The sequence below is a fragment of the Microbacterium sp. RG1 genome (assembly GCF_005347485.1).
In the GTDB taxonomy this organism is placed as follows: domain Bacteria; phylum Actinomycetota; class Actinomycetes; order Actinomycetales; family Microbacteriaceae; genus Microbacterium; species Microbacterium binotii_A.
Genome location: NZ_CP034121.1, coordinates 2,426,025 through 2,481,015 on the forward strand (window position 1 = coordinate 2,426,025; position 54,991 = coordinate 2,481,015).

Annotated in this window: 58 protein-coding genes (2 of these 58 only partly in view); 29 read left to right on the forward strand and 29 right to left on the reverse strand. The window is 70.3% G+C overall.

What is annotated here, in order from left to right:
• Positions 1-1,060, forward strand: the 3' portion of a protein-coding gene (locus EHF32_RS11775; protein ID WP_137418360.1) for a threonine/serine ThrE exporter family protein. The gene continues 251 nt to the left of window position 1, outside the view; only the last 1,060 of its 1,311 coding nucleotides appear in the window; its start codon lies beyond the left edge, outside the window; the stop codon is at positions 1,058-1,060.
• A gap of 174 nt (positions 1,061-1,234) precedes the next feature.
• Positions 1,235-2,152 (forward strand): 2-hydroxyacid dehydrogenase, encoded by a 918-nt coding sequence (locus EHF32_RS11780; RefSeq protein WP_137418361.1) that lies wholly within the window; start codon positions 1,235-1,237, stop codon positions 2,150-2,152.
• A gap of 4 nt (positions 2,153-2,156) precedes the next feature.
• On the opposite strand, the gene EHF32_RS11785 is transcribed toward EHF32_RS11780, so the two are convergent.
• Genes EHF32_RS11785 through EHF32_RS11795 form a run of 3 tightly spaced genes read right to left on the reverse strand, consistent with a single transcriptional unit; the run spans position 2,157 to position 4,416 of the window.
• Positions 2,157-2,921, reverse strand: a complete 765-nt coding sequence (locus EHF32_RS11785) for a hypothetical protein (protein ID WP_137418362.1) — start codon at positions 2,919-2,921, stop codon at positions 2,157-2,159.
• A 32-nt stretch (positions 2,922-2,953) separates the two neighbouring features.
• Positions 2,954-3,820, reverse strand: coding sequence for a hypothetical protein (locus tag EHF32_RS11790; protein ID WP_137418363.1), 867 nt, complete (start codon positions 3,818-3,820; stop codon positions 2,954-2,956).
• A gap of 35 nt (positions 3,821-3,855) precedes the next feature.
• Complete coding sequence (locus EHF32_RS11795) at positions 3,856-4,416, reverse strand: nucleotidyltransferase family protein (RefSeq protein WP_137418364.1); 561 nt, start codon at positions 4,414-4,416, stop codon at positions 3,856-3,858.
• 50 nt (positions 4,417-4,466) lie between these two features.
• On the opposite strand from EHF32_RS11795, the gene EHF32_RS11800 reads away from it, so the two are divergent.
• Positions 4,467-5,561, forward strand: coding sequence for an XdhC family protein (locus tag EHF32_RS11800; protein ID WP_137418365.1), 1,095 nt, complete (start codon positions 4,467-4,469; stop codon positions 5,559-5,561).
• Positions 5,562-5,684: 123 nt separating this feature from the next.
• Positions 5,685-6,452 (forward strand): nucleoside phosphorylase, encoded by a 768-nt coding sequence (locus EHF32_RS11805; RefSeq protein WP_137418366.1) that lies wholly within the window; start codon positions 5,685-5,687, stop codon positions 6,450-6,452.
• 112 nt (positions 6,453-6,564) lie between these two features.
• Here the strand turns inward: EHF32_RS11805 and EHF32_RS11810 are convergent, their stop codons facing one another.
• Positions 6,565-7,542 carry a zinc-binding dehydrogenase gene (locus EHF32_RS11810; RefSeq protein ID WP_137418367.1) on the reverse strand — a complete coding sequence of 326 codons (978 nt, stop codon included), beginning with the start codon at positions 7,540-7,542 and terminating at the stop codon, positions 6,565-6,567.
• Positions 7,543-7,614: 72 nt separating this feature from the next.
• Complete coding sequence (locus tag EHF32_RS11815; RefSeq protein WP_137418368.1) at positions 7,615-8,007, reverse strand: DUF1304 domain-containing protein; 393 nt, start codon at positions 8,005-8,007, stop codon at positions 7,615-7,617.
• A 44-nt stretch (positions 8,008-8,051) separates the two neighbouring features.
• Between EHF32_RS11815 and EHF32_RS11820 the strand changes: the two genes are divergently transcribed.
• The 11 genes from EHF32_RS11820 (at position 8,052) to EHF32_RS11870 (ending at position 21,256) form a co-directional block, all read left to right on the forward strand.
• Positions 8,052-8,672 (forward strand): TetR/AcrR family transcriptional regulator, encoded by a 621-nt coding sequence (locus EHF32_RS11820; RefSeq protein WP_238343697.1) that lies wholly within the window; start codon positions 8,052-8,054, stop codon positions 8,670-8,672.
• Between the two features lie 352 nt (positions 8,673-9,024).
• Complete coding sequence (locus tag EHF32_RS11825; RefSeq protein WP_137418369.1) at positions 9,025-9,861, forward strand: FAD binding domain-containing protein; 837 nt, start codon at positions 9,025-9,027, stop codon at positions 9,859-9,861.
• Positions 9,858-12,560, forward strand: coding sequence for a molybdopterin-dependent oxidoreductase (locus tag EHF32_RS11830; RefSeq protein WP_137418370.1), 2,703 nt, complete (start codon positions 9,858-9,860; stop codon positions 12,558-12,560). Before EHF32_RS11825 ends, EHF32_RS11830 begins: the two co-directional genes overlap by 4 nt.
• Positions 12,561-12,689: 129 nt before the next feature.
• Positions 12,690-13,304 (forward strand): helix-turn-helix domain-containing protein, encoded by a 615-nt coding sequence (locus EHF32_RS11835; RefSeq protein WP_137418371.1) that lies wholly within the window; start codon positions 12,690-12,692, stop codon positions 13,302-13,304.
• A 131-nt stretch (positions 13,305-13,435) separates the two neighbouring features.
• Positions 13,436-14,824, forward strand: a complete 1,389-nt coding sequence (locus EHF32_RS11840; RefSeq protein WP_202876814.1) for an amidohydrolase family protein — start codon at positions 13,436-13,438, stop codon at positions 14,822-14,824.
• Complete coding sequence (locus tag EHF32_RS11845) at positions 14,821-16,326, forward strand: aldehyde dehydrogenase family protein (RefSeq protein ID WP_137418372.1); 1,506 nt, start codon at positions 14,821-14,823, stop codon at positions 16,324-16,326. Before EHF32_RS11840 ends, EHF32_RS11845 begins: the two co-directional genes overlap by 4 nt.
• Positions 16,323-17,699 (forward strand): NtaA/DmoA family FMN-dependent monooxygenase, encoded by a 1,377-nt coding sequence (locus EHF32_RS11850; protein ID WP_137418373.1) that lies wholly within the window; start codon positions 16,323-16,325, stop codon positions 17,697-17,699. The genes EHF32_RS11845 and EHF32_RS11850 overlap by 4 nt, the downstream gene beginning before the upstream one ends.
• Before the next feature lie 35 nt (positions 17,700-17,734).
• Entirely contained in the window at positions 17,735-18,235 is a 501-nt protein-coding gene (locus tag EHF32_RS11855) for a thiamine pyrophosphate-binding protein (RefSeq protein WP_137418374.1), read from the forward strand.
• Positions 18,232-18,846, forward strand: a complete 615-nt coding sequence (locus tag EHF32_RS11860) for a thiamine pyrophosphate-dependent enzyme (RefSeq protein WP_137418375.1) — start codon at positions 18,232-18,234, stop codon at positions 18,844-18,846. Before EHF32_RS11855 ends, EHF32_RS11860 begins: the two co-directional genes overlap by 4 nt.
• A gap of 73 nt (positions 18,847-18,919) precedes the next feature.
• On the forward strand, positions 18,920-20,485 hold the full coding sequence (locus EHF32_RS11865; RefSeq protein WP_137418376.1) for a GMC family oxidoreductase: 1,566 nt from the start codon (positions 18,920-18,922) through the stop codon (positions 20,483-20,485).
• 354 nt (positions 20,486-20,839) lie between these two features.
• Complete coding sequence (locus tag EHF32_RS11870) at positions 20,840-21,256, forward strand: hypothetical protein (RefSeq protein ID WP_137418377.1); 417 nt, start codon at positions 20,840-20,842, stop codon at positions 21,254-21,256.
• 102 nt (positions 21,257-21,358) lie between these two features.
• Here EHF32_RS11870 and add (EHF32_RS11875) read toward each other — a convergent pair whose 3' ends face one another.
• From add (EHF32_RS11875) to EHF32_RS11905, 7 genes are all read right to left on the reverse strand, one after another.
• Positions 21,359-22,399: an adenosine deaminase gene (add, locus tag EHF32_RS11875; RefSeq protein ID WP_137418378.1), complete on the reverse strand. Its 1,041-nt coding sequence runs from the start codon at positions 22,397-22,399 to the stop codon at positions 21,359-21,361.
• On the reverse strand, positions 22,396-23,016 hold the full coding sequence (locus EHF32_RS11880) for a helix-turn-helix domain-containing protein (RefSeq protein ID WP_137418379.1): 621 nt from the start codon (positions 23,014-23,016) through the stop codon (positions 22,396-22,398). Before EHF32_RS11880 ends, add (EHF32_RS11875) begins: the two co-directional genes overlap by 4 nt.
• A gap of 9 nt (positions 23,017-23,025) precedes the next feature.
• Entirely contained in the window at positions 23,026-24,060 is a 1,035-nt protein-coding gene (gene add, locus EHF32_RS11885) for an adenosine deaminase (protein WP_137418380.1), read from the reverse strand.
• Positions 24,061-24,110: 50 nt separating this feature from the next.
• A complete protein-coding gene (locus EHF32_RS11890) occupies positions 24,111-25,034 on the reverse strand; it encodes an ABC transporter permease (RefSeq protein ID WP_238343698.1) in 924 nt (307 codons plus the stop codon).
• Entirely contained in the window at positions 25,031-25,864 is an 834-nt protein-coding gene (locus EHF32_RS11895; protein ID WP_137418381.1) for an ABC transporter permease, read from the reverse strand. The genes EHF32_RS11890 and EHF32_RS11895 overlap by 4 nt, the downstream gene beginning before the upstream one ends.
• Positions 25,851-26,678, reverse strand: a complete 828-nt coding sequence (locus EHF32_RS11900; protein ID WP_137418382.1) for an ABC transporter ATP-binding protein — start codon at positions 26,676-26,678, stop codon at positions 25,851-25,853. Before EHF32_RS11900 ends, EHF32_RS11895 begins: the two co-directional genes overlap by 14 nt.
• A gap of 87 nt (positions 26,679-26,765) precedes the next feature.
• A complete protein-coding gene (locus EHF32_RS11905) occupies positions 26,766-27,842 on the reverse strand; it encodes an ABC transporter substrate-binding protein (protein WP_137418383.1) in 1,077 nt (358 codons plus the stop codon).
• Positions 27,843-28,147: 305 nt separating this feature from the next.
• Between EHF32_RS11905 and EHF32_RS11910 the strand changes: the two genes are divergently transcribed.
• Complete coding sequence (locus EHF32_RS11910; RefSeq protein ID WP_137418384.1) at positions 28,148-28,648, forward strand: septum formation family protein; 501 nt, start codon at positions 28,148-28,150, stop codon at positions 28,646-28,648.
• A gap of 55 nt (positions 28,649-28,703) precedes the next feature.
• Here the strand turns inward: EHF32_RS11910 and EHF32_RS11915 are convergent, their stop codons facing one another.
• The 3 genes from EHF32_RS11915 to add (EHF32_RS11925) all read right to left on the reverse strand — a co-directional run bounded on the left by EHF32_RS11915 (position 28,704) and on the right by add (EHF32_RS11925) (position 32,509).
• On the reverse strand, positions 28,704-30,074 hold the full coding sequence (locus EHF32_RS11915) for an amidohydrolase family protein (RefSeq protein ID WP_137418385.1): 1,371 nt from the start codon (positions 30,072-30,074) through the stop codon (positions 28,704-28,706).
• 290 nt (positions 30,075-30,364) lie between these two features.
• Positions 30,365-31,429 (reverse strand): ABC transporter substrate-binding protein, encoded by a 1,065-nt coding sequence (locus EHF32_RS11920; protein ID WP_137418386.1) that lies wholly within the window; start codon positions 31,427-31,429, stop codon positions 30,365-30,367.
• Between the two features lie 27 nt (positions 31,430-31,456).
• Positions 31,457-32,509 (reverse strand): adenosine deaminase, encoded by a 1,053-nt coding sequence (gene add, locus EHF32_RS11925; RefSeq protein WP_137418387.1) that lies wholly within the window; start codon positions 32,507-32,509, stop codon positions 31,457-31,459.
• A 114-nt stretch (positions 32,510-32,623) separates the two neighbouring features.
• On the opposite strand from add (EHF32_RS11925), the gene EHF32_RS11930 reads away from it, so the two are divergent.
• The 3 genes from EHF32_RS11930 to EHF32_RS11940 all read left to right on the forward strand — a co-directional run bounded on the left by EHF32_RS11930 (position 32,624) and on the right by EHF32_RS11940 (position 34,130).
• Positions 32,624-33,208 (forward strand): helix-turn-helix domain-containing protein, encoded by a 585-nt coding sequence (locus EHF32_RS11930; protein WP_137418388.1) that lies wholly within the window; start codon positions 32,624-32,626, stop codon positions 33,206-33,208.
• Between the two features lie 167 nt (positions 33,209-33,375).
• A complete protein-coding gene (locus tag EHF32_RS11935) occupies positions 33,376-33,837 on the forward strand; it encodes an ArsR/SmtB family transcription factor (RefSeq protein ID WP_238343699.1) in 462 nt (153 codons plus the stop codon).
• A complete protein-coding gene (locus EHF32_RS11940) occupies positions 33,834-34,130 on the forward strand; it encodes a hypothetical protein (protein WP_137418389.1) in 297 nt (98 codons plus the stop codon). The genes EHF32_RS11935 and EHF32_RS11940 overlap by 4 nt, the downstream gene beginning before the upstream one ends.
• A 397-nt stretch (positions 34,131-34,527) precedes the next feature.
• On the opposite strand, the gene EHF32_RS11945 is transcribed toward EHF32_RS11940, so the two are convergent.
• The 5 genes from EHF32_RS11945 to allB are packed head-to-tail and all read right to left on the reverse strand — an operon-like array spanning position 34,528 to position 41,194.
• Positions 34,528-35,838, reverse strand: coding sequence for an allantoate amidohydrolase (locus tag EHF32_RS11945; protein ID WP_137418390.1), 1,311 nt, complete (start codon positions 35,836-35,838; stop codon positions 34,528-34,530).
• Positions 35,835-37,061 carry a pyridoxal-phosphate-dependent aminotransferase family protein gene (locus EHF32_RS11950; RefSeq protein WP_137418391.1) on the reverse strand — a complete coding sequence of 409 codons (1,227 nt, stop codon included), beginning with the start codon at positions 37,059-37,061 and terminating at the stop codon, positions 35,835-35,837. Before EHF32_RS11950 ends, EHF32_RS11945 begins: the two co-directional genes overlap by 4 nt.
• Before the next feature lie 22 nt (positions 37,062-37,083).
• The gene (locus EHF32_RS11955) at positions 37,084-38,652 is read right to left on the reverse strand and encodes an AtzH-like domain-containing protein (protein WP_137418392.1); all 1,569 of its coding nucleotides are present in this window, start codon (positions 38,650-38,652) and stop codon (positions 37,084-37,086) included.
• On the reverse strand, positions 38,649-39,851 hold the full coding sequence (locus EHF32_RS11960) for an acetamidase/formamidase family protein (RefSeq protein WP_137418393.1): 1,203 nt from the start codon (positions 39,849-39,851) through the stop codon (positions 38,649-38,651). Before EHF32_RS11960 ends, EHF32_RS11955 begins: the two co-directional genes overlap by 4 nt.
• The gene (gene allB, locus EHF32_RS11965; protein WP_137418394.1) at positions 39,848-41,194 is read right to left on the reverse strand and encodes an allantoinase AllB; all 1,347 of its coding nucleotides are present in this window, start codon (positions 41,192-41,194) and stop codon (positions 39,848-39,850) included. The genes EHF32_RS11960 and allB overlap by 4 nt, the downstream gene beginning before the upstream one ends.
• A gap of 112 nt (positions 41,195-41,306) precedes the next feature.
• On the opposite strand from allB, the gene uraD reads away from it, so the two are divergent.
• Both uraD and uraH read left to right on the forward strand, forming a co-directional pair.
• Entirely contained in the window at positions 41,307-41,831 is a 525-nt protein-coding gene (gene uraD, locus EHF32_RS11970; protein WP_137418395.1) for a 2-oxo-4-hydroxy-4-carboxy-5-ureidoimidazoline decarboxylase, read from the forward strand.
• Positions 41,828-42,160, forward strand: coding sequence for a hydroxyisourate hydrolase (uraH, locus tag EHF32_RS11975; protein WP_137418396.1), 333 nt, complete (start codon positions 41,828-41,830; stop codon positions 42,158-42,160). The genes uraD and uraH overlap by 4 nt, the downstream gene beginning before the upstream one ends.
• Here the strand turns inward: uraH and EHF32_RS11980 are convergent.
• The 3 genes from EHF32_RS11980 to EHF32_RS11990 form a co-directional block, all read right to left on the reverse strand.
• Positions 42,145-42,861 carry a hypothetical protein gene (locus EHF32_RS11980; RefSeq protein WP_137418397.1) on the reverse strand — a complete coding sequence of 239 codons (717 nt, stop codon included), beginning with the start codon at positions 42,859-42,861 and terminating at the stop codon, positions 42,145-42,147. The two genes, uraH and EHF32_RS11980, sit on opposite strands and share 16 nt — an antisense overlap.
• Positions 42,861-44,045, reverse strand: coding sequence for a hypothetical protein (locus EHF32_RS11985; RefSeq protein WP_137418398.1), 1,185 nt, complete (start codon positions 44,043-44,045; stop codon positions 42,861-42,863). The genes EHF32_RS11980 and EHF32_RS11985 overlap by 1 nt, the downstream gene beginning before the upstream one ends.
• Positions 44,046-44,168: 123 nt before the next feature.
• Positions 44,169-45,029 carry a GIY-YIG nuclease family protein gene (locus tag EHF32_RS11990; RefSeq protein WP_202876815.1) on the reverse strand — a complete coding sequence of 287 codons (861 nt, stop codon included), beginning with the start codon at positions 45,027-45,029 and terminating at the stop codon, positions 44,169-44,171.
• A gap of 159 nt (positions 45,030-45,188) precedes the next feature.
• Between EHF32_RS11990 and EHF32_RS11995 the strand changes: the two genes are divergently transcribed.
• Positions 45,189-45,380, forward strand: coding sequence for a hypothetical protein (locus EHF32_RS11995; protein WP_137418399.1), 192 nt, complete (start codon positions 45,189-45,191; stop codon positions 45,378-45,380).
• Between the two features lie 147 nt (positions 45,381-45,527).
• Here EHF32_RS11995 and EHF32_RS12000 read toward each other — a convergent pair whose 3' ends face one another.
• Positions 45,528-46,295 (reverse strand): SDR family oxidoreductase, encoded by a 768-nt coding sequence (locus EHF32_RS12000; protein ID WP_137418400.1) that lies wholly within the window; start codon positions 46,293-46,295, stop codon positions 45,528-45,530.
• 111 nt (positions 46,296-46,406) lie between these two features.
• Between EHF32_RS12000 and EHF32_RS12005 the strand changes: the two genes are divergently transcribed.
• Positions 46,407-46,754, forward strand: coding sequence for a PadR family transcriptional regulator (locus EHF32_RS12005; protein WP_137418401.1), 348 nt, complete (start codon positions 46,407-46,409; stop codon positions 46,752-46,754).
• The gene (locus EHF32_RS12010; protein ID WP_137418402.1) at positions 46,751-47,272 is read left to right on the forward strand and encodes an HAAS signaling domain-containing protein; all 522 of its coding nucleotides are present in this window, start codon (positions 46,751-46,753) and stop codon (positions 47,270-47,272) included. Before EHF32_RS12005 ends, EHF32_RS12010 begins: the two co-directional genes overlap by 4 nt.
• On the opposite strand, the gene EHF32_RS12015 is transcribed toward EHF32_RS12010, so the two are convergent.
• Entirely contained in the window at positions 47,269-47,634 is a 366-nt protein-coding gene (locus EHF32_RS12015) for a bleomycin resistance protein (protein WP_137418403.1), read from the reverse strand. The two genes, EHF32_RS12010 and EHF32_RS12015, sit on opposite strands and share 4 nt — an antisense overlap.
• 185 nt (positions 47,635-47,819) lie before the next feature.
• Here EHF32_RS12015 and EHF32_RS12020 point away from each other — a divergent pair, with 185 nt between their 5' ends.
• On the forward strand, positions 47,820-48,662 hold the full coding sequence (locus tag EHF32_RS12020) for a helix-turn-helix transcriptional regulator (protein WP_137418404.1): 843 nt from the start codon (positions 47,820-47,822) through the stop codon (positions 48,660-48,662).
• Positions 48,663-48,761: 99 nt separating this feature from the next.
• Here EHF32_RS12020 and EHF32_RS12025 read toward each other — a convergent pair whose 3' ends face one another.
• Both EHF32_RS12025 and EHF32_RS12030 read right to left on the reverse strand, forming a co-directional pair.
• On the reverse strand, positions 48,762-49,187 hold the full coding sequence (locus tag EHF32_RS12025; RefSeq protein ID WP_137418405.1) for a hypothetical protein: 426 nt from the start codon (positions 49,185-49,187) through the stop codon (positions 48,762-48,764).
• A gap of 105 nt (positions 49,188-49,292) precedes the next feature.
• Positions 49,293-50,399: an NAD(P)-dependent alcohol dehydrogenase gene (locus EHF32_RS12030; RefSeq protein WP_137418406.1), complete on the reverse strand. Its 1,107-nt coding sequence runs from the start codon at positions 50,397-50,399 to the stop codon at positions 49,293-49,295.
• A 249-nt stretch (positions 50,400-50,648) separates the two neighbouring features.
• On the opposite strand from EHF32_RS12030, the gene EHF32_RS12035 reads away from it, so the two are divergent.
• Positions 50,649-51,734, forward strand: a complete 1,086-nt coding sequence (locus EHF32_RS12035) for a type I restriction enzyme HsdR N-terminal domain-containing protein (RefSeq protein WP_137418407.1) — start codon at positions 50,649-50,651, stop codon at positions 51,732-51,734.
• Between the two features lie 135 nt (positions 51,735-51,869).
• Entirely contained in the window at positions 51,870-53,240 is a 1,371-nt protein-coding gene (locus tag EHF32_RS12040; RefSeq protein ID WP_137418408.1) for an HNH endonuclease signature motif containing protein, read from the forward strand.
• Between the two features lie 182 nt (positions 53,241-53,422).
• Here EHF32_RS12040 and EHF32_RS12045 read toward each other — a convergent pair whose 3' ends face one another.
• The gene (locus EHF32_RS12045) at positions 53,423-53,608 is read right to left on the reverse strand and encodes a hypothetical protein (protein WP_137418409.1); all 186 of its coding nucleotides are present in this window, start codon (positions 53,606-53,608) and stop codon (positions 53,423-53,425) included.
• A gap of 113 nt (positions 53,609-53,721) precedes the next feature.
• Between EHF32_RS12045 and EHF32_RS12050 the strand changes: the two genes are divergently transcribed.
• Positions 53,722-54,048, forward strand: coding sequence for a hypothetical protein (locus EHF32_RS12050; protein ID WP_137418410.1), 327 nt, complete (start codon positions 53,722-53,724; stop codon positions 54,046-54,048).
• Positions 54,049-54,092: 44 nt separating this feature from the next.
• Here EHF32_RS12050 and EHF32_RS12055 read toward each other — a convergent pair whose 3' ends face one another.
• Complete coding sequence (locus EHF32_RS12055; RefSeq protein WP_137418411.1) at positions 54,093-54,626, reverse strand: adenine phosphoribosyltransferase; 534 nt, start codon at positions 54,624-54,626, stop codon at positions 54,093-54,095.
• Positions 54,627-54,745: 119 nt separating this feature from the next.
• On the opposite strand from EHF32_RS12055, the gene EHF32_RS12060 reads away from it, so the two are divergent.
• Positions 54,746-54,991 carry the beginning of a glycoside hydrolase family 13 protein gene (locus tag EHF32_RS12060; protein ID WP_137418412.1) on the forward strand. Its footprint extends 1,428 nt past the window's final position, so only the first 246 of its 1,674 coding nucleotides appear in the window; the start codon lies at positions 54,746-54,748; its stop codon lies beyond the right edge, outside the window.

Genomic DNA, 54,991 nt, shown 5'->3' on the forward strand with positions numbered 1-54,991 from the left:
GCTCGTGCGCACCCGCGTGGCCGAGGTCGCGCGCCCCGTCGTCAACGCCGAGCGCATCGCCGCCCTCCAGCGGCTCTCCCACGAGGTCGAAGCCGAGGCGGGCGGGAGCGTCGAGGACTTCGCGGCGCGCCTGGATGCGATCGCCGCACGTCCGGCCCGGTACGGCATGCTGCTGCGGGTGATCGCCGCGGCTGCCGCCTGCGCCGCCTTCGCCCTGCTCAACAACGGCGGGTGGGCGGCCGCCGTCGCCGTCGGCCTCGGCGCCGCGGCAGGTCAGGCGATCCGGATGCTGCTCGGCCGCGCCCGGCTGAACGAGTTCCTCACCGTGTTCCTCGCCGCGGCGACCGCGCTGCTGATCTACCTCGGCGCCGCCCAGCTTCTCGAGATGCTGGGCCAGCCCTTTGCGCACGACGCCGCCCTCACCAGCGCCGTGCTCTTCCTCGTGCCCGGCTTCCCCCTGGTCACGGGCGCCATGGACCTCGCCCGTCTCGACCTCAACGCCGGCATCGCGCGCGTCGTCTATGCCTGCCTCATCCTGCTCACCGCCGGCTCCGCCGTCTGGGCGGTGGCGGCGCTGTTCGCCACGTCGCCCGTCGCCGTGGCGACACCCCTGCTGGACGAACCCGTGCTCGCCGTCCTGCGCCTCGTGGCAGGCTTCGTGGGCGTGCTCGGCTTCGCCCTGCTGTTCGCCACCCCCTGGCGCATCGCGATCGCCTCGGCCGCGGTGGGGGCGATCGCGAACACCGCGCGCCTGACGGCGGTGGATGCGGGACTCATGCCCGCCGTCGCGGCGATGGCCGCGGGGGTGCTCGTGGGCCTCGGCGCCTTCGTCTACTACCGCCGCCTCGACGCTCCACGGGTGGCGCTGACGGTGCCGGCGGTGGTCATCATGGTCCCCGGCGCCGCCGCGTATCGCGCCATCGTCGCGACCATCGACGGCGACACCCTCGCGGCGGTGCAGAACAGCGTGCAGGCGCTCTTCGTCGTGGCGGCACTCGCGATCGGGCTCACAGTCGCGCGGGTCGTGTCGGAGAAGGAGTGGGGCGACCGCTCTCGCTGAGACGGCTGCCAGCCGCATCCGCACTGCAGGAGAAATCCCCTCAACAGGACGATTCCCGCGGAATCCTCCTGAACAACGGAGATCTCCTGCAGAACGGACGCGGATGCGGAACGGACGCGGGTGCGGGAACGCAACGCCCCGGGGACCCATCGCCGCGGTGGCTACGCTCGCAGCATGACGCCTTCCCGCCTCATCGTGTCCGTGCCCGATCCCGCCTTCGCCGCCGACCTGGCGGACCTCGGCGAGCAGGTGGAGGTGATCGTCTGGACCATGGATGCGGCCGCCGAGACGGACCGGATCGACCTGGTCGTGCCGCCGTACATGAGCGCGCGTGACGTCGTCGCGCGGCTCGAGGGCGTCGAGACCCGCCTCGTGCAGAGCCAATCGATCGGCTACGAGGGTACGGAGGAACTGCTGCCCCCGGGGATCGTCTTCGCCAACGCCGCGACCGTGCACGAGACGTCAACGGCCGAGCTGGCCGTCGCGCTGACTCTCGCCGTCCAGCGCGAGCTCGATGTCTTCGCCCGTCAGCGGGACTGGACGCGTGCCTTCACACAGAGCCTCGCCGACCGCCGCACCACGGTGCTCGGCTTCGGCGGCGTCGGCAAGGCGATCGCCGCGCGCCTGCGCCCCTTCGAGGTGAAGCTGCGCGCCGTCGCCACGCATGCGCGTACCGAGGACGGCGTCGAGGTGGCGGCCCTCGAGGACCTGCACGCCGTGCTCGCCGAGACGGAGGTGCTGATCCTCGCGCTTCCCGCATCCGAGCGCACGCGCGGCATCATCGGCGACGCGGAGCTGTCGGCGCTGCCGGATGGTGCGCTCGTGGTCAACGTCGGACGCGGCACGCTCATCGACACGGATGCGTTGGTCGACCACGTGCGCCGCGGCCGCATCCGCGCCGGACTCGACGTCACCGACCCCGAGCCACTCCCGGCGGATCACCCGCTCTGGGAGCTGCCGGGCGTGCTCATCTCGCCCCACGTCGGCGGCGCATCCACCGCGATGCAGCCGCGGATGGTGGCCCTCGTGCGCCGCCAGATCGCCCGCCTGCTCGCGGACGAGGAGCCCGAGAACGTGGTCATCCGCACCTGAGGGGTCAGAACCCCGGAGGCAGTGCTCCCTCGTCGACGAGGATGACGTCGCCCTGCCGGGTGAAGCGCAGGACGATGCCGTCGGGGAAGTGGTCCCGCATCTCCTCCGGGTACCCGAAATCACCGGCGCTCGCGCGCGAGCGCCGCGGGACGTGGAACTCGACGACCGGTTCGAGCCCTGCGCCCGCGCACATGCCGGTTCCCGAGCCAGGTTCGGAGAGGGGAGCCGTCGCGACGATGATGCAGGCGTCGGTCGCATACACCTCGAGGCCGGCATACGAACCGAACGAACGGAGCTCGTCAACCTCGAGCCCGGACATGTTCCACTGACCCGCACCGTCGGGGGTACCCGGCTGCTCGGTGAGCCGCGCCGCGTGATGCTGGTCGTCGCGCACGCCCCACGGGAGCGTCCACGCCGTGAGTCCTGCGGCGACGGCCGCGGTCACGAGGATGCTGAGGACCCAGGCCGCGCGCACACGGCGATCGAGCGTCCGCGGCGCCGGCTCCGCGGTCAGCGAGACCGGAGCGATGAGCGGGACCGGCTTCGGCTCGGCGGCCGGAGGCGGCTCCTCCGCGGCGACAGGTTGCGGCGCGGGGCCCGCTTCCCGCTCCGGGTCCGGCTCCGGGGTGCGCGCGGCGCTCGGCCCCCGCGACGAGAGCGCGGCCTCGAGTTCTGTGAGCCGCGCGAGCCCCGCCTCGTCGAGATCGGCATCCGGCCCGTAGGCGCGGACACGCAGGCGCGCGAGCTCTTCCTCGGTCGGGTCGGGCATGTTCCTCCTTGTTCGGCCGGATCTGGGTGGTCTCAGGTGCGACCCGGAAGGTCGCCCTCGTCAACGAACACGGCGTCACCGCGCAGGGTGAAGCGCAGCACACCTCCGTCGGGGTATCGCTCGAGCACCGCATCCGGAACCGCGAAGCTCCCGCCGGAACTCGTACCGCCGAAGTAGATGTCCATGATCGGCGGCAGGCCCTCGCCGGCACAGGTGCCCGAAACGGGCGTGCGTGTCGCGCCCACAGCAGCTTGAAGGCACGAGCGCAGCGAGTAGATGTGCAGACCGAGGTATTCGCCGTAGTAACGAACCCCCTCCTGCTCCCACATCCCTCCCCGCGTGCGGTCCCCGCTCACCACGTCGGCCTGAAGGTGCATGCTCGCTAACTGCCCTGCGCCGTCCGACGGGCGCATCCACGTCGTGACGAGCGCCGTCACGACGATCGCGACCACGAGGCTCGCGAGCCACACCCACCGCATCCGTCCGCTCGGCAGCGACGAGGCGATCCGCGCGGCGGCGCTCGATCGTGCGGGCGCCGTGGGTTCCTCCTCAGGAACCTCCGGCGCTGCGTCGGGCAGGGGCTCGAACGCGACCTCGGGCTCGGGTGCGGGCGCGAGGTTGTCCTCACGCAGTCCGGCACGCAGCCCGCGCCGCGTCGGCGCAGCGGCGCGGGATGCGGCATCGGATGCGGCTGCCGACCCCGACGGCGGCCCGAACAGAGCGGCCAACGCTTCCGCGGCAGAGGCGCCGTCCGCTGTCGGCGCGGCGACGGGCGCGGCAGCGGTCCTGCTCTCCTGCAGCTCGGCGAGCCGAGCGAGGCCTTCCGCATCGATGTCCGCGGCGGGACCGTACGCACGCGCCTGCAGACGCGCCAGCTCGTCGTCGGTGTCGTCCGGCATAGGCCCATTCTGGGCTGCGGCGGCATCCGGGCGCATCAGCGCGTGTCGCGATCCTCGCCCGCCCAGAGATCGGCACAGTCGATCCGCTCGGCCCCGTGGGCACGCAGATAGTCACGGGCGCCACGATCGCCGACGACGGATGCGGCGAGCGCCGGCCAGTGGTCGCGGCCGATCACCACCGGGTGCCCGGGGCGCTCACCGTACACGGCCTGCACGAGCGACGCGGCATCCACCGCAGCCGTGACTCGCTGCACCGCGGCGGCCGGGAGATCGGGGGTGTCCACCGTGATGATCGCGACCGCGACCGCATCCGAGTCCTGCGCGGCGTCGAGCCCTGCGCGCAGCGACGCGCTCATCCCCTGCGTCGGATCGGGGACCGGAACGGGCTCCGCGTCGGCGGGCACGAGCGGCAGCACCTGGTCGAGACTCGCCCCCACGGCGACGTAGATCGGCAGACAGCCCGCATCCCGGAGCGCTCCGACGGCGAGCGCGAGCCACGAGTGTCCGTCGGGGGTGCGGGCGAGCGCCTTGGGGGAACCGAACCGGCGCCCCGCACCCGCGGCGAGCACGAGGCCGGCGACGGCTGGCTGGGGCATGATCAGGTCAGCGTATCGCGCACGAAACACGCGCTGGTTAGCGTGGGAGGATGCTCGAACTCGCCGCCGACCTGTTGCCGCTGCTGCGCGCGGGGCAGACCGTGGCGACCATCACCGTCGCGGGAGTGGCCCGCTCCGCGCCCCGGGGCGTCGGCTCGGCCATGGCCGTCACGCGCGATGCGCGGGTGATCGGCTCGATCTCGGGCGGATGCGTGGAGGGCGACGCGGTCGCGCTCGCTCTCGCAGCGCTCGCCCGCGGCACCGGCGACGCGGCGCGGTTCGGCTTCACCGACGATCAGGCGTTCGCCGCGGGCCTCGCCTGCGGCGGCACGATCGACGCCGTCATCAGCGTCGTGTCCCCGACGGATGCGGTCGCCCGCGACGCGCTCGAGCGGGCGGCAGCGGACCGCCCGGCCGCCATCGGCATCGTCGCCTCGGGACCCGGCGCCGGCACGCTCGTGCCGCACGACCCGGTGCCCGAGAGCGCGCTGCACGACGACCTGCTCGTGGTGGCGGCCCCGCGCCGTCCGCGCCTCGTGATCCTCGGCGCGGGCGAGCACGCCGCGACCCTCAGCCGGGTGGCCGCCGCATCCGGCTTCGCCGTCTCGGTGTGCGACGTGTGGGACACGCTCGTCACCGAGGAGCGCTTTCCGGAGGCCGACGAGCGGGTGTGCGCGCTTCCGCACGAGTACCTGCGTCAGCTGGACGAGCGGGGCGAGCTCGACGAGCGCACCGCCGTGTGCGTGCTCACCCACGACCTGCGCCTCGACATCCCGGCGCTGCAGACCGCGCTCGCCCTGCCCGTGGGCTTCGTGGGCGCGATGGGCGCGCGGCGCACCGTGGCCCGTCGCGCCCAGCTGCTGCGCGAGTCGGGCGTCGCCGACGCGGACCTCGCACGCCTGCACTCACCCCTCGGACTGGATCTGGCCGGTGTCACGCCCGCGGAGACGGCGATCGCCGTCCTGGCCGAGATCGTCGCCGCGCGGCGGGGCGGCTCGGGTCTGCCGCTGCGCGCCGGCACCGGCGCCCTGCACCCCCGCGCCTCGGTATCCGCCTCCGCATCCGCCTCCGCTTCCGCCTCCGCGTCGCGAGAGAGCATCCTTTCGTCGAGCGAGCATTCGATCGGGTGCTCACTCGACGAATGAATGCTCGCTCGGCGGGGGGAGCCGGCGGCGCGGTGCTAGCCTGACCGCGCGTCCTAACAACCATGGCGGCAGCCAGGGCGGGGACTGCGACGAACCGTTCGTCTCAGCACCCGAGGAGTAGGCATGTCTCAGCCCGTCGACAAGTCCCAGGCCGGTCTCACCGCCCGGCAGTACCACATCGGCATCGCGCCGGGAGAGGTGTCGTCCGTCGCTCTGCTGCCGGGCGACCCGTTCCGAGTACCGCTGGTCGCCGAGTTCCTGACCGACGTGCGCGAGGTCGCACACAACCGCGAGCACCGCACGATGACCGGCTGGTACAAGGGGCGCCACATCACCGCCACCTCCACCGGGATGGGCTGCCCTTCGACCGCGATCGCTGTGGAGGAGCTCGCCCGCGTCGGCGTGACCTCGTTCATCCGCGTCGGCAGCTCCGCCGGGCTCCAACCGGGCATCGAACCGGGCGACCTGCTCGTGAGCGAGGGGAGCTTCCGCAACGACGGCACGACCGACGCGTACCTTCCCAAGGGCTTCCCGGCCGTGCCGGACCTGTCGCTCACGCTCGCTCTGCAGCGGCACTCCGAGCGGCTGGCCGCCGCATCCGGCACGCGCTCGCACAGTGGGATCAGCGTGAGCGACGACGCGTTCTACGCCGAGACGCCGGAGTGGATCGGCCAGCTGAACCGCATGGGCATCCTCAACGTCGAGATGGAGGCGTCGGCGCTGTACATCGTCGCGCGGATGCGGGGGCTGCGCGCCGGCATGGTCTGCGCCTGCTCGAGCAACCTCGTCGACGGCGCGTCGCTGTACGACGAGAAGAACACCGCGCTCAAGGACGGGTGGATGCGCTCGATCGAGGCAGCTCTGGAGACCGCGGTCGAGCTGGAGCTGTAGGCCCCGACGCGAACGAGCACCCGTTCACCGAGTGAGCACCCCATCGGATGCTCGCCCGGCGAACGGATGCTCGCCCGGCGAACGGATGCTCGCTCGGTGAGAGGAGGCGCGGTCAGGGCTTGAGGAGCACCTTGCCGATGCGGCCGGGCTCGAAGTTGGCGCGGGCCGCATCCGAGATCTCGTCGAAGCTGAAGGTGTGCGACGCCGGGAGCGTGAGAACGCCCTCGCCGATGCGGGTCACGAGCTCGCGCAGCAGCTCGCCGCGGCGCGCGGGCGCCATCGAGGAGCTGACCTTGCTGCCCCAGAAGCCCTTGACCGTGGCCTGCTTGAAGATCACGTCGCCCGAGGCGATCTCCATGATCGGCGAGGCCATCGCACCGAAGGCGACCAGCGTGCCGTTCTCGGCGAGCAGCGAGAGCACCTCGCCGGATGCGGCACCGCCGACCGAGTCCACACCGGCGACGATCGGGGCGCCACCGGTGATCTCGGCGACGCGCTCCCGCCAGTTCTCGCCCTCCGTGGAGACGACGTTGCCGATCCCGAGGCCCTCGAGCTCCGCCACGCCCGCGTCGCGGCGCACGAGTCCCAGCACGTTCAGGCCGCGGGCCACCGCGAGCTGCGCGACGAGGCGACCGACGGCACCGTTCGCCGCGTTCTGCACGAGCCAGTCGCCGCGCTCGAGTTCGAGGAACTCGATGAGGCTCAGGGCGCTGAAGGGCATGGAGACCAGCTGGGAGGCGGTGACGTCGTCCATCGCGTCGGGCACCGGGATCATCGCGGCCGCGTGGCCGATGAAGTACTCGGCCCACACGCCGAAGGTGCCGCCGGTGGCGACGCGCTGACCGACGCTCAGGTTCTCGACGCCCTCACCGACCGCATCCACGACGCCGACGGCCTCGGTTCCGGCGCGCGCCGGGAGCTCCGGCTTGAAGCCGTACGTGCCGCGCACGGTCCACAGATCGTGGTTGTGGATGGGCGAGAGCAGCGTCCGCACGCGGACCTGTCCCGCGCCGGGCTCCGGGAGCGGAGCTTCCTCGACGTGAAGGACCTCGGCGGGATCGCCGAAGGCGGAGTGCACGATGGCGCGCATGTTGTTCCTCTTTCTCGTGGGGTGAGGGAAGGCGGGGCGTCGGATGGACGCTCCCGAGGGTCGGGTCGGGCCCTACTGCAGCAGCAGGCCGATCGTCGTCGCGATGACGGCGAGCAGCGGGAGAGTGCCCTGCGTGATCGCGGCGCGGGCCTTGGTGCGATCCGAGAGAAGCAGCACCAGAGCCGCCGCCAGCATCGAGCCGGTGCCTGCGAGCACGAGGGCCGCGCCGACCGCGGTCGCTCCCGCGGCGACGCCGACGATGCCGACGAAGGCCGTGATCGCGAGGAACAGGTTGTAGAAGCCCTGGTTGTACGCCATCGGCTTCGTCATCTGCACCTGCTCGTCACTGCCCAGCCCGAAGGTCTGGCGGGTGCGGGGACGATCCCATGCGAACGATTCCATCCAGAAGATGTAGACGTGCAGCACGGCCGCGAGGCCCGCGAACACGAGTCCGACGATGAGCATGGAATCCTCCTGTTATTGCAACGGTCGTTTCAATATATACTGCAATGGACGTTCTAGTAAAGGCGGTGGTCGGATTGGGTCGCACTCGGACCTTCGACGAGGATGCGGTCGTGCGCGCCGCGCGCGACGTGTTCTGGCAGCACGGGTACGCCGAGGCATCCGTTCCGGACCTCGAGGCGGCCACCGGGCTCGGCCGTTCGAGCCTGTACCACTCGTTCGGCAGCAAGCGCGAGCTGTTCGACGCGGCGATCGAGAGCTACCTCGACGAGGTGATCCGGCCACGACTCGCCCCTCTCCTGGGAGCCCCCGTGAGCGCCGATGCGCTCGAGACCTACCTCACCGGTCTTGCCGCCGCCCTGCAAGCCCCCCGCACACATCTGGCCGAGCACGGCTGTCTCCTGATGAACACCGTGCGCGGCACCCTGGCCGACGACGAGCACGTCAAGCGCGCGGTCGGCCAGTACCGCGCCGAACTGACGACGGCCTTCGCCGCCGGCGTCGCCGCCCGACGCCCCGATCTGGATGCGGAAGACCGCACCGTGCTCACCCGCTCCTGCACCGCGCACGTGCTCTCAGCCATGGCCATCGTGCGGGCACAACCCGCCGCGGCGGCGGACCTCGTCGAGAACGCCCGCATCCTGGTCACCGGGTGGGCTCCGCGCTGACCCGTCGCCCCGCGCGTGCGGGGCCCATTCCGTGCCCGAACTCCTGCAGAACCGGCCGCGAGCGGCGTGTGACACCTCGACGCCTCGGTTCTGCAGGAGTTGCGTCGCCGCGGGCGTTCGGATGCGGACCGCAGCCGAACGCGGCTTCGCCCGCATCCTGGCGCCCGAACTCCTGCAGAACCGACGGCTGACGGCACGGCAGAGTACGGCACGGCGGATGTGCAGGAGTTGGGGGCCCGCCCGGGCGTAGCCTGCTCGCCGAGGGACCGCGGGCTCACGCCCGCGAAACACCCACGAAACGCCGCCCTGGTTCACTGAGGGCTGTTCATGTGACCAACATCCCGAGGCAGCCGTGGACATCACGACCATCACGAGTTTCCGCCCGGCGCGAAGCCGGTCCGACCTGCGCCTGAACGAGGGCGAGGTCTTCATCGCGGGCGGCACCTGGCTCATGAGCGAGCCCCTGCCGGGCACGACCGGCTTCGTCGATCTCACGACCCTCGACTGGCCCGAGATCGAGCTCACCGACGACGGCCTAAGGGTCGGGGCGACCTGCACGATCGCCCGTTTCCTCGCCTGGTCCGAGGGGCGCGCAGCAGACCTGCCGCCGGTGCCCGCCGAGTGGGCCGCCGCACACCTCGTCGCGGATGCGGCGCATGCCCTCCTCGCCTCGTTCAAGATCTGGAACACCGCGACCGTCGGCGGCAACGTGTGCCGCTCGTTCGCCGCGGGCGCCATGATCTCGCTCGGCGCAGCACTCGACGCGACGGCCGTCATCTGGACGCCGGACGGCGGCGAGCGCCGCATGCCCGTGGCCGAGGTGCCCACCGGCAACGGCACCAACGTGCTGGCCCCCGGCGAGGTCCTGCGCGCGCTCGAGTTCCCCGCATCCGCCCTGCGCTCCACCGTGCGCCTGCGCAAGATCGCCCTCGCAGAACTGGGTCGCTCCGGGGCGGTCGTCACCGGCCGCGTCGACGAGGACGGCGCGAGCGTGTTCACCCTCACCGCCGCCACCGCTGCCCCCACCGTGCTGCGCTTCGCCGCGCTTCCGGATGCGGCGACGCTGGCCGCATCCGTCGGTTCCGTGTCCGGCTACTACACCGATCCCCTCGGGTCGGCGGACTGGCGGCGCGGGGTGAGCATCGAGTTCGCGGAACGGATCCGGGCCGAGCTGGAGGAGGCCGTATGAGGTTCGAGGTCAACGGCGAGCCCGTGGATGCGGAGCCCGCGGCCGGGCAGTGCCTGCGCACGCTCCTGCGCGAGCACGGGCACACCGAGGTCAAGAAGGGGTGCGACGCCGGCGACTGCGGCGCCTGCTCGGTGCTCCTGGACGGCGAGCCCGTGCACTCCTGCATCATCCCGGCCGTGCGGATGGAGGGCAGGTCGGTCACGACCGCCGCGGGCCTCGCCCCGCCCGGCGAACTGCACCCCGTGCAGGAGGCGATCGCCGAGAACTTCGGGTTCCAGTGCGGATTCTGCACGCCCGGAATGAGCGTGACCGCATCCACCGTCTGCGAGCACGATCTCGACGACCTCGACCGCAAGATGAAGGGCAACCTGTGCCGCTGCACCGGGTACCGCCCCATCCGCGAGGCCATCCGCTCGTCGGTGCTGGGCCCCGTGCGCGAGACCGGACCCGCGCCCACCGGCGCCGTCGGGACCTCGCTCGTCCCGCCCGCCGCGAGCCGCATCGTGCAGGGGCTCGAGCCCTACACCTTCGACGAGCCCGTCGTCGGCGCCCTCGTGCTGCGTGTGCTGTCCTCACCGCACGCGCACGCCCGCATCCGCTCGATCGACACGACCGCCGCGCGCGCGATCGCGGGTGTCGTGGCGGTCTACACGCACGAGGACGTGCCCGACGTCCGGTATTCGACCGGCCGCCACGAGCACCGCACGGACGACCCCGACGACACCCGCATGCTCGACTCGGTGGTGCGCCACGTGGGGCAGCGGGTCGCCGCCGTCGTGGCCGAGACCGCAGCGGCGGCGGATGCGGCCTGCCGCGCCATCCGGGTGGACTACGAGGTGCTGCCGGCCGTCTTCGACCCGGAGGCCGCCCGCACCCCGGGCGCGCCGCTGCTGCACCCGGACCGCACGCCGCAGGACCGCGTCGACCACGCCGATCGCAACACGGTCCTGTCCCTGCAGGAGAACCACGGCGGTGATGTCGAGGAGGCGCTGGCGGCGAGCGAGGTCACCGTCACGGGAACCTGGCAGACCGGTCGTGTCACGCACGCACAACTCGAGACGCACGGCTCGATCGGGTGGATCGACGACGACGGGCGGCTCGTCATCCGCTCCAGCACCCAGGTGCCGTTCCTAGTGCGCGACGAGATCGCACGGATCTTCGGCCGTGATCCCGCCGAGGTGCGGGTGTACGCTGCCCGCGTCGGCGGGGGCTTCGGCGGCAAGCAGGAGATCTTCACGGAGGACCTCGTGGCCCTCGCCGTGCTCGACACCGGTCGTCCGGTCTCGTACGAGTTCTCGCGCACCGACGAGTTCCAGCGCGCCGCACTGCGTCATCCAATGCGCGTCGCGGTGACCCTCGGCGCGACCCGCGACGGCGTGCTGACCGCGATGAAGCTCGACCTGCTGAGCGACACCGGCGCCTACGGCAACCACTCACGGGGCGTGCTGTTCCACGCGTGCGCCGACGCGATGACGGTATACCGCTCGCCCGTGCGCGGCATCCACGCGGAGGTCGTCTACACGAACAACGTGCCCTCAGGCGCCTTCCGCGGCTACGGGCTCGGGCAGGTGATCCTCGGGGTCGAGTCGGCGATGGACGAGCTGGCCCTCACCCTCGGCATGGACCCGTTCGAGCTCCGGCGACGCAACGTCATCCGGCCGGGCGACGACCTGCACGAGCCCGACCTGCGCTGGGGCTCGTACGGCCTGGACCAGTGTCTGGATCTGGCCGAGACCGCGCTGCGGCGCGGCAACGGCGTCGACGCACCCGAGGGGTGGGCGGTCGGCGAGGGCATGGCGGTCGCGATGATCGCCACGATGGCGCCGTTCGGCCACATCTCGCACACCACTGCGACCCTGCGTCCCGACGGCACCTATGCGCTGCGCGCCGGTACGAGCGAGTTCGGCAACGGCACCACGGTCGTGCTGCGCCAGATCGCCGCATCCGTCTTCGGCGTCGACGTCGACCGGCTCGACCTGCGCACCGCCGACACCGACCTGGTCACCCACGACACGGGCGCCTTCGCCTCGGCCGGTGTGACGGTGGCAGGCAAGGCGCTCTACGCCGCCTGCCTCGCCCTCGAGCAGCGGATGCTGCACATCGCCCGCGAGCTCGTCCCCGATGCGGAGCCCGAACTCGCCGCCGACGGCGTGCGCGCCGGTGATCGGCTGCTCGCCTTCGCGGAGATCGTGGCGGCCGCATCCGACGCGACGTCGGACAGGTTGACGGCGACGGGCGCGGAGCTCGGCGAGGTGCGCTCGCTGGCGTTCAACGTGCACGCCGTGCGGGTGGCCGTCGATCCCTCGACCGGAACAGTGCGCATCCTCCAGTCCATCCAATCGGCGGATGCGGGCACGGTCCTCAACCCCGCGCAGTGCCGGGGCCAGGTCGAGGGCGGTGCAGCGCAGGGCATCGGCAGCGCGCTCTACGAAGAGGTGCTGATCGACGAGGACGGCCGCGTGGAGAACCCGGTGTTCCGCACGTACCGCGTGCCGCAGTTCGCCGACATCGTCGACACCGAGGTGTACTTCGCCGAGACCCGTGACGACCTCGGTCCGTTCGGCGCGAAATCGATGAGCGAGTCGCCCTACAACCCGGTGGCCCCGGCGATCGGCAACGCGATCGCGCGCGCACTGGGCGTGCGCCCGTACCAGCAGCCGTTCACCCGCGCGCGCGTCTGGCGGCTCGCGCAGCGCTGAGCAGCATCCCCGGCTCGCGGGACCCGAAACGCGGCCTGGCGCGCCGAAGCACGACGCGCCGGGTCCCTCGCGCATCGTTCGGATGCCGGTTGGTTTGTGGCGCGGCGGGGCCGGTGCGATCCTGGGTCCGTGACGACCGACGCCCTGACCGAGCCGGATGCGGCCGGCCCCGCCGACGCGGAGGCGTACATCGGCGTCTCGCTGGGACGCCGCATCCGTGCCGCCCGCACGGCCAAGAAGCTCTCGATGCGTGCGCTGGCGGGCGCGGCGGAGATCAGTCAGCCGTTCCTGAGCCAGATCGAGGGCGGCCGGACGATGCCGTCGATCCTCACGCTGTTCAAGCTCGCCAAGGTGCTCGACATCTCCCCGTCGGAGCTGCTGCCGGCCGAGGAGGAGCCGGAGCCGATCCACCTCGTCCGTCACGACGAGGGCGAGCTCGTTCCCGTCTCGGAGAGCGACGACGGCGCCGTCAGCCGGATCATCTCCTCCGCCGCCACCCGGGGCGCGACCGTGCAGGAGTACCGCATCGCCCGTGCGCCGTACGTCGGCGAGTGGTTCGAATCCGACGGCGAGAACACGATCTTCCTCGTCTCGGGTTCGCTGACGGTCGAGCTGGAGGACCGCGGGTCGTGGACGCTCGGCGCCGGCGACGCCCTCTCGCACCCCGGAGCACTGCGCAACCGCTGGCGCATCGACGGCACCGAGCCGGCCGTGCTCCTGCTCGTGCACGTCGCCGAGCGCTGACTCCTCACCGCCCGCCCCCACATCCCCGGCTCGCCTGTTCTGGAGCTCTGCCGCCCGGCTTGGCGCAGAGGTAACGCGCGCGAAACGTGATTGGTATGTGTAATCAACGATAGGTACCTACGATCGGCAGCGTGCCTCCCACCGCGCGCCTGTTCCTGCCCGATCTCGTCGTCACGATGGACGACGAGCGCCGCGTCCTCACGGATGCGGGCGTCCTCGTCACCGGCGACACGATCACCGACGTCGCTCCCCGAGCCGAGCTGATCGCTGCGCACCCCGGTGCCGAGCGCATCGAGCTGCCCGACCGCCTGCTCATGCCGGGCCTGATCAACGCCCACCACCACTCCGGGATGCTGCGCGGCACCGCCGAGCACCTGCCGGTCTGGGAGTGGCTGCGGCTGCACATCGACCCGATGCACCGTGTGCTCCGCCCCGACGAGGCCGAGGCCGCCGCGTGGCTCTGCTACGCCGAGGGGCTCCTGTCGGGCACCACGACCGTGGTGGACATGTGGCGCTACATGGACGGCGCGGCGCGGGCCGCATCCGTCCTCGGCAACCGCGTCGTGACGGTCAACTACGTCGGCGAGCACCCCGACTTCGACTACTTCGACACCCTCGACGACAACGAGCGGATGCTGGCGGAGTGGACGGGAGCGGCGAACGGCCGCATCATGCCGTGGGTCGGACTCGAGCACCCGTTCTACGCGGATGCGGCGGGCCAGCGCCGCGCGATCGCGCTGGCGAACGCCTACGGCACCGGCCTCTACACGCACTGCAGCGAGTCGGAGATCGAGCTCGCCGACTTCGCCGACCGCCACGGCGCGCGCCCCATGTTCGCCCTCGAGGAGCTCGGCTTCTTCGATGTGCCGCGCGCGATGATCGCCCACGCCGTGTGGCTGGATCAGGCCGAGGTCGACCTCATCGCGGCGCGCGGCGTCGGCGTCTCGCACAACCCGGTCTCCAACATGAAGCTCGCCAGCGGCATGGCCCCGGTGGCGGAGATGCTCTCCGCGGGTGTCAACGTGGGGCTCGGCACCGACGGCGAGAAGGAGAACAACAACCTCGACATGTTCGAGGAGATGAAGGTCGCCTCCCTCCTCGGCAAGCTCCGCACGATGGATGCCGCCGCGATGGACTCGTGGCAGGTGCTGGGCATGGCGACCCGCGGCGGCGCGGCCGCGATCGGCCGCGCCGACGAGCTCGGCGCGCTGACGCCGGGCCGCAAGGCCGACTTCGTGGCCGTGCGCACCGACACCCCCCGCATGACGCCCTTCATGCCCGACGGCGCATATCCCAACATCCACCACAACCTCGTGCACGCGGTGCGCGGCTCCGATGTCGACATGACGGTCGTCGACGGCGAGATCGTCGTGCGGGACGGCCGCCTCGTGAACGCCGACCTGGGCGAGCTCATCGACCGCGTGCGCGCGCTCGTTCCCGACCTCTTCGCCCGCCGCTCCGCCTGGATCTCGGCGCAGGGCGAACTCGACGGACTGTTCCACGGAAAGGCCACGCCATGACCATCGCGCTCGATCACGGGCCGCTCCGCGAGCGGGTCGCCCGTTTCCTCGCCGACGACCCCGGACGCCTTCTCATCGGCGGACGCTGGCTGGCCGCATCCGACACCTTCGCCTCGCTCGACCCGGCGACCGGCGAGACGCTCGCGGAGGTGGCCCGCGCCTCGAGCGCCGACGTCGACGCCGCCGTCCGCGCTGCGAGTGCTGCCCTGGAGAGCCCCGCCTGGGCACGGATGCGGCCGGCCGACCGCTCGAAGCTGATGTGGCGCATCGCCGACGTCATGGAGGAGCACCTCGACGACCTCGCCGAGCTCGAGACCCTCGACCAGGGCAAGAGCCTCGGCACGGCCCGCTTCGGCGAGGTCCCCGCGGCCATCTCGCAGTTCCGCTACTACGCGGGCTGGCCCACGAAGATCACGGGCGAGACGATCCCCACCTCGCTCACCCGCACCCCCGAGGGCAAGGACGTCTTCGCCTACACGCGGCGCGAGCCCGTGGGCGTGGTCGCGGCGATCGTGCCGTGGAACTCGCCGCTCATCATGACGGCGATGAAGCTCGCCCCCGCTCTGGCGGCGGGCTGCACGATCGTGCTCAAGCCCGCCGAGAACACCTCGCTCAGCGCGCTCTACCTCGGTCGCCTCCTGCAGGAGGCGGGGCTGCCCCACGGCGTGGTCAACATCGTCACCGGCTACGGACACGAGACGGGACAGGCGCTCGTCGAGCACCGCGGCGTCGCGAAGATCGCCTTCACCGGCTCGACCGCGGTCGGCAAGAAGCTGGTGGCGACCGCATCCGATCGCCTCGCCCGCCTCACGCTCGAGCTCGGCGGCAAGTCGCCGTCGATCATCCTGCCGGATGCGGATCTGTCCGCCGCCGTCGCGGGCGTCTCGCGCGGCATCTTCGACAACGGCGGCCAGGTGTGCGTCGCGAGCGCGCGCATCTACGCGCACCGCGACGTGTACGACGAGGTCGTCGCCGGGATGGCGGCCGCGGGCGACGCCCTGCGACTCGGACATGGTCTCGCGGCCGGCACGGATCTCGGCCCCCTCGTAAGCGAGACGCAGGCCAGGCGCGTCGCCGCCTACGTCGACGAGGGCGCGGCCGACGGTGTCACCGTCGTCACCGGCGGCGAGCGCACCGGAAGCGCCGGAACCTTCTTCACACCCACGGTGCTGACCGACGTCCCCCCGCACGCCCGCCTCATGCGCGAGGAGATCTTCGGCCCCGTCGCCGTCGTGACCCCTTTCGACGATCTCGACGAGGTCGTCGGCTGGGCCAACGACAGCGACTACGGGCTCGCCGCGAGCATCTGGACCGAGGGCCTCAGCAACGCCCACCGCGTCGCCGCGCGCCTCGCGGCCGGAACCGTCTGGGTCAACTGCCACTCCTTCCTGGGACCCGAACTGCCCAAGGGCGGACACAAGGAATCCGGATGGGGCTATGAGAACGGAGCGCAGGGGTTGGAGAACTACCTCGAGACGAAGTCGGTGGTGATGGTCGTATGACAAGGATCGCGCTCGGGGTCTTCGAGATGATGAACCCCTCCAACGGGATGCCGACGTGGACGCATCCGGACGGCCGCGGCGAGGACTGGGACCGCCTCGACTACTGGGTCGATCTGGCGCGCGAACTGGATGCGGCCGGTTTCGACTTCCTGTTCTTCGCCGACACCTACGGCTACGCGACGCTCGAGGGTCGGATGCCCGACGAGGTGGCGGCGCACGGCATCCAGTTCCCCGCGCTGGATCCGATGCTGGCCATCGCGACGCTGGCGCGGGCGACGGAGCACCTGGGGTTCGTCGTCACATCGCCCACGACCGTGGAGAAGCCCTACGGCACCGCCCGCCGCTTCGCGACGCTCGACCGCTTCACCGACGGACGCATCGGCTGGAACGTCGTGACCGGCAGCTCGCAGGCCACCACGGACCAGCTCTTCGGCGTGACCGAGACGCTCGACCACGACCAGCGCTACGACGCCGCCGACGAGTTCCTCGACACGTGCCTGCGCCTGTGGGAGCACAGCTGGGACGACGATGCCGAGCTGCGCGACCGCGCGCGGGGCGTGTACGCCGACCCGACGAAGCTGCATCGCGTGGAGGTCGCGGGCACGTACCAGCGCGCCGCCGGGATCTTCGCGGTGCCGCCCACCCCGCAGCGCACACCGGTGCTCTTCCAGGCCGGCACCTCGGATCGCGGCCGCGCCTACGCCGCCCGCAACGCCGAGGCCGTGTTCATCCAGGGCCAGTCGATCGCCGCCGCCAAGGCGCACGTCGACGACATCCGGGCGCAGGCCGTGACGCACGGTCGCGACCCGCACGACATCGCCGTGATCTCGGGCATGACCGTGACGGTGGCGGCGACCGAGGCCGAGGCACGCGCCCTGCGGGACGAGTACGAAGCCGTGCTGCAACGCGCGGATGCGGCCGTCATGTTCGCCGGGATCACGGGACTCGACCTCACCGGCATCGATCCCGACACCAGGGTCGTGGACCTGCACACCGACCTCGGTCAGACCCTCATCCAGCGCTACGCACGACAGAACGCCGAGATGCGGGTGGGCGAGATCCTCGACCAGTTCCGCACGAAGGCGATCCGCGGGTTCCAGATCACCGGGTCTCCCGAACAGGTCGCCGACGAGATCGAGGCGATCGTCGACGGCTCCGGACTCGACGGCCTCATGCTGGAGCCGACGTTCGGCGGTCCCGCCGCCTACCGCGCGTTCATCGACCTCGTGGTGCCCGTGCTGGCCGAGCGGGGTCGGGTCAGCCCGCCCGCCGGCGCCACGCTGCGCGAGCACTTCGGCGGCGGCCCCCGCCTCGCCGCCACGCACCGCGCGCATCGGCTCGCGGCGCGCGAGACCGCATCCTTTCCGTCCTGATCCGACGCCGCCATCCCGTAAGAAAGAGAGAGCACATGAGAGCCGACGCCGTCGAGGCGGTGATCCGCGGGCTCAAGCGAGCCGGCGTCTCCGTCGCCACGTACCTGCCCGACTCGCTGCTGAAGGAGCTGTACCCGGCTCTGGACGCGGACCCCGACATCCGCACCATCCCGGTCACCAATGAGGGCGAGGGCGCCGCGATCGCGGGCGGCGTGTTCCTCTCCGGCAAGCGCGCCGTGCTGGTCATGGAGAACTCGGGGCTGCGCGCCGCGACCGAGCACCTCGCGCGCATGGGACTCGGCGCGGGCATCCCCGTCGTCATGATCATGAGCTACCGGGGAGAGATGGGCGAGAACAACTGGTGGGCCATCCCGCACGGCATCACGATGGAGCCGCTGCTGAAGGCGCTGCGCACGCCGTACACGATCGTCCGCGACGTCGACCAGCTCGAGACGGCGATCGTCCGCGCCTACGACACCGCCTACGCGTCGTACTACCACGCCGCCATCGTCCTCGGAGGGGATCTGGTCCGATGAGCTACTCCCGATTCGAAGCCATGAAGCTGCTCGCCGCACGTCTTTCGGACGAGCTGGTCATCCTCTCCCTCGGCGGCGCCGTGGACGAGTGGTACAACGCCGCCCCGCACATGCGCGAGGCGAGTCTGTTCCAGCAGCAACTCGGATGCGTGACGCCGGAGGCGTTCGGCCTCGCCGTGGGCCTGCCCCACCGCCGCATCGTCTCGCTCGACACCGACGGCGGCCTGCTGTTCAACCTCGGCATCCTCGCGACCCTCGGCAACGAGCGCCCGGAGAACCTCTTCATCGTCGTGTGGGACAACGAGCAGTACCAGTCGATCGGGGGACCTGCCACGCACACGGCGAAGGGCCGCGTCGACCTCGCCGCGATCGCCCGCGGCGCCGGTGTCGAGAAGGCGTTCACCGCCGAGACGCTCGAAGAGTTCGACGCGCACTGCGCGGCGGGACTCGCCGCATCCGAGCCGTACATCGTCGTCGCGAAGACCGACGGCGTCCTCGAGCCCGGGATCAAGCGCAAGCACTCCGACGGACGCGAAGACAAGTACATCTTCGTGCGCCACGTCGAGGCCACGGAGGGCATCAGCATCATGGGTCCGAGCGAGCACAACTGATGGTCGCGTCTCGGATCGTGCCGGTCGCTCCACGAGCGTCGCGAGACGACACCCTCGTGCCCGGGGGCGCGTGATGCCCCTGGTACGCACCCCCGCCGCCGGCTACGACGAGATCGTGGTCGGCGGCGGGGCGGCCGGATGCGTGCTGGCGGCGCGCCTGTCCGAGGATCCCGCCGTCCGCGTGCTCCTCATCGAAGCGGGCGGCGACCACCGCGGCGTGCGCGAGATCCTCGACGCGGCCCACTGGGACGCCCTCATCGGCGGCGAGTACGACCACGGCTACCGGTCGACGCCCACCCCGCACGTACTCGGCCGCTCGCTCGCGATGCCGCGCGGCAAGGTGCTCGGCGGATCGTCCTCGACGAACGCCATGCTCTGGTACCGCGGCAACCGCGCGGACTACGACGCGTGGGCGGATGCGGGCGCCACCGGCTGGGGCTACGACGATCTGCTGCCGTACTTCCGCCGGTCCGAGGCCCGCGCCGGGGGCGACCCCGTCTACCGGGGCCTCGACGGCCCGATGCGCGTGGCTCCACTCGCGCACGTGCACCCGATCGCGCACGCACTGATCGCCGCGTCCGCCGAACGCGGCCTCCCGGTGATCGACGACGCGAATGCGGCGTCCAACGAGGGCGCCACCTACGCGGACTACAACGCGATCCAGGGGGAAGACGGTTCGTTCGAACGCTGGAGCACGGCGCGCGGCTACCTCGAGCCCGCGCTCGGCCGGGCGAATCTCGACGTGCTGGTCGACAGCCGCGTCCACGCGCTCGTGCTGGCCGGAGACCGCGTCACGGGCGTCAGGCACACGGTCGGCGATCTCGCGGTGGAGACCACCGCAGCGCGTATCGTGCTCGCGTCCGGTGCACTCGATACCCCGCGCCTGCTCCAGCTGTCGGGCATCGGCGACGCCGGCCGGCTCGCCGCATCCGGGATCCGCACGACGCACCATCTGCCCGGCGTCGGCGAGAACTTCCAGGATCACCCGCTGATCCTGGGCATGAACTTCCGTGCCCGGCACGACCTCGGTCCGGTGATCGGCAACGGGGGCGGCGCGATGCTCAATTGGCGCAGCTCCCACGCCGAGGCAGGCCCCGACCTCCACACCGTCGTCGCGCACGGCTCTCGAGGCGATGAGGCGCTGCACGCACGCCACGACCTGGCCGGAAACCGCGTCTTCGCCCTGGTACCCGGTCTGTACCGGTCTCGGAGTGTGGGATGGGTACGGGTGCGCTCCGCAGATCCGGAGGCGGCCGCCGACATCCATCCGAACTACCTCGCCGATCCGACCGACCTCGCCGCGATGGTCGAGGCGGTCGACGCCGTGCAGGATCTCGTGGCGGCATCCGCGTACGCCGACCTCGCGGAGGGGCCGATCACGCCGGCGGCAGGGCTCGCGCACGCGGACAAGGTGCGATTCGTGCGCGAGAACATCGGCACGTTCTTCCACTGCTCGGGCACCGCGCGCATCGGCACAGACGAGCTCGCGGTCGTCGATCCGACGCTGCGGGTGAGGGGGCTCGAGGGGCTGTGGGTGGCGGATGCGTCGGTCATGCCGTCGATCCCCACGTGCAACACGCAGGCCCCGACGGTGGCGATCGCCGAGCGGGGCGCCGAGCTCGTCGCCGCCGCCCGCTGACACCGCGGCCGCCCGCTCGCCCCTCCCGCTCGCCTGCCCCCGCTCCTCTCCCGCGGCCCCGCCCCTCTCCCCTTCCCCCCCCGCTCGCCTGTCACAGATCGCGCCGAAATCGTCGATCTGTGACAGGCGAACTCTCTTCGAGGGACCCGAAACGCGGGCTCCGGCGCCGCGACACAACAACACGCGCCCCCTCGGACAAGGGCGTCGACCGCACCGGATGCGGCGACGGGACCCCGCGCCGCCCGCTGACACCGCGGCCGCCCGAATCCGGACCGGCTCTCCCCGGCGCGCCTGTGCGTGCCCTATGGTCTGAGCCAGAGCACCCACCGTGGGCGACTCGAAGGGGGAACGATCATGGACAACGCCGCGCGCCCGACGACAGTCACCGCATCCTTCTGGCTCTGGATGGCGACGGTCGTGCTGTCGGCGATCTCGATCATCACCTCGCTCGCGAACGGGAGCTACGACTTCGCCGACGTCGGCAACGATCCGCAGGTCGCGGCCGCCGTCGGTCCTGCCGCGGCCATCATCGGCCTCGCCATCGGGGCAGCGCTGCGCATCCTCTTCGCGGTCTACATGCTGCGCGGACGCAACTGGGCACGCATCGTGCTGTTGATCCTGGCGATCATCGCGGTGCTGGCGGGGCTACCCGCCTTCGCGGCGGGCAACATCGTGGACATCCTCCTCGTGCTCGTCGCAATCGCCGCAGCCGTGCTGATGTACCTGCCGGCATCCAACCCGTACTTCCGTCGCCGTACCGCGGCCGCCTGACCGCGTCCCGGGCCTGTTCGCCTGTCACAGATCGACGGGTTCCCGTCGATCTGTGACAGGCGAACAGTGAGCAGGAGGATCAGCAGCGGCCGACGCCGGGACTCAGGGCTCGAGGAGGGCGTCGAGGGCGATGAACGCACCCTCGAACTCACCGCGCAGGCGTGCCTTCGTGGCCGCATCCGCGAAGGAGATGTCGATGCCCGCGAGGGCGATCCGCTTCGCCGTGGCGGCGTCGACGCCCAGCGCCATGAGCCCCTCGCGGTACTCCTTGCCGATGTCGGTGCGGAAGAACATCGCATCGTCGGTCGACACGCTGATCGTGAGACCCGCGTCGATCATGGCGCGCAGGCGGTGGCCCTCGTCCAACGTCCACCCCGAGCAGATGGTCGTCGACACGGGGGTCGTCGCGAAGCCGATACCGCGCTCGAGCGCGAGCGCCACCACCGCCGGATCGTCGACGATGCGGTAGCCGTGGTCGAGGCGGTCGCAGCCCAGCACCTCGATCGCCTCGCGCACCGCATCCGGTGTCGCCGTCGGCGTCTCCCCGACGTGCGCCGTCAGCTTCAGACCGGCGGATGCGGCCAGTCGGTACGCAGCCGCGAACCGGGTGGGGTCCTCGGTGTTCTCCGGGGTCAGGTCGTCCTGGCCGATGCCCACGACCTCGGGGATGCCGTGCTCGATCACCTCGCGCACCATCGCGACCGCGGACTCGGGGCTGTCGCGCCGGTTGATCGCGGCCACGATGCGGAACCCGACGCCGAAGTCGGCCTCGGCGCGGCGCAGGCCCGCGATGATCGGGTCCATCACGTCCCGGTAGCCGATCCCGCGAGCGGCGAAGTACTGCGGGTTCACGTAGTACTCGCGGTAGCGCAGGTTGCCCTCGGCGACGGCCGCCCGCACGCCCTCCCAGGCGACCCGCTCGAAGTCCGCCGGCTCGCGCAGCACGTCGTGCGCGGCGCGGAAGGCGACGAGGAACTCGGGCAGGTCGGCGAAGTCGAAGAGCGTCTCGGGGTCGTCGCCCCACAGCTCCACGCCGTAGCGCGCGGCCAGCTCGATGAACGTGGTCGCCGTCATGGTCGAGGCGAAGTGGCAGTGCAGTTCCGTCTTGGGCAGCAGCTGCAGATAGTCGGCGTACGAGATCACGGCGTTCCTCCGGGTGTGCGGGGCCGGAGAACGCCCGCGCTCTTGACGACGAGGAGCCGGTACGGCTGCCCGTCCAGCGACCACCAGCGGTGCACGACGCCTCCGGGGAAGTGCACCGAGTCGCCGGCGATCAGATCGTGCGCCTCGCCGTCGAGTTCGATCCGGATGCCTCCGGCCACCACGTAGAGGAACTCCTCCTCCTCGTGGGTGAAGCTCTCGCCGGGCACGAGGGCGTCGGCGACGACCTCGACCGGATGGAAGGCGCGGGCGTCGTGCGCCAGCATCCGCGCGGTGCCGGATGCGAAGCCCTCAGGCACCGCGCCGGATCCGGCACGCTGGATCTCGATCGCGGATGCGGCCTCGCGCGGCTCGTCGGAGGCGGCGATGAGCTCGATGGGACTCGTCTCCAGTGCCACCGCGATGCGCCGCAGCGACGCCAGGCTCGGCTGGGCGAGCCCGCGCTCCAGCTGGCTCAGGAACGGATGCGACAGCTCGGTGGCCGCGGCCAGACGCACGAGGGTCAGTCCGCGCGCCTGCCGCAGCTCGCGGATGCGGGCGCCCAGACGCTGGCCGGCCGCATCCTCGTCCGCGGCGATCGTGGCGACAGGGTCGGTCATGGTCCGAGGTTATGCCGCCGGCATCGCGACGCCGTGGCGCGCCGCGTAGTCGGCGACGGCCGCGAGGTAGTCGGCGCGGCGGGCGGGTGTCAGCCACGAGGCCTCGAACGAGTTGATCGCGAACTGCACCAGATCGGTCTCGGTCAGCCCCGCGTGCTCGGCGAGCGCGACGTAGGTGTCGCCGACGTACGCGCCGAAGTAGGCCGGGTCGTCGGAGTTCAGCGTGACCTTGGCGCCCTGCCGGAGCAGCCCCACGATCTCGTCCGCCTTCATCTGCTCGGTCACGAACGAGTTCGACACCGGGCACGTCGTGAAGCCGAGCCCGCGCTCGATGGCGAGGGCGACGAGCGCCGGATCCTCGACGATGTTGGTGCCGTGGTCGATCCGGTCGACCTGGATCTCATCGAGCACGGTGCGGATGTTGTCGATGGAGCCGGGCTGGTCGATGTCGCAGTGCATCGTCAGCAGGAAGCCCTCGGCGCGCGCCCGGGCGAAGACCTCGGCGAACTTCTCCGGCGGGTTGCCGCGCTCGTCGGAATCCAGGCCGATCCCGAGGATCCACTGCTTGTAGGGCAGCGCCTCCATGAGGGTGGCGAAGGCGAACTCGGCGGAGTAGTCGCGCAGGAAGCACATGATGAGCTCGGCCGAGATGCCGAGCTCGCGCTCCGCGCGCACCACGGCGCGGCGGTACCCGCCGATCACATCGGCGAACGGCACTCCGCGACCGGTGTGTGCCTGCGGGTCGAAGAACATCTCGACGTGCACGACGCCCTGCGCCGCAGCCCGCTGGAGGTAGGCCCAGGCGAGGTCGTGGAAGTCGTCGGCCGTGACCAGGACCCGCATCGCCGGGTAGTACACCGCGAGGAAGCTCGTCAGGTCGGTGAAGTCGTAGGTCGCCTTCACCTCGTCGACGGTCTTCTCGGCGAGCTCGATGCCGTTGCGCTCGGCGAGCGCGAACTTGAGATCGGGTTCGAGGGTGCCCTCGAGGTGCAGGTGGAGCTCTGCCTTGGGCAGGCCGTGCGCGAACGCGGTGAGATCGGTCATACCGAAGATCTTCCTGGAATCGGCGGATGCGGCGCGAGTCGCCGCGGGGGTCAGATACCGGTCTGGGCGCGCATGCCCATGCGGGCGAGCACCACGTTCTCGACGATCTGGATCACGTTGTACAGCACGAGCGAGACGATCGTGACGAGCACCACGGATGTCCAGAGCGCGCTGAACTGTGCCTGCGGGATGTAGCCGGCGATCGAGCCGCCGATCCCGCCGCCGACGGCGAGCCACTCGGCGAGCAGGGCACCGGTGATCGCACCGGGCACCGAGATGCGCACGGCGGCGAAGAACGCCGGGAGCGAGGACGGCATGGCGATCTTGCGCAGCTTGGCCCACGAACCACCGCCGTAGACCTCTACGAGATCGTTCATCTGCGCGGAGGCGGACTTGAGACCGAACGAGATGTTCACCAGGGCGGGGAAGAGCACGACGATCCCGCCGATGACGGCCACGGTCGCGATGTCCCGGCCGAAGATCATGATGATCACCGGCGCCATCGCGATCAGAGGCACCGAGCGCAGGAGCATCGCGACCGGCATGAGCGCATGCTCGATCCCCTTGCTCAGCTGGAAGATGCTGGCGCCGAGGATCGCCACGACCAGTCCCGACACGAAACCGATGAGCGAGTGCCCCAGTGTGACGGCCAGGTTCCCGAACATCAGTTCACGGTTCGCCTCGGCTGCCGGCAGCGTGAAGAGGTAGTTCCACACGTCGATGGGGCCCTTGGCGATCATGGGCGAGACGTTGAGGATCGCCAGGACACCGACCCACAGCGCGAGCACGCCCACGAGGGTGCCGACGAAGGTCACCATTCCCCAGCCGAACGCCTTCAGGGCGCCGGACGCCACCTGCTTGCGCACTGTCACCTGGATATCGGGCTTCTGTGAGGGCGGCTGCGGGCCGGAGGGGGCGTTCATGGCTTCGGCGGACTGCCGTGTGCCGGTGGCCGCGATGGCTGCTTCGGTCACTTCTGGGCTCCCTTCGACCAGGGCGCGATGAGGCGGGCGACGAGTCCGACGAGGGCGAAGCCCGCGAGCGCCACGGCACCGGAGGCGAGGGCGAGCGCCCAGACGAGCGGCGCGTCGGAGTTCTGCTGCGCGAGGATCATCGCCAAGCCCACCCCGGCCTCGATCTTGCCGAAGAACTCACCGAGCACGGCGCCGAGGAAGGCGGCAGGGACGGCGATCTGCAGCGCATTGAGGATGGCGGGAAGTGCCGCGATGAGTCGCACCTTGCGCAGCTGCGTCAGCTTGCTGCCGCCGTAGACGGTGATGAGGTCCAGGCTCGACCGGTCGGCCGATTTGAGCCCGAGCAGCGCTCCGACGACGGTCGTGAAGAAGACCGACAGAGCTGCCAGGAAGACCGCCGTACCGCTGGGTTCGCCCGCCTTCGGAACGGGGAACAGCACGACGGCGAGCATGCCGATCGCGACGATCGGCACGCAGTAGGTGAGAATCGCGAACTGCATGGCCACGCCCTCGAACCGCGGAACGAGCAGGACGATGAACGCGAGCGCGAGAGCGAGACCGTTCCCCCAGAGGTAGCCGATGCCGGCTTCGACCAGGGTCACGGAGAAGTTACGGGCGAAGTAGTCCCAGCCGGTCGTGATGTAGGCCCCGATGACGTCGGGCGGACTCGGGATGATCTGCCGGCCCGAGGGGTTGAGGAAGATCGTCGAGATCAGCCACCAGAAGGCGACGAGGGCGATCCCGCCCATGATTCCGATGACCCATGCGGGGAGGCGGACGTCCTCCCACTGGACCGCTCTGCCCTTCGGCGACGCGTCAGTGGTCGTCATCAGCCGCGGCCCCTCCCGCTCCGAACAGGAGCTCGGAGGCCTGATCGACGTAGGAGTGGAACTCCGGGCTGCGCATCATCTCGGGCAGGCGCGGCCGAGGCAGATCGATCGTCATGACCTCCTTGATGCGGCCGGGGCGCGGGCTCATCACGGCGACCTGGTCCGAGAGGAAGATGGCCTCGGAGATGCCGTGCGTCACCAGCAGCGTGGTCGCCGGCTTCTCCGTCCAGATCCGCAGCAACTCGAGGTTGAGCTTCTGGCGGGTCATGTCGTCGAGAGCGCCGAAGGGCTCGTCGAACAGCAGGACCTCGGGGCGCATGATGAGCGAGCGCGCGATCGACACGCGCTGCCGCATCCCGCCCGACAGCTGCGCCGGCTTGGCCTTCTCGAAGCCGCGGAGCCCGACGAGCGCGATCATCTCGTCGATGTACGCCTTGTCGGGGCTCTTGCCCGCGATCTCGAACGGCAGACGGATGTTGGCGTAGACGCTGCGCCACGGAAGCAGCGCCGAGTCCTGGAAGGCGATCCCGAGCTTGTTCTCGCGACGCATCTCCTTGGGGCTCTTGCCGTCGACGCGGGTCGTGCCGCTCGTGGGCTGCTCGAGGCCCGCGAGGATGCGGAGGATGGTCGACTTCCCGCATCCCGACGGTCCGAGCAACGACAGGAACGTGCCCTGGTCGGTGTGGAGGTTCGTGTCCTGAAGGGCGACGACCGACTTGCGGCCGGTGGTGAAAACCTTGTTCAGGCCGGTGATCTGGAGGCCGGTGCCGAGCGCGGCATCGGTCGCGCCGGTCTCGACGACAGTGTGGGTCACGTCGATGGCTGCTTTCGCTCGGGGTCGGTGGGTCACCGACGGGGGAGGGGAGTACGAGGGCGCCCGCGGACGGGCGCCCTCGCGGTGTCAACCTGCGTACTTGACCAGGTCGGGGTTCTCGCTGTAGAGCTCCTCGAGGAGCGAGGTGTCGAACAGCTGGTCGGCGGTCACGTCGATGCCGGCCTCCGACAGGCTCTTGATCGTGGCGTCCTTGAGGTCGTCGGAGATCGTGAACAGGCCGTTCTCGGAGGTCTCGTCGGAGACGACGAGGTCACTCAGCTGGGCGGCGGCACCGGCCTCGGAGTTCTTCGGGTCCAGGTTGAGGTCCTTGCCGTAGTCCTCGTAGGCGAGACGCGCGCACTCGGCGGGGTCGGCGATCGCGTCGGTCCATCCCTGGATCTCGGCCTTCAGGAACGCCTTGACCTTCTCCGGGTTGTTCTTGATCATGTCGTCGGTCGCGACGAAGGTCTCCGCCGGGAACGCGAGGTTGTTGTCGGCGAAGGGCAGGTTGACCGTCTCGTAGCCCTCGTTCGCGACGATGATCGCCTCGTTGGTCAGGTAGGAGACGAAGCCGTCCACCTCGCCGTTCGTGAGGGGCGCCGGGTCGTACTGCACCGGGACGACCGTGACGTCGGACGTGGTCAGCCCGTTGGCGGCGAGGAAGGCGTTGAACAGCGACGTGTTCGGGTCCTGCACACCGATCTTCTTGCCCTTGAGGTCGGCGACCGTGGCGATGTTGCCGCCGTCCTTCAGCGAGAGGATCGTGAACGGGTTCTTCTGGTAGGTCGTGCCGATGATCTTCAGCGGCGCGCCCTCGCTCGCGACGACGGAGCCGATGGCGACGGCGTCGCTGAGACCGAAGTCGGCGGATCCGGCGATCAGCTCGGTGGCGCTCGTGGAGGGCCCGGGCACGAGCGTGGCGCTGCTGAAGCCCGCGTCCGTGTAGTAGCCCTTGGAGTCGGCGAAGAACTCGCCGCAGAACTCCTCGTTCTTGATCCAGCTGAGCTGGATCGTGGTGTCGCCCAGGCCCGCGGCGTCGCCGCCGGAGGACGACGAGGATGCGGGGTCGCTGGATCCGGCACACGCGCTGAGCGCGAGGGCCGAGAGAGCGACGGCGGCGATGGACACGGCGACGCGCGTGCGGCGTGCGGTGAAGCGGGACATAAGCTGTCTCCCGGTTTGTCGGGTGGTGCACTTCGGGTGGTTGGGATGCCGGCGCCTCCCGTGCTCGGGTTCATCCCGGCGGCAGCGGTCTGCGTGACGAGTCCGACGCTAAGCGATGTAGATTTCACGAACACTGGCGGTCGTGTTTCCGCACCGTTACACCTGACCTATCCACAGGTCGGCGTCAAGAGGCTCATGCGCGCACGCGTGGACCGATAGCCTGGCGGCCGTTCACCACAGCGAACACGTCCCCTTCAGCCTCCTCCGACGGCACAGCCGTCTGAGCGTGCCCGAAAGCGAGTGCCATGCGTACCTCCCGCCTCCTTACCGCCTCCGCCGTCATGGGGGCCGCCCTGTTCCTCGGCGGCTGTTTCCAGATCAGCGACCTCGGGGGCGGCCCCGAGGCGGTGCGCGACTCCGACACGGGCGAGATCACCGACGCCGGCAAGGCCGACGTCTTCACGCTCTCCGTGGGCGACTGCCTCAACGACCAGTCCGGCGAAGAGGTCACCGACGTCCCGGTCGTGCCCTGCAGCGAGCCGCACGACAACGAGGTCTACTACGAGTTCTCGCTGCCCGACGGTGAGTTCCCCGGCAAGGAGGGCGTCTACTCCGCGGCCGACGAAGGCTGCTACCCCGAGTTCACGACCTTCACGGGCATCGCCTACGAGGAGTCGACCCTGGAGTTCTCCTACTTCGTCCCGACCCAGCAGAGCTGGGACGAGGGCAACGACCGTCTGGTCTCCTGCATCATCTATGACACCGCAGGTCAGGTCACCGGCACGCTCGCGGGCGCCGCGCGCTGATCGATCGCACACGAAGGGGGCCGGGTCATCCCGGCCCCCTTCGTCGTTCGCGGCGTCAGGCGGGGTGGCGACCGAGTCGCTCGGCCACGCGGGGCAGGTCCTCGTGCACGCGAATGGTCGCCTCCGGCGCGAGCGGGTTCGTCGAGACGCCGTCCTCGCTGACGAGACGGCCGCCCACGTAGACCCGCTTGAGGTTGCGGGGCGTCATCGACAGGACGTAGCTGCGCACGGGGTGCCAGAGCGGACCGACGTCGGGCTTGCGGGGGTCGACCACGACGAAGTCGGCGAACTTGCCGACTTCGAGGCTGCCGACGCGGTCGTCGACGCCCAGGATCGCAGCTCCCCCCAGGGTGTGCAGGCGCAGGACCCGCTCCGGCATCATCGACAGCGGATCCTTCGTCCGGGCGCGCTGCATGAAGATGCCCGCGCGCATGTTCTGCCACGGGTCGGAGACGTCCGTGCAGGCCTGATCGTCGAGGCCCATCCCGACCTTCATCCCCAGCGCCAGCATCTCCGGCACGAGGGCGACCCCGGAGGCGAGGCGTCCGTTGGATGCGGGCTGCCACGACATCGAGGCGCCGCCGGCGGCGGTCTGCTCGATGATCTCGGGTGTGGTCTGGATGAAGTGACCGAACATCATGCCGGGGCCGAGGGCTCCCGCATCCCGGTACATCGCGAACTTCGACTGCTGCAGCGGCACGGCCTCGGGCGACTCGAGGAAGTGGGCCTGGTTGGTCACCCCGAACCGGCGCATCGCCTCCACCTCGACCTCGGCGGCATCCGGCCGCGGCGACCACTGCACCTGGCCCATGATCGACGCGCCGAGCGCGAAGGCCGGGTCCATCGCGCGGGAGTGCGCGACCTCGGCAGCGAACCGGTCGAAGATCTCGTCGTCGGTGCCGACGGTCGCGTCCATGCCGATCGCGTCGACGAAGCGGATGCCGGCGTCGAGGCAGCCGTCGGCCTGGCGCGTGTGGTACTCGAGTCCGCGCATCGCGGCGTTGCCGACGCGCTTGCCGTCGACCATCGATTCCCACGCCTGCAGCGGATCGGTGAAGTTGTAGGCGGTGGTGACACCGTTGCCGAGGAAATCGAGTGCGCCGTGGAGGGTCGACCAGTAGATGTCCTCCGGCGTCGCCGCGGAGGTCATGCCGAGCATGGAGTCACACCATCCGTAGAGCGTCTCGCCCACGCCCAGGCCGCGCAGCCCGCTCGTGAACAGGTGCGAGTGGCTCGACACGAACCCGGGGGCAACGAACGCGCCGTCGACGTCGAGGACCTCGTCGGCGGTGACCGTGGGAACGCCCGATCCGATGGCCGCGATCCGTCCCTCCTCGACGAGCATCCACCCGTCCTCGATGTAGCCGGCGTCCTCGGTGCCGGCGGGCACGGTGATGAGGCGGGCGTGCGTGATCAGCAGGCTCATGGGGCTCCAGTTCGGTTCGGGCGGACGACGCGGATGTTGGTGACGCTAACACTGCGATGTTTCGCGCACGTGGCGCCCGCGGCGCGTGGCCGATGCCCGAGTTGCGTCGCATCTGCGCAGATGCGCCACTTCTCCGCAGATGCGCCAGTGGATCACTGTGGCGGATGCGGAAATGTGTCGCCCTTGAGCACGCGGTGACGGATGGGACGGCACACGGCGCACCCCATGGCACCCCACACACGGTGCCGCCCCGCATCCTACGCGGGATGCGGGGCGGCGCCATGGATGGCTCAGCCGGCGTACGCGATGAGGTCAGGGTTCTCCTGGTAGACCTCGTCGAGCAGGCTCATGTCGAACAGGTCGGACGCCTCCAGCGTGATGCCCGCACCGGCGAGGCTGGCGATCGTCTGCTTCTGCAGGGCATCGGAGATGGTGAACAGACCGTTCTCGGCCGTCTCGTCCGTGGTGATGAGCGCGTTGGTGGCCAGCAGGCCGGCGATCGTCTTGGCGGGATCGAGGTCGAGGTCCTTGCCATAGACGTCCTTCGCGAGACGCGCGCCCTCGTCGGGATCGGCCAGAGCATCGGTCCACCCACGGATCTCGGCGACGAGGAAGGCCTTCAGCATGTCGCGCCGGTTCTTCAGGGTGTCGTCGGTGACCGAGAACGTCTCGGCGACGAACGGCAGGCCGTTCTCGGCGAGCGGCAGATTGGCGGTCTTGAATCCGGCCATCTCGACGGTGATCGCCTCGTTGGTGAGGTAGGCCGTGAAGCCGTCGACCTCGCCGTTGGTCAGCGGCGCCGGGTCGTACTGCACGGGGACGATGTCGACCTGCGAGGGGTCGATGTCGTTCGCGGCGAGCAGCGCCGAGAAGAGCGCGCGGTTGGAGTCCTGCACGCCGATGCGCTTGCCGATCATGTCCGACGGCTTCAGGATGTTGCCCCCGTCGGCCAGCGACAGGATGGTGAACGGGTTCTTCTGCAGCGTCGCGCCGATGATCTTGATGGGCGCGCCCTCGGTGGCCACCGCCGTGCCGGCCGACACGGCGTCGTTGATGGCGATGTCGGTCGTGCCGCTGAGCAGTTCCGCGACACCGGTCGAGGGGCCGGGGATCAGCCGCACCTGCCCCAGGCCCGCCTCCTCGTAGTAGCCCTTCGAGTCGGCGAAGTACTCGCCGGCGAACTCCTCGTTCAGGATCCAGCTGAGCTGGAGGGTGACGTCGCCGAGACCGGCTGAGTCGGACGATCCGGATGCGGACGGCTCCCCCGCCCCGCCGGCGCAGGCGGTGAGGGCGGCGGCCGAGACGACGAGGCCGGCGAGGGCGACTCCCAGGCGGGATAGGTGGCTGCGTGACATGGGTGCTCCTGGTGGTGGATGGGGTGGTCAGGGGGTCGTGCCGAGCGGCGCCGCGAGGTCGGCGACCATGCGGTCGGCACGCTGCTGCAGGTCGCGCTTGCTGTCCGGGTCGAGCCAGCTCGCCTCGATCGCGTTGTCGGTGAAGGATGCGAGGGTGTCGAGGCCGTACCCGAGCGCCTGGGCGAGGGCGCGGTAGTCGTGGGTGGGATCGGTGCCGAACATCGGCGGGTCGTCGGAGTCGATGGTCACGAGCAGTCCCGCATCCACCATCTGCTTGATGCGGAGGTGGCTGCCGTCCCCGCTGCCGGAGTAGCGGCCGATGTCGCTCGATACGGGCGTGCACGTGAAGGGGATGCGCTCTTCGACGCAGCGGCGCGTGATGTCGGGGTCGTCGACGACGTGGTAGCCGTGGTCGACGCGGCTGCACCCGAGCAGGTCGAGGATGGTCTCGATGTTGTGCGGCGGCCCCGATTCGGAGTGCGCGGTGCGCTGCAGACCGGCCTCGCCGGCGAGCCGGAAGGCCTTCCAGAACTTCTCGGGCGGCCCGATCATCTCGGAGTAGTCGAGGCCGATCCCGATGACCTCGTCGTAGGGGTTGGCGATCATCGTCTCGACCAGCTCGGTGGCGGCGCCCGGGGTGTCGTTGCGATTGAGGCCGACGATGAGGTTGCTGCGGATGCCGGTGTCGACCTCGGCGTCGCGCATCCCGGCGCGGACGCCGTCGATGATCGTGCGGTACGCGATGCCGGGGTGTCCGGGAGGGCTGAGGAAGATCTCGCGGTAGAGCACGTTGTGCGCGGCTCCGCCGGCGGTCAGCGACTCGTAGGTGACGCGGTGGAAGTCGTCCACGTCGCGGATGACGGAGCCCGCCACATCCAGCACGCGGAGGAACTCGTCGAGGTCCTCGTAGCTGGCGTGGTCGAACAGGTTATCGGCGGTGCGTCCGCCGTCGAGCATGACGCCGTGCTTGGCCGCCAGCTCGACGAGCGTCGTCGCCTGCACCGAGCCGATGAGGTGGCAGTGCAGGCTGACCTTGGGCAGTCCCCGCACGATCCGCTCGATCTCGGCCGACGCGCTCATGGGGCTCTCCGTGCTCTTCTAAACTGAGGGAGACACCCTCAGTGATAACTGACAGCATTCATATTCAATGCATGCGATGACGAGAGCATTCGGCGAACGTTTCCGGAGCGTAAATTGAGCGACCCCTCCCTCGATGCCGACCTCGGCTCGGTCGTCGGCGCCGAGATCCGCCGACTCCGCGATGCGGCCGGGCTCTCGACGCGCGAGCTGGCCGCCGCGGCGGGGATGAGTCAGCCGTTCCTGAGCCAGATCGAGCGCGGCGCGAGCGCCCCGTCGATGGCGTCGGTCTACCGCCTCGCCCGCGCGCTCGGCGTGCGACCCGGCGATCTGCTCCCCGCCGTGGGCGTCGACGAGGTCGACGTCGTCCGCGCCGGGGAAGGGCGCCGCATCCCCGTCGCGGAGCGAGACGATGCCGCGCTGGGGCGCGCGCTGCTGCTGCGCGAGAGCTCGGCGCTCGAGGTCGTCGAGTACGCGTTCGGTCCCGAGGAGTACATCGCCGAGTGGTTCGAGTCTCCGGGCGAGAGCGGCCTGTATCTGGTCTCCGGGCGCCTCGAGGTGGATGTGCTCGGCGCCGGCACCTATGCGCTCGATCCGGGCGACTTCATCCGATTCCCCGCGGGCGCCCGCGACCGCTGGCGCCTCGTCGGCGAGGAGCGGGTCGTCGCCCTCTTCGTCACGAGCGTCCCGCGCCCCCGCTGATCCCGGCGCGGCGCCGTGGCGCGGTCCTCTGTGACGCTCCCGGCACGGTCTCGTGCCGAACTGCCCGGCGAGCTTCCGTGCCGAACTGCGACGCAGGTGCGCAGACGCCACACGAATGCGCAGATGCACCAGTCGAAAACTGTCGCGGATGCGGAGAGGTGTCGCGGATGCGGGCAGCGTCGCCACCGGGAGCCGAGCTGAACTCGAACCTGTCGCGGATGCGGGACAGATGCCGCCCGCATCCGCGCCTGATCATCGTTATCGTCTACATAAATACATTGCCATGTGTTTATGCGTTGTGGTGTGATGTCGGGGTGGAGAAGGACGCAGGTCTCGAGGCGGCCGCAGCACTCTTCAAGGTGCTGGGTTCAGCGTCGCGCCTACGACTGGTCCGACTCCTGGCGGCCGAACCCGCGGGGGTCACGCACTTGGTGGCGAGCACCGGTATGTCACAACCGCTGGTCTCCCAGCACCTCAGGACGCTTCGCTCCGCGGGTGTCGTTACCGTCGCCCGCGCGGGCCGCGAAGCGCTCTACAGCATCAGTGACGACCACATCGCCCATGTCGTGGAAGACGCACTCACCCACGTCCTCGAAGAGCACCCAACCGATCAAGGAGAAGAACGATGAGCACCACCGACGTTCACGCCGAGCACGGCGTCGACGAACATCAGCACGGAACCGACTGCGGCCACGAGGCCGTCACGCACGGCGACCACGTGGACTACGTGCACGGCACGCACCACCACGCCCTGCACGGCGATCACTACGACGAGCACGAGAGCGTGGCCGAGCACTCGAGCGCTGAGCACGCCCACGGCGACGGATGCGGGCACGACACCGTCAGCCACGACGATCATGTCGACTACGTGCACGACGGTCACAAGCACGCCGCGCACGGCGACCACTACGACGAGCACTGATGCTTACCGGTGGGGCGGGACTGCCCACGCCCACCGGTCTCGTTATTCCCTGTCACCCCGCTCCCGCCCTTTGCCGAACTGCGACGCACATGCGCAGATGCCACAGAAATGCGCAGGCGCGCCAGTCGAAAACTGTCGCGGATGCGGAGAGGTGTCGCGGATGCGGGCGGCGTCGCTACCGGGAGCCGAGCTGAACTCGAACCTGTCGCGGATACGGGCGCAGCCCGTGCCGCGCTCCCCCCGCACGGTCTCCTGTCGCCCTCCCTACCGAACTGCGACGCAGGTGCGCAGGTGCGCAGGTGCCACACAAATGCGCAGATACACCTGTCGATTGCTGTCGCGGATGCGGGAAAGTGTCGCGGAAGCGGGCGAGACGGTGCCGGAGCCACCCCCGTCGTCAGCGCACGCGGACGTCGGCGGCGAGCGCGATCACGGACTCGGCGAGGGCTCGGATGCCGAGAGCCACATCCGGCGCCGAGACGGACTCCCCCGGATGGTGGCTGATGCCGTCGGGGTTGCGCAGGAAGAGCATCCCGACGTCGGTGATCGCGCCGATCGACATCGCATCGTGGCCGGCGCGGCTGAAGATCACGGCCGGGTCGGTGCCGCCGGGCGCGTCGGCCGCGCCGATGCCCTCGCGCACGACATCCTGCAGGAGCGGCGCACACATGACGGCCGCGGCGCTGTGCACCTCGCGTGAGCTCCAGCGCAGCCCGCGGCGACCCATGATCGCGTCGAGCTCGCGGGAGAGCTCGTCCCACACGTGGTCGCGGGTCTCGTCGAACTCGCCGCGGAGGTCGAGGGAGAAGCGCGCCTCGCCGGGCACGACGTTGACCGCACCCGGGTAGGCCTCGAGCTGACCCACGGTGCCGATGATGTGGTGCTCGTCGCGGCAGATGCGCTCCACCGCGAGCGCCGCCTCGCTCGCACCCAGCAGCGCGTCGCGGCGCATGTCGTACGGCGTGCCGCCGGCATGACGGGCCTCCCCCTCGACGACGAGCTGGAAGCGGCGTGCGGAGGCGATCGAGGAGACGACCGCGAGCGGTTCGCCGCGCCGGTCGAGCTCCGGTCCCTGCTCGATGTGCGCCTCGAGGTACCCGATCAGCTCGTCGGGCCGTCGGGCGGCCTCGCCGATGCGCGCCGGGTCGAGCCCGAACTCGAGGAACGCCTGCCGCAGGCTCGTGCCGTCGGCATCCGTCAGCGCCCACCAGTCCTCGTCCCACAGTCCCGCGACCGCCGAGGAGCCGAGCAGGGCCTTGCCGAACCGCGTGCCCTCCTCGTCCGAGAACGCGACGACCTCCAGAGCGAACGGGAGAGCGACACCGAAGCGCCCGTCACCGACGGGCGTCCGCAGGAGCCGGGCGATCTCGAGCCCCATCAGCACGCCCACGATCCCGTCGAAGCGTCCCGCATCCAGCACGGTGTCCAGGTGCGACCCGATGATCAATGCGGGCGCGTCCGGGTCGAGCGTGTCGCCGACGATGCGGTCGAGCCGACCGATCTGGTTGCCCGCCGCATCCTGACGCGTGCGCATGCCGAGCTCGCGCATCCACTCCGCCGCGAGGCGGTTCACCCGTGCGTGTTCGGGAGAGAGGTAGACCCGCTCGATGCGGCCCGGCGTCGCTGTGACGCGCGCGAGCTCGTCGCACCTTGCCATCACGCGCCGCGCGGCGGCCGCGATGCGGTCGGGCGAGACCTCCAACATCATGCGCGCCCCGCGAAGACGTCGGATGCGGCCTCCACGCCGCCGCCGGCCGGAACGGCGACGCCGTGCCGACGCAGCACCGCCTCGAGGGCGGCGAGGGTCGTGAGCACCGTGTCCTTGCGGGCGTTGTAGCCCATCGTGCCGATGCGCCACACCTTGCCGTGCAGCGGACCGAAGGACGTGCCGATCTCGATGCCGAAGTCCTCGAGCATCGCGGTGCGTGCGGCATCGCCGGGCACACCCTGGGGGATGTACACGGCCACGACGTTGCTCATCTTGTGCGCGACGTCTCCGAAGACGGCGAGGCCAAGAGCCTCGACGCCGGCGAGCATCGCGCGGCCGGCGAGCTCGTGCCGGGCGATCACCGCCTCGCGGCCCTCGATGAGCAGCAGGCGCGCGCACTCGCGGGCGCCGTAGAGCATGCTCGTCGCCTCGGTGTGATGGTTCAATCGGCGCGGACCCCAGTAGTCGAGGATCATGCCGAGGTCGAAGTAGTTGGAGCGCACGAAATCGGGCGCGTCCTCATCGCCCGCCTCGCGGATGCCGGCCTCGATCCTTTTGCGGGAGCGGATGACGTCGACGGCGCGCTCGCTGAGGGTGATCGGGGCGGAACCGCTCGGGCCGCCCAGACACTTCTGCAGGCCGGCGGTCGCCGCATCCAGCCCCCAGGCGTCGGTCTCGAACGCGTTGCCTCCCAGGGATGCGGTGGCGTCGGAGTAGAAGAGCACACCGTGCGCGCGGCAGATCTCGCCGATCTCCTCCAGCGGCTGGAGCATCGTGGTCGAGGTGTCGCCCTGCACCAGCGCGAGGAGCGTCGGCTTGACGCGCACGACAGCCTCCTCGATCGCCGCGGGCGTGAAGACCTGACCCCACTCGGTCTCGATCGTGTGCACCTCGGCGAGCGCGCGTTCGGCGATCTCTGCCAGCAGGTGTCCGAAGCGTCCGAACACGGGCACGAGCACGCGGTCGCCGGGGCGCACGAGGCTCACGATCGCGGCCTCGATGCCGGCGCGGGACGTGCCGTCGACGAGCAGGGTCGCCTCGTTCTCGGTGGCCCACACCTGCCGGTACAGCTCCTGCGTCTCGTTCATCGTGTGGGTCATGAACGGGTCGTACTGACCCACGAGTGGCGCCGACATGGCGCGCAGCACGGACGGGTAGGCGGAGATGGGGCCCGGCCCCATGAGCAGGCGTGCGGGCGGATCGATGGGGAGGGTGTCGGTCATGAGTGCTTCCTGGGGATCGCGGTCAGAGCGCAGCGAGGCGGCGTCCGAGACGGACGAGGGCGATGTCGGTACCGCTGCGCGAGACGAGACAGACCCCGACGGGTGCGGGGCCGAGCTGCGAGCGGACGGTGAGCAGCGGGATCGAGAGGGCGGGGGTGCCGGCGACGGCCGCGGGCGTCGTCATGCGCAGCGTGGCCTGGCGCACCGCATCCACCTTCGCCGGGTCCGACGTGCGCATCGGGGCGGGGCCGGGCACCGTGGGCAGCAGCAGCACGGCGTTCTGCAGGAGGGCGTGCACGCGCTCGCGGAGCGGCTCGAGCGCCTGGCGCGCGACGCGCTCCGCCTCGGCCGTGACCTCGCTGGCGATGCGGAACCGCTCGGCGACCGCCGCCCCCGTGGATCCCGGGTGGGCGCGAAGCCACTCGCGGTTGTTGCGCCAGGCCTCCGCCGCCTGCACGGTGCGGAACGGTTCGAAGTACTCGTCGAGGTCGCCGATCGAGACGGTGTCGATCTCCGGCGCTCTCTCGGATGCGGCGAGCCGCTCCACGTAGGCATCGAACGCCGACCGGGTGTCGGGCTCGACGTGGGTCAGCACGTCCTCGGGGATGACGAAGCGCCAGGGCAGGTCGCCCGCGGATTCGCCGAAGACGCTCTCGGTCGACTCCGAGCCGTCGTAGCTCAGGCACCAGTCGACGACACGCTGGAGGGTGTTGCCGTCGCGCGTGAGCCAGCCGATCGTGTCGAAGGACTGCGCGAGAGGCAGCATCCCCTGCCGCGGTACGAGGTTGTGGGTCGTTCGCAGGCCCCACAGGCCCTGGTACGAAGCGGGCACGCGCACGGACCCCGCGGTGTCGGTGGCGAGTCCCACCTCCGCCTGCCCTGTCGCGACGGCGGATGCGGGCCCGCTCGACGATCCGCCCGGCAGCGCGCCAGGGAGCGCACCGTTGGGAGGTGTGCCGTAGTGCGCGTTGTCCCCTGCGATCGAGTACGCGAACTCGTCGGTGCGCGCGATGCCGCGCAGCGACGCCCCGCCGCGCAGCAGATCGGCGACGGCCGGAGCCGTGGTGGACTCGGGCCTCGCCGTCTCGAGGAAGGTCGGGTTGCCCGCGCCGATGCGGTAGCCCTTGATGGCGAAGAGGTCTTTGACGGCGACGTTGAGGCCTTCGAGCGGACCCTCCCATGCGCCCTGCCACAGCGGGTCGCCGACCGTGCGCCAGACCGACCGGTCGAGCGCCTGCGCCTTGCCCGTCACGTGCGCCGCCTCGATGACCCATCCGCTTCCGCCGCGCCGCCACAGCTGGGTCTGCAGCCCGGTGCCGCCGCCGGTGAAGCGCGACACCGACACGAGCAGGGCGAGGTCGTCGGCGAGCGGCCGGTACTCGATGCGTTCGATCACCCGCGGTGCGACGCCGCCGCGGACGCCCCGGAACGCGCTGATCACGTCGTGGCCGACGAGCAGCCCCGCCGCATCCCCGCGCAGCGTCTCGTCGCCGGGCGCGAACATCTCGTCGAGCACCGCGAGGTCGTTGTCGAGGATCGCCCGCTCGTAGCGGTCGAAGGCGGCCCGGAGGTCGGCGGGGATCTCGCTCATGCCCGGCCCTCCGCATCCGTCGTCGTCACTTGCGCAGGTGAATCACGCCCATCAGGAGAATCCGGCGCGGAATCTCCTGATGGAGGGAGATCTCCTGCAGAAGCGGCGCCGGATGCCGAGACTTTCGCGAAGTCCGCCTCCCGGATGCGGGCGTGCACGCCGCACACGATGTCCACCACCTGCGAGATGTCGAAGTCGGTCGCGGCGGAGAGGTACGCGTAGGCGAGGTGCTCGGCCATGCCGTACCGCGCCTGGAGCAGCGTGAGGGCCGCGCGTACGCAGCGACGCATCGCCTCGCCGAGGTCGGGGTCCAGTCCCGTCGGAACGAGGTACTCGTCGGTGCGCACGAGCGGTCCGAGGAGCTCGCCGAACTCCGCCAGCGCGACCGCGCGCGGCACGACGTCGAACCGCAGGGTGGCGCGCAGTGACGCCTCGAGCGCGGTGAGCGCGACCTCGCCGTCGCCCTGCGCGAAGTGCGGATCGCCGACGTACGCGAGCGCGCCCGCGACCTGGACCGGCAGGTACAGCACGGCGCCCTCGGTCAGCAGCTTGATGTCGATGTTGCCGCCGTGCGCTCCGGGCGGCACGGAGTGCGGGCGGTCGGAGCCTGCGACGGCCACACCCATCGTGCCGAGGAACGGTGCGAGCGGGAAGGTCACCGCCGCCGCTCCCCCCTCGACGAGCGGCAACGTGCCCACGAGAGCGCCGTCCTGCTCCACGACGGGGGTGAACACGCTCACGTTGTGCTCGCCCCGAGGCAGCTCGCCCACGAGGGCACCCTTGCCGTGACGGTTGCTGATCACGCCGTAGGGCACCCGCGGCTCGAGCCGCACGACCGTGATCTGCAGCAGATCGCCCGGTTCGGTGCCGGCGACATGGATGGGCCCGGTCACCACGTGGGGGCCGTCGGCCATCACGTCGCGCGAGAGGGATGCGGCGATCGCCACCGCATCCTCGAGCACCTGCTCGGCGGCGACGCCGTGCGCGCCGAAGTAGGCGCGGGGGTCCTTGCCCTGATCCTCGAGGATGCCCTCGTGGCTCACGGTGTCGACCGTGACGGTGGCGCCGGGTTCGATCCGCAGCACCGGAGCGTCGGTCGCGCAGGGCAGCCGGCCCCAGAACACGTTCTCGACGGCGGCGGGAAGGTAGTACTCGCCCGTGACGTCGCCGACGCCCGGCTGCAGGATGGGTGTGCTCACTGGCGCTCCTCGTCGATTGCCGCGATCAGCTCGCGCCCGGTGCGCGCGAGCAGACCCTCGCCGCGACGGTACACCGGCTCGCCGTGCAGCCACGTCTCGGCGACGACACCCGTGAGGCTCGCTCCGTGCCACGGCGAGAGCGGATTGCGGTACTCGAGGGCAGCCGCATCCACCGTGAACGTCTCATCGGGCGCGAAGACGGTCAGGTGGGCGGGTTCGCCGACGGCGATCGTGCCGCGGGAGCCGAGTCCGCCGACACGCGCCGGCCCCGTCGTCATGAGCGGCAGGAACGCCTCGAGCGGGATGCCGCGCTCGAGCGCTCTGGTGTGCACGCTCGACAGCCCTGTCTGCAGGCCCGAGATCCCGCCCCACGCAAGGCCGAAGTCCGGCTCGCCCTTGAGTTCCGGGGTCGCGGGCGAGTGGTCGCTGACGATCGCGTCGATCGTGCCGTCGAGGACGCCCTGCCAGAGCAGGTCCTGATTGGCGAGGTCGCGGATCGGCGGGCAGCACTTGAAGGATGCGGCGCCGTCGGGAACGGCAGCCGCATCCAGGGTCAGGTAGTGCGGGCACGTCTCGACCGTGATCCGCACGCCCTCGGCCTTGGCCGCCCTGACGTCGTCGAGCGCCGTGCCGTCGGAGACGTGCACGATGTGCACGCGCGCACCCGTGCGCCGCGCGGTCTCGATCACGAGCTGGATCGCAGCCCGCTCGCTGGCAGGCGGGCGGGAGGCGAGGAAGTCCGCGTAGTGCACACCGAGCGCGCCGTCGGCGTGCAGGTGCGCGGGGTGCTCGGCGTGGACGATGAGCAGTCCGTCGAAAGCGGCGAGCTCGGTGAGCACCTCATCGAGCTGCTCGGCGCTGAGGTGTCCGAACTCGTCGATGCCCGACGGCGAGAGGAAGCACTTGAAGCCGACGACGCCCGCCTCGGCGAGCTCCCGCAGGCGGCCGATGTTCTCCGGTACGGCGCCGCCCCAGTAGCCCACATCGACGGCGATGCGCCCGCTCGCGGCGGCCCGCTTCTCCGCCAGGGCCGCGGGGGTCGTGGTGACCGGGATGCTGTTGAGCGGCATGTCGAGCACGGTCGTGACGCCGCCGGCGGCGGCCGCCGCCGTCCCCGTGTCGAAGCCCTCCCAGCTCGCCCGACCCGGGTCGTTCAGATGCACGTGCGAGTCGACGAGACCCGGCAGCAGCACGAGGTCGTCCGGCAGAGCGCGTTCCGCATCCGGATCGAAATCGCCGATCGCGCTGATGCGCCCATCGGTCACGGTCACGGTGGCGGGGCGGAAGGCCCCGTCGAGGAACACACGTCGCGCCGCGATGACGGCGGGTGCGGGGGTCGTCATGCCGACAACGCTAAGTGCTCCACATTTCGCAAATGTAACTGTTACCAACATTCAGCGCGCACGCGCCCGCCGGGTCACGCGACGGCAATGCGGGCTGGGTAGGGTGGCGCGCATGCAACTGGACGAGTTCAACGCCCTCGACGCCGCCGAGGCGTCGCTGGTGGTGTCGGTGTGGGCGGCGGTGCCGGGCTGGGTCGACGCGATCGTCGCCGCGCGCCCCTTCGCCTCGATCGACGCCCTCCGCTCCTACGCCGGCGACCTCGCCGGCGTCTGGTCGCGGGCCGATCTGGATGCGGCGCTCGCGCATCATCCGCGGATCGGGGAGAAGCCGACGGGCTCGGGCGCCGAGGCCGACGCGTCACGCAAGGAGCAGGCCGCGATGTCGACCGCGGCCGACGATGTCGCCGCCGCGATCTCCGCGGGCAACCGCGCGTACGAGGAGCGCTTCGGCCGCGTCTTCCTCATCCGCGCCGCGGGTCGCAGCCCCCAGGAGATGCTCGCCGAGCTGCACCGCAGACTCGACAACGACGACGACACCGAAGCCCGCGAGGCGACCGCGCAGCTGGCCGAGATCGCCCTGCTGCGCCTGGACGCGACGATCGTCGCCGACGAGGCCGAACCGGAGGAGGCGGAGTGAGCCACCTGACCACCCACATCCTCGACGCGACCGCCGGAACGCCGGCGCCGAACGTCGCGGTCACCCTGCACCGGCATCACGAGGGCGGTGCGATCGAGAGCGTCGCCGAGGGATTCACGGATGCGGACGGCCGTCTCGCGATCGGCCCGGACCTTCTCGAGGCGGGAATGTACGCACTGACGTTCGCGACCGGCGCGTACTTCGCCGACCGCGGCGTCGAGACCTTCTACCCTCTCGCGACGGTGACCTTCACGATCGCCGACCGGCCGCACTACCACGTGCCGCTGCTGCTGAGCCCGTTCGCGTACTCCACCTACCGGGGAAGCTGACCCGCGCGGGAGGTGGAGCGCAGCTCGAGGATGAAGGGGACCACGAAGCTCGCGAGCGCCACCGCGACGGCCGTGATCACGAGCCACACCGGCGCGCCCAGCACACCGAGGACGAACCACGCGAGCAGCGCCGGAAGGGCGAGGAAGAACACGCCGGCGGCCAGCGCGAACACCCACCCGAGGCAACCGATGACGAACATGCCGGCCGCCGCGAGCGCGAACACGCTGACGCCCCCGGTGTACCCCGAGGTGTAGCCGTTGGCCCACCGCACGCCTCCGATCTGCACGCCGAGCGCGAGGACGCCGACCACGAGCACAATCCATCCACTGACTCCCCCCGCGAGCAGGCCGACAGTCACCCCGGCGCACACGATCAGCGACGTGATGATGACCGTGCGCAGGAAGTGCGTGGCCACGAGGCGCATGAACCTCGTCCACAGCCACGACCAGCCCCAGGCGGGCAGCGCCAGCAGGCCCACCCATCGCGCGGCGTCGAACCGCACCCGCGGACGGATCCGCACGGCCGCAGCGAGGCTGATCGCCACCCAGCCGAGCGGGACGTAGACCAGGCCGACGAGCACGATGGTCGACTCATCCACCCTCCCCATGACGGCGAGCGGGAGGGCGATGAGCCCGAGCGTCGCCAACAGCAGGTACGTCGCCGGCAGCCAGGACGGATGCGGTCGGTACAGCGAGTCCATCAGCGGGCGTCGGCGGATGCGGCCGCATCCATCGAGGGGACGTGCTCGCGCAGGTCCTCCACGATCGCATCGACGATGGCCGCAGCGAGCTCCGCGCCGTCCGCGGGCCAGTCGGACGCCTTGCGGCGCTTCGGATGCCACCCGCGCTTCTTGAACGACACGGACTCGGCTCCCTTGGGGGTCTTGCGTCCGAACCAGGCCGGCACATCGCCGTACTGCGACGCGCCGAACGAGTAGGCGGCCACCGCCTCCCCTCCCGCCGGTGCGTAGGAGAACTCGAACGCCAGGGCGCCGCGACCGACCTCTCCCTGCCGCGTCGACTCGCGCGTCCGACGCATCTCGACGATGCCGGACTCGAGCAGTCGCCGGTCGGTCACCGGCTTGGACTCGGCCGGATCGATGCCGCCGGCGAGTCGGTGGCCCACCGCATCCATCAGCGTTCGCGACTGCAGGTACGTGTCCTCCGTGTCGGCGATCACGAGCCTGGCCTGCTCGCTGTTGAGCGACACCTCCGGGAACCGGCGCTCGCCCACGTCCGGCTGTCCCGCGGGGCGCGGACGCCACAGCTGCCACGCCCGCGACCGCGACGGACGGCGGCGACGGATGCTGAGGTCGGACCGACGGCGCCAGCGGGTGTTCCCGAGGGAGTACTCGAACACCTCCGCAGCGAAGCTCGAGTCCGCCCGGCCCCCCGCCTGCGTCCACGGCAGGAGTTCGTACTGGCGCATCTCGTCGCCGGGAGAGGTCTGCGCGTGACGAAGGCTGATGGTGAGCGCGCCGTCCTTCTGACTCACGGGCAGCAGCACGTAGTCGTTGCCCTCGCCGACCCACGGCGCTTCCCCCTCGGCATCGGCTGCCTGGCGTTCCTGGAGGGTGAGGAAGTGCGCCCCGGGCGGGACGATCGGATAGACGGCGGTCACCGCATCCGATCCCTCTGCGTGCACGTCGATGCGCACGTCACGGGCGACCTGCTCGGACTCGTTCACGATGACGATCCCGCGCACCCCGGCGGAGCGGATGCGGTCGTGCGGCACCACGGTCCACGCCACCACACGAGCGGCCTGGGCGGCCGCCGTCCGGCGCATCTCGAGAACGAGGGCGAGCACGGCGATCGGCACGGCGAACGCCGCGATCACCGTCGCGATCTGCGCCCAGAAGTCCCAGTCCACGTTCCCGTCCGGCATGCCCGTGTCCTCTCGCCGTGCGTCATGACGCCTCGACGCTAGGGGCCGTGGAGGGCCGGGCCCGGGCGGGGAGGCCACTCCCGGACGAATCCGGACATCGGTCGCGACGGCGCGGGTGCCCGGTCAGTTGGCGTTGAGCCCGTGAGCGCGACTGTCGAGGGCGAGCTTCCAGAACGACTCGCGCTGCACGATGGTCTCCGCGCGGGTCTTGGGGTCGAAGATCTCGAGGATCGAGTACTGGAAGTGCTCGACGATGTGTCCGTCGCCGCGTGTGAGCTTGATCAGCTCGAGCTCGCGGTTGCCGCCGGAGAGATCGGCGACGTGCGCGTAGCCCGCCCACCGCTGCCACAGGCCGTTCGCCTCACCCGACGCCGAGCCGACATAGAGGCGGCCGTCGCTGAGGTCGGTGATGACATACACGCCCTTGACGCTGGAGAGGGCGTCCTTCCAGCTCGGTTCGTCGTTCGCGATGATGCGCTGCAGGTCCCGGTGACGCAGCCGTACGTTCTGGTAGCCGGGGAAGGCCCCGAGCTTCACGTCCCGGGCCAGCTCGTACACCTCGGGGGCGAGGGGGCCGTCCTGCAGGTTGTCGTAGGAGCGGAGGTAGAGGTTGCGGCCGATGGGCTCGTTCAGCTTCACGATGAGGCGCTTCACGTACTCCGAGTACCGATGGAGCGGGGTGAGCCGATAGCCGTCGTCGCCGAGCGTCTCGGGGACGGTCGGCTCGACACGGAAGAGGCCGCCGAACACGAAGTACTCGGGTCCGTACGGGTAGTACTGCGCGAACGCCAGGACATATTCCGCGCGGCCCATATTGTTGTTCTGGTGTCGCGAGCGGTACCGCGTCATGGACAGCCAGGGCTCGGGGTCGTCGGCCATCAGCAGGTCGTATGCGGCCGCGCCGCCCACGCCTGCGCGGATGTTGAACTTCACCTTCGTGCGTTCGGGTGCGGGCACGGGCATGAAGTCTGCGAATCGGATCACGGCGCTCCTCGGGGCTCTGCCGCGAGCGTACGGTCGGCCCGGTCACCGAGGAACGGTCGCTGCCGCATCCCGAACGAACCCGGACACCCGCGCGGTCGTGTTCCGAGGCCACCGAGATGAAACGCCCCACACGCACCCGCGGCACGCTACGCTCACCGCATGTTGGGGACCATCTCTCGCGGCGTCGCGATCTTCATGCTCGTCTTCGGACTGCTCGCCCTCGGCGTCTCCGTCGCGGGCCTCATCATCGAACCGACGGGATGGCTCTGGTTCTCGCTCGTGCTCGGCGTGCTGCTGACCCTTCGCGGGATCATCGGGCTCGTGCGCGACGAGACCTCGTCGCGCGGGTAGCGTCGGCCCTCATCCGCCGCGTCCGCTCGCCGCAGCGGAATGCTGCAGCCCGAGCGTTGCGACGTCTGCACGATCGGCGGGGCAGGTGCCGCGCCCGCGGCCGCAGCCGCCGACATCCGCCCCACGCGTCGTGCAGATGTCGCGACATCACCCCTTGCCGTGCGGGTCGGACTGGTTGAGGGTGGCGACCACCTGGTCGTAATCGCCGCGCGCCTCGCCGTACCGCAGGAACTTGACGCGTTCGACCTGGATCTCCGGCGCATCAGGTTCGTCCCGCAGCAGTTGCATGACCTCGTCAGCGAACGCGTCGAGCGGCATCGCGAACGCGCTGTCGCGCTGGCCAGGCAGAAGATCGGTCGCGACGGAGGGCGGCTCGAGCTCCTTCACCGCGACGGACGTTCCCGCCAACTGCAGGCGCAGCGACTCGCTCAGCATGTGGATGGCCGCCTTCGACGCGTTGTAGCTGGGGGTCGCGGCGAGCGGGGCGAAGGCGAGCCCGGACGAGACGGTGATGATCGTCGCGGACGGCTGCGCGCGCAGCTGATCGATGACGGCGGCGATGAGCCGGATCGGGCCGAGCACGTTGGTCGTGACGGTCTGCTCGGCCGAGGCGAGGAAGCCGTCGGGCGTGCTCCAGTCCTCGACGTGCATGACGCCCGCCATCGTGACGAGCACGTTCAAAGAGGGGTGACGTGCGATGACGGATGCGGTGGCGGAGCGCACGGATGCCGCATCCGCCGTGTCGATCTCGACGGTGTCGATCCCGGGGTGCGCCTCCGCGATCGTCTCGAGGAGCTGCCGGCGCCGGCCGCCGACGATGACGGTGTTGCCCGCCGCCTGCAGGCGGAGCGCGAGCGCCAGGCCGATGCCGCTGGTCGCGCCGGGGATGAAGACGGTGTTTCCGGTGATGTCCATGCCTCGAGCCTCGCCGGAGTCACCGCATCCGAGAAGGGAGCGGCTATCGGGGGATCGCCGCTCCCCCGAAGAAGGGTGGCCAACGCCTACTACTCGTGTTTCACTATTAGCGTGTCACGGATACAGGCGCGACAGGATGCGCAGCTCACGCGAGCGGTGCTTCCGATGCTCACGCTGCACCTCATCCATGCGCGCGAGTCGTACGGCTACGAACTCGTCGAACGGCTCGCTGCGCTCGGCCTGGACGCGAGCACGGGTCTCGTCTACCCGGTGCTGAACCGGATGGAACGCGAGGGCTGGGTGACGACGACCTCGAAGCCCTCGCCGAGCGGGCCGCCGCGGAAGTACTTCGCGCTCACTTCGGCGGGTATGACAGCACTCGCCGACGCCCGCACGCAGTGGGAACAGACGGCCTCGGCCGTCGACCACGTACTCACTTCCGGAAGGGAAGGCGCATGACCGGCTCACGATCCACCCGCCGCTCGACGGGGCTGCGCGCATCGCTCTACCTGATGCGCGTCGACTGGCACCTCGAAGCCGTGGTGCCAGCATCCGAACGCCGACGCATCCTCCGCTCGTTGCGCGAGGAGATCGACGATGATCCGCGACCCCTCGAGGCGGCACTCGGTGACCTCGGGTCGCCGCGCGCACTCGCGGCACGATACGGCGAGGGGGGACGACCGAGGCCGCTGTGGTCGATCGGCGTGCTCACCGCTCTGGCCGCCCTCTTCACGTACTGGGTGATCTTCCTCGCGTTCGCCGGAGGGATGCTGGCGGTCGTCGATGCTGCCGCGCCCATGAGCGCCCAGGCTCGCTTCCTGTTCGTCCCCGTCATCGCGTTCTCGAACCCGAACGGGATCGGCATCGGCTGGTCCGGCGGAGTGGAGTGGCTCGTGGTTCCCGCCGTGGTGGTGGCGGTCGCGCTCCTGGTCGGCGCGCGGTCCTGGCGCCTGTTCCGGCGCACCGACCTCGCCTAGAGCTCGTTCTCGATGAGATTCAGCTGCGTGCCGTCGAGGTCGATGAGGTGCGCGACCCGACGCCCCCAGGTCTGACGAAGCGGGGCGTGCAGCCGAGGGTGCCCCTCGGCCCGCTCAGCGACGCCGCTCGCCCGGATTGCGTCGTAGAGCGTGTCGAGATCGTCGACGCGCAGGCCGCACATGAACGAGCTCCGGGTCGGATCCAGATCGGCGGCAGGGAAGAACTCGAGCTGCAGGTCGCCGCGTTCGATGATCAGCCACTCGCTGTCGCGATACGTGGGCTGGAACCCGAAACCGCCGTAGAACGCGACCGTCGCCTCGAAGTCGCGAGACGGAAGGTGGGGAACCGCTCGATCAGTCATGCGTGGGACCTTAACCACGCGCTCGGACCTGCTCAAGCCCGGCCGCGCTCACCCGACGGGATCCGCGAGAGTCGGGGCCTGCGCATCCGGTCATCCTCATCCGCGCCGTCGCGCCCACGACGCCGGGTCACGGGCGGATCGTCGATCCCTGGTTCCGGATGCGGCCGGCCGCACACAATAGACGCATGGATCGCGCCGCCCTCGCCGACTTCCTCCGCTCTCGTCGCGAACAGCTGCGCCCGGGTGACGTGGGGCTGCCGACAGGGCCGCGTCGGCGTGCGGGCGGCCTGCGCCGCGAGGAGGTTGCGCAGCTCGCGGCGATGTCGACCGACTACTACACGCGACTCGAGCAGCAGCGAGGCCCGCAGCCGAGCACGCAGATGCTCGCCTCGCTCGCGCGTGCTCTGCGGCTGTCGGCGGACGAGCGCGATTATCTCTTCCGCGTCGCCGGTCACAATGCTCCCGACCGCATCCTGGCTCGTGATCACGTGGTGCCTGCGCTCCAGCGGGTCTTCGACCGTCTCGCGGATACACCGGCAGTGATCATCTCGTCACTGGGCGAGACGCTGCTGCAGAACCGGATGGGCGCGGCGCTGCTCGGTGACCACGCGGGGGCGAGCGGGTGGGAGCGCTACGAGGCGTACCGCTGGTTCGCGCACCCCGATGCGGCACGCGCCCGCTATCCGCGCGACGACCACGAACGGCAGTCACGTGCTCTCGTCTCGGGGCTTCGCGCCGTGGTAGCCGTCGAGGGGATGCGCGCGCAGGCGCTCGTCGACGAGCTTCTGCGGATCAGCGACGAGTTCGCGGCGCTGTGGGAGAGGCAGGAGGTCGCGCGCCGGTTCAGCGATCACAAGGTGCTCCTGCACCCCGAGATCGGACCGATCGAGGTGGACTGCCAGGTGCTGTTCACCGAGGACCAGTCACAGTCCCTCCTCGTGCTCACCGCGGCGCCCGGCTCGAGCGACGAGGAGAAGCTGCGGCTGCTGGGGGTGGTCGGGGTACAGGAGTTCGGCCGCGTCGACTGAAGGCGCCGGCATCCGGGCTCCGCCACGAGGTCCGACGTTCCAGACATGTCCCCGGGCGTCGAGATGGCGCAATCAGGTGAGAGGTCGATCGATGAGCGTTCACCGGTGGTGGCGCCGCGGCGCGCGGCTGCGCCACCACCGGGTGAGACGCGACGCGGGACGATCCGCATCGGGCGCGGGTGGATGGTGCGCATCCGTGTAATCGAACACCTCGCGCCACGCGCGGCGCGTCCGCTGAGGATCCAGACCCGCCAGGACGACGGCCAGACCCGCGAAGGAGATGACCGCCAGACAGAAGACCAGGACGAACACCAGGTTCGGCAGCGACCAGCTCTCGGTGAGCCGGGGGACGAAGCCGAGGGTAGCCACGACGAGAGCGGTGGCCGACACGGCCACCGCCGTGTTCGTCTGGGCCTTGCCGGCGAGCGCGATGCGCATCTGCAGGCGTTCGTCGGCGGAGAGCGAGGCGTACGTCTTCACATCGGCGGAGGTGGGCTTCCGCCCGAAATCGAACAGCGTGACCATTCGACCACGTTCCCAGGAGGTCCCGACGCTGGGGTGCGACAGCTCCGCCTAGAGCCCTCAAGGGCGACCGGCTGAAGCCACCGGTCGCCCCCGATCAGGAGGCGGTCAGGGCATGACCAGGACGGCCTTGACGGCTGCGCCGGACTGCGTGTCGGCGATCGCCTTCTCGATCTCATCGAACGGGTAGGTCGTCACGAGGGTGTCGAACGGGAACTCGCCGGCCTTGTACATGGCCAGCAGCTTGGGAATGAAGGTCTGCGGCACGGCGTCGCCTTCGATCGCGCCGACGAGAGTCACGCCGGAGCCGGAGAACAGGCCGACGGGGGCGACCGCATCCGGCTTCGCAACGCCGACCGTGGCGACCTTCGCGCCGAAGCGCGCCGAAGCGACGAGGTTGCCGATGACCGCGGGAATCGCCGTGGTGTCGAGCGCGTACTCGGCTCCGACGCCGCCCGTGGCCGCCTTGATCTGGTCGACGACGTCGTCCGCCTTGCCGTCGACGAGGTGCGTGGCACCGAGACGCTTCGCGGCCTCGAGGCGCTCGGGCAGGACGTCGACGGCGACGATCGTCGTCGCCCCCGCAGCCTTGGCCGCCATGATCGCCGACAGCCCGACGGCCCCCGTTCCGCTGACGACGAGCGCGTCGCCCGCGCCGACGCCGAGCGAGTTGAGCACGGTTCCCGCGCCGGTCTGGATGCCGCATCCGAGCGGCCCGACGAGTTCGAGAGGGACGTCCTCGTCGATCTTCACCGCGTTGCGCGCCGCCACCAGGGCGTGCGTCGCGAACGACGACTGTCCGAAGAAGCTGCCGACGACCTCGCCGCCGTCGGGGAGAGCCATCGTTCCGGTTCCGTCGGCGCGGACGCCTCCGATGTTGAGGAGCATGAACTGCAGGCAGTAGGCGGGGCGTCCCGCGAGACAGTTCTCGCAGCGCCCGCACGACGCGAATGACACGGCGACGTGGTCGCCCTCGGCGAAGCCGGTCACGTCGGCGCCCACGCGCTCTACGATGCCCGCGCCTTCATGGCCCAGCACGCGCGGGAAGGCGCTCGGGATGTGGCCGTGCTGCACGGCGAGGTCGGTGTGGCACAGGCCGGCCGCGACGATGCGGACGAGCAGCTCGTCGGGACGGGGATCCTGGAGTACGACGTCTTCGAAGACGAACGACTCGTCGACTCCGTTGAGCACGGCTGCGAGGGCGGTGGTGGACATGGCGAACCTCCTGAGAAAACTCAATGCGCACGTATGTAACCGCGCGCATCGTCAGGCTACGCCTGCCCCAGAGGCAACGATCCGAGATCGATTCTCAATTTGTCCGGCCGGCCAGCGTGCGCCGCGCGCGAGGCAGATGGTGGCGATGCGGTAGTTCTGTCGACGTAAAGAAACGGCTCATGTCGCCTGTGCGCCGGCCCCTGCGCTCGCTATGCTCGCGACCACATCGAACACACTCTTGGGGGAACAATGGAGTTCGAGGACCGTTTCGCGGCGCTCGCGTCGAAGGTTCGCAATCAGGCAGCGGCCATCGGGACTGAAGAGGCGACAAAGAACGCATTCGTCATGCCCTTCATTTCCACAATCCTCGGATACGACGTCTTCGATCCGCTGGAGGTCGTGCCGGAGTTCACCGCAGACGTGGGCATAAAGCGCGGCGAGAAGGTCGATTACGCCATCATGCGCGACGGCGAAGTCCAGATCCTCATCGAGTGCAAGGTATCGACCGGCGTCCCCAAGGTCGAGCATGCCTCTCAGCTGTATCGGTACTTCGCAACGACCAACGCGCGAATTGCGGCGTTGACGAACGGGGTGATCTGGCAGTTCTTCACCGATCTGGACGCACCGAACATCATGGATGCGAAACCGTTTCTCGTGCTCGATCTCGCGGACATCGATGAGACACTCGTACCCGAGATCCGCAAGCTCAGCAAGGAGAACTTCGACCTCGACTCGATCATCAGCGCGGCCGAGGAGCTGAAGTACGTCGGTGCTCTGAAGCGGGAGATCTCAAGGCAGTTCCGCGAGCCCAGCGACGAGTGGATCAAGTTCTTCACGACACGCGTCTACGACGGCTCGTACACCCAAAAGGTGCGAGAGCAGTTCACCAGCCTCGTAGCCAAGGCTTCGCGGCAATTTCTCACCGAGAGCGTCAACGACAGACTGAAAACCGCGCTCGGGCCAGGAGTAGGGATAAGACCTGAGACCCCGTCCACTGAGGTGCCGTCGTCGCCCGTCGCAGAGAGTGACATAGCTCGGGATACGGAGATCGAGACAACGCTCGAAGAGCTCGAGGGATACCAGATCGTCAAGGCGATCGCGTGCGGTGTCGTCAAGCCTCAGCGGGTGACGCACAGGGACGCGAAGAGCTACTTCGCCGTCCTGCTCGACGACAACAACCGCAAGCCGATTGCGCGCCTGCATTTCAACGGACGTCAGAAGTACCTCGGCCTCATGGATGCTGAGAAGGTCGAGACCCGGCATCCGATCGAGTCGCTCGAGGAGATCTACGAACACGCGGACGCGATCCGCGAGGCCGTCTCGCGGTACGCGTGAGGCAGTCGATCGACCCAGTCGATCCGCACACGCCCATCGATCGATTTCCGCACGCTTTCTGAATGCGGCGACTCGTCAGCGATCCGCGCTCGCGATCCAAGCGGCGATGTCCGAGGCCCCTCCTATTCTTAGAACATGTCTTCGAAGGTTGCGAGCGTCGTCGGTCTCTCCGACGCGGATGCGGCTGCGCTCGCATCCATCGCACACCAGGTGGACGCGGCGCAGGCCGACCTCGCCGCCGCGCAGGCGCGTCTGGTGCGCGCACTCGCCCGCGCGGAGGAGCTCGCGTGCCGGATGAGCGACGGGCAGAGTCGGTCCGCGCGCGCTGCCGACATGGCCCACCGCGCCATCGCGAGCGAACTGGCGGTTCCGCTGCGGATCTCCGACCGCACGATGCAGCGCCGGATGGTCGAGGCCGCCGAGCTCGTGACGAGCTATCCGGCAACCGTCGACGCGTGGGAGGCGGGGCACATCACGCAGGCGCACGTCCGCGTGATCAGCGAGAGCGGCGGCGCGCTGCCCGGGCACGCACGAGCGGAGTTCGAGCAGCGCGCGCTCGTGCGGTGTGAGGAAGACACCGCGGGCCGCGTCCGCACGAGTGTGCAGATGATCGCCGAGCGGCTGCATCCGCGCACCCTCACGGAGCGTCACCGTGATGCGGCCGAGATGCGCACCGTAACCGTTCACCCCCTCGACGACGGCATGTGCGAGCTGACCGCAACCATCCCCCTACTCCTGGGCGACGCCATCCACGACCGCCTCACCCGCATGGCGGCCGTCATCCAAGACGCCCGCGGCGCCGCTGCGCAGCGACTGCGCACGGACGGCGATCGAACGGACGAGATCGTGGCGTCAGACGCGCGGACGATGGATCAGGTACGTGCGGATGTCCTCACCGACCTCCTCCTCAGCGCGGCCCCTGCGGTGGATCCCACCGCCAGCGGCGACCAGCCCGGCGCTCTCGGCGCCATCCGCGCCCACGTGCAGGTCGTCGTGCCCGCGCTGACCCTGCTGCACGCATCCGAGCACCCGGCCGACCTCGCCGGACGCGCACCGATCGACGCCGACACCGCCCGGCTCCTGGCCGGGGCAGCGTCGGGCTGGGATCGCCTGTTGACTCACCCCGCGACGGGCCAGGTACTCGCCACCGACCGCTACCAGCCCACGCCCGATCTTCGGCGTCGGCTGCGCGCCCGCGACGCGCACTGCCGATTCCCCGGATGCCGCGTGCCCGCCATCCGCCATGAGCACGACCACACGCACGACCACGCACTGGGCGGGTCCACCACGCTCGAGAACCTCGAAGGGCTGTGTCAACGCCACCACTCCATGAAGCAGTTCACCGGCTGGCGCGTGAGACAGATCCACGCGGGCGTCCTCGCATGGACCTCGCCCCTCGGATACACCTACATCGACGAGCCGCCGTCACCCAGCGTGCATTTCGTCCCGGAGTTCGCGCCACCCGAGCCCGACCCTCCACCCGCGGGTCCACCGCCGCCGTTCTGAACCCGAGTCGCCGCCGGCCGCGAGCGGACGCGGTTGGTCGGTGCGCACATGGCGCGGGACCACGCGGCCACTCGGCGTGCACACTGCTCCTCCGCGCGCACGCGGCGACACGGAACCGCGCGCGTCAGCGAGGAGCCCGCCGCGTCAGCGAGGAGACAGCCGCGTCAGCGAGGAGACAGGCGTCAGCGGTCCGTAGCCGTGCGTCCCGAGATCGGGAGGAGCGGGATCGCAAGCCCGAGGAGAGCGACGAGCGGCCACCAACTCGCAGCGGCCAGAGCGAGCGCGACGCCGAGCACGGCGAGCCCGAGAGCGAGTGACCAGACCACGACACGGAGCCACGCGGGCACGTCGGTCGAAGCGGAAGCCATATTCCGAGGGTAAGTCGGAACCGAGTGTTCGCGACGAGGCTCACACGAGCGCCCCAGCAACGCTGAGGGGTGGATGCTGTGAGCACCGGATGCAGGGGCCCATAATCGGCACCATGACGCAGACCGACGGATCCCGCGACATCCGCGTCGTCGCGCCCGCCCTCGGCCTCGCGCTCCTGCAGGGCGCCGTGACCGGCCTCGTCCTCCTGTTCGCATTCTGGGACGCGTTCTCCCAGATCGACTGCGCGAAGTGCTTCCCGGCGGTGCAGACCGCGCGCTGGGCGCTCACCGGAGCGTTGATCCTCGGCTGGGGGATCACGTTGGCCGCGCTCGTGACCGGCCACATCCGGCAACGAGCGTCATCGTGGGCACCGGTCGCCGGCAGCGCCGTCATCGTCGTCGGCTATCTCCTGTTCCGCAGCATCATCTATGCGGCCTGATCACGAGGTGGCGTCCCGCGGTTCCCAGGCGCGGAACACGGCTCTCAGGCGTGGAACACGGAGTGCAGGTCGTCGTGCCCGGCCACCGACCGGCCGCCCAGAGCGTCGAGCTCCATGAGCACCGCCACGCCGGCCACGGAGCAACCGATCCGCTCCACCAGGTCGCGCGCCGCGGCGATCGTGCCACCCGTCGCGAGAACGTCGTCGAGCAGAAGCACACGCGTTCCCGGGGCGATGTCGTCGTGCATCTCGATCGTCGCGGTGCCGTACTCGAGCGCGTAGTCGACGGATGCGGCCGGCCGCGGCAACTTGCCCGCCTTGCGGATCGGCACGAGACCCACACCGGCGGCGATGGCCGCGGCTCCGGCCAGCAGGAACCCGCGCGCCTCGATACCGGCGACCACGTCGTAGGTACCGGCGAACGGCTCGAGCATCGCGTCGATCACGACACGAAGGCCCTCACCGTCGGCGAGCAGCGGCGCGATGTCGCGGAAGAGCACGCCGGGCTCCGGGTAGTCGGGGATGACGGCGATGAGCTTTTCGGCGCGCTCGAGCGCGGCGGAATTCGAGGGGGTCACCCGTCGATGGTAGTCGGCGCACCGTGACCATCGCCGCGATCAGAACCGGGCGAACCACGAATCGCCCACGGAAAGCCGGGCTTCGAATCGATACGATCACACCCGGTACCATCGGATGCATGACCTCGACGCACGATGCCTCGACCGTGATCGCCGCGCCCGGATCCGAGTGGTGGCGCACTGCCGTGATCTACCAGATCTATCCGCGCTCGTTCGCGGACGCCAACGGCGACGGCATCGGCGACCTCCCCGGCATCACCGCCCGCCTCGACTCGCTCGCCGAGCTGGGCATCGACGCGATCTGGCTGAGCCCTTTCATGGTCTCGCCCCAGAAGGATGCCGGCTACGACGTCGCCGACTACTGC

What these genes read in the sequence shown, in the direction of transcription:
- EHF32_RS11780 (WP_137418361.1), top strand. Translation starts at nt 1,235, where the DNA reads ATGACGCCTTCCCGCCTCATCGTGTCCGTGCCCGATCCCGCCTTCGCC.
- EHF32_RS11785 (WP_137418362.1), bottom strand. Translation starts at nt 2,921, where the DNA reads ATGCCCGACCCGACCGAGGAAGAGCTCGCGCGCCTGCGTGTCCGCGCC.
- EHF32_RS11790 (WP_137418363.1), bottom strand. Translation starts at nt 3,820, where the DNA reads ATGCCGGACGACACCGACGACGAGCTGGCGCGTCTGCAGGCGCGTGCG.
- EHF32_RS11795 (WP_137418364.1), bottom strand. Translation starts at nt 4,416, where the DNA reads ATGCCCCAGCCAGCCGTCGCCGGCCTCGTGCTCGCCGCGGGTGCGGGG.
- EHF32_RS11800 (WP_137418365.1), top strand. Translation starts at nt 4,467, where the DNA reads ATGCTCGAACTCGCCGCCGACCTGTTGCCGCTGCTGCGCGCGGGGCAG.
- EHF32_RS11805 (WP_137418366.1), top strand. Translation starts at nt 5,685, where the DNA reads ATGTCTCAGCCCGTCGACAAGTCCCAGGCCGGTCTCACCGCCCGGCAG.
- EHF32_RS11810 (WP_137418367.1), bottom strand. Translation starts at nt 7,542, where the DNA reads ATGCGCGCCATCGTGCACTCCGCCTTCGGCGATCCCGCCGAGGTCCTT.
- EHF32_RS11815 (WP_137418368.1), bottom strand. Translation starts at nt 8,007, where the DNA reads ATGCTCATCGTCGGACTCGTGTTCGCGGGCCTCGCGGCCGTGCTGCAC.
- EHF32_RS11820 (WP_238343697.1), top strand. Translation starts at nt 8,052, where the DNA reads ATGGACGTTCTAGTAAAGGCGGTGGTCGGATTGGGTCGCACTCGGACC.
- EHF32_RS11830 (WP_137418370.1), top strand. Translation starts at nt 9,858, where the DNA reads ATGAGGTTCGAGGTCAACGGCGAGCCCGTGGATGCGGAGCCCGCGGCC.
- EHF32_RS11845 (WP_137418372.1), top strand. Translation starts at nt 14,821, where the DNA reads ATGACCATCGCGCTCGATCACGGGCCGCTCCGCGAGCGGGTCGCCCGT.
- EHF32_RS11850 (WP_137418373.1), top strand. Translation starts at nt 16,323, where the DNA reads ATGACAAGGATCGCGCTCGGGGTCTTCGAGATGATGAACCCCTCCAAC.
- EHF32_RS11855 (WP_137418374.1), top strand. Translation starts at nt 17,735, where the DNA reads ATGAGAGCCGACGCCGTCGAGGCGGTGATCCGCGGGCTCAAGCGAGCC.
- EHF32_RS11860 (WP_137418375.1), top strand. Translation starts at nt 18,232, where the DNA reads ATGAGCTACTCCCGATTCGAAGCCATGAAGCTGCTCGCCGCACGTCTT.
- EHF32_RS11865 (WP_137418376.1), top strand. Translation starts at nt 18,920, where the DNA reads ATGCCCCTGGTACGCACCCCCGCCGCCGGCTACGACGAGATCGTGGTC.
- EHF32_RS11870 (WP_137418377.1), top strand. Translation starts at nt 20,840, where the DNA reads ATGGACAACGCCGCGCGCCCGACGACAGTCACCGCATCCTTCTGGCTC.
- EHF32_RS11880 (WP_137418379.1), bottom strand. Translation starts at nt 23,016, where the DNA reads ATGACCGACCCTGTCGCCACGATCGCCGCGGACGAGGATGCGGCCGGC.
- add (WP_137418380.1), bottom strand. Translation starts at nt 24,060, where the DNA reads ATGACCGATCTCACCGCGTTCGCGCACGGCCTGCCCAAGGCAGAGCTC.
- EHF32_RS11895 (WP_137418381.1), bottom strand. Translation starts at nt 25,864, where the DNA reads ATGACGACCACTGACGCGTCGCCGAAGGGCAGAGCGGTCCAGTGGGAG.
- EHF32_RS11905 (WP_137418383.1), bottom strand. Translation starts at nt 27,842, where the DNA reads ATGTCCCGCTTCACCGCACGCCGCACGCGCGTCGCCGTGTCCATCGCC.
- EHF32_RS11910 (WP_137418384.1), top strand. Translation starts at nt 28,148, where the DNA reads ATGCGTACCTCCCGCCTCCTTACCGCCTCCGCCGTCATGGGGGCCGCC.
- EHF32_RS11915 (WP_137418385.1), bottom strand. Translation starts at nt 30,074, where the DNA reads ATGAGCCTGCTGATCACGCACGCCCGCCTCATCACCGTGCCCGCCGGC.
- EHF32_RS11920 (WP_137418386.1), bottom strand. Translation starts at nt 31,429, where the DNA reads ATGTCACGCAGCCACCTATCCCGCCTGGGAGTCGCCCTCGCCGGCCTC.
- add (WP_137418387.1), bottom strand. Translation starts at nt 32,509, where the DNA reads ATGAGCGCGTCGGCCGAGATCGAGCGGATCGTGCGGGGACTGCCCAAG.
- EHF32_RS11935 (WP_238343699.1), top strand. Translation starts at nt 33,376, where the DNA reads ATGCGGGCAGCGTCGCCACCGGGAGCCGAGCTGAACTCGAACCTGTCG.
- EHF32_RS11940 (WP_137418389.1), top strand. Translation starts at nt 33,834, where the DNA reads ATGAGCACCACCGACGTTCACGCCGAGCACGGCGTCGACGAACATCAG.
- EHF32_RS11945 (WP_137418390.1), bottom strand. Translation starts at nt 35,838, where the DNA reads ATGATGTTGGAGGTCTCGCCCGACCGCATCGCGGCCGCCGCGCGGCGC.
- EHF32_RS11950 (WP_137418391.1), bottom strand. Translation starts at nt 37,061, where the DNA reads ATGACCGACACCCTCCCCATCGATCCGCCCGCACGCCTGCTCATGGGG.
- EHF32_RS11955 (WP_137418392.1), bottom strand. Translation starts at nt 38,652, where the DNA reads ATGAGCGAGATCCCCGCCGACCTCCGGGCCGCCTTCGACCGCTACGAG.
- allB (WP_137418394.1), bottom strand. Translation starts at nt 41,194, where the DNA reads ATGACGACCCCCGCACCCGCCGTCATCGCGGCGCGACGTGTGTTCCTC.
- uraD (WP_137418395.1), top strand. Translation starts at nt 41,307, where the DNA reads ATGCAACTGGACGAGTTCAACGCCCTCGACGCCGCCGAGGCGTCGCTG.
- EHF32_RS11980 (WP_137418397.1), bottom strand. Translation starts at nt 42,861, where the DNA reads ATGGACTCGCTGTACCGACCGCATCCGTCCTGGCTGCCGGCGACGTAC.
- EHF32_RS11985 (WP_137418398.1), bottom strand. Translation starts at nt 44,045, where the DNA reads ATGCCGGACGGGAACGTGGACTGGGACTTCTGGGCGCAGATCGCGACG.
- EHF32_RS11995 (WP_137418399.1), top strand. Translation starts at nt 45,189, where the DNA reads ATGTTGGGGACCATCTCTCGCGGCGTCGCGATCTTCATGCTCGTCTTC.
- EHF32_RS12000 (WP_137418400.1), bottom strand. Translation starts at nt 46,295, where the DNA reads ATGGACATCACCGGAAACACCGTCTTCATCCCCGGCGCGACCAGCGGC.
- EHF32_RS12010 (WP_137418402.1), top strand. Translation starts at nt 46,751, where the DNA reads ATGACCGGCTCACGATCCACCCGCCGCTCGACGGGGCTGCGCGCATCG.
- EHF32_RS12015 (WP_137418403.1), bottom strand. Translation starts at nt 47,634, where the DNA reads ATGACTGATCGAGCGGTTCCCCACCTTCCGTCTCGCGACTTCGAGGCG.
- EHF32_RS12020 (WP_137418404.1), top strand. Translation starts at nt 47,820, where the DNA reads ATGGATCGCGCCGCCCTCGCCGACTTCCTCCGCTCTCGTCGCGAACAG.
- EHF32_RS12025 (WP_137418405.1), bottom strand. Translation starts at nt 49,187, where the DNA reads ATGGTCACGCTGTTCGATTTCGGGCGGAAGCCCACCTCCGCCGATGTG.
- EHF32_RS12030 (WP_137418406.1), bottom strand. Translation starts at nt 50,399, where the DNA reads ATGTCCACCACCGCCCTCGCAGCCGTGCTCAACGGAGTCGACGAGTCG.
- EHF32_RS12035 (WP_137418407.1), top strand. Translation starts at nt 50,649, where the DNA reads ATGGAGTTCGAGGACCGTTTCGCGGCGCTCGCGTCGAAGGTTCGCAAT.
- EHF32_RS12040 (WP_137418408.1), top strand. Translation starts at nt 51,870, where the DNA reads ATGTCTTCGAAGGTTGCGAGCGTCGTCGGTCTCTCCGACGCGGATGCG.
- EHF32_RS12045 (WP_137418409.1), bottom strand. Translation starts at nt 53,608, where the DNA reads ATGGCTTCCGCTTCGACCGACGTGCCCGCGTGGCTCCGTGTCGTGGTC.
- EHF32_RS12050 (WP_137418410.1), top strand. Translation starts at nt 53,722, where the DNA reads ATGACGCAGACCGACGGATCCCGCGACATCCGCGTCGTCGCGCCCGCC.